Genomic DNA, 57671 nt, shown 5'->3' on the forward strand with positions numbered 1-57671 from the left:
AGCAGAATGCTCCGAGTCGACAGGCAGTATTTTTACGTTATGCTGTTTGGCTAATTGTGTGATCAGTTCTCCTGCTACAACCAATGTTTCCTTGTTGGCCAAAGCAATATCCTTACCTGCCTTTATGGCGGCTATAGTAGGCTCCAGTCCCGAAAAACCAACCATAGCGGTCAGTACGATATTAATATGCTTTTCGGTTACAACCTCGCAAATAGCCTGATGCCCATAAAGCACTTTTACGGCGGTATGGGCCAGCGCCTGTTTTACCAGCGGATATTTTTGCTCGTCGCAGATAATGGCATAAGCCGGTTTAAATTTAAGCGATTGGGCAATCAGCAGATCGGCATTGGTTTGGGCGGTTAACACATAGGCATGGAATAGCTCAGGGTTTTCACCTATCACTTCCAGGGTTTGTGTACCAATGCTCCCGGTTGAGCCTAAAACTGCTATATTTTTAATCAATGTATTTTCTTATTCTTTATAAAGTTTGTCATTTCGACCGTAGGGAGAAATCTTATACCTGGTGATTAGTCGCACGTATAAGATTTCTCTTTCGCGCTCCCGCTCACTCCCTTCCTATGCTCTATCGAAATGACATTGTGTTTTACAAACTCCCCATTCAGGGGGCCGGGGGGCTTAACGCCTCCACTATCTTCCTGTCATTAGCCAACCTTGGCACTTTATTTTGCCCGCCAAGTTTACCCTGCGTGCGCATATAATTGATAAAGGTATCCTTTTTTAAGCTTTTGACAATCAATGGTTGTAATATGTTACCTTCAATCAGGTCAAAATAGTAGATATTTTTTTGTTGAAGGGCCTTATCTACTTTTTGAGCAAATGCCGGCAGATCTTTAGGTTCGGTGCCAAACTCTATAAACCACTCGTGGTAAGGTAGTTGCCCTGCCGGTGGATTAACTTGCGGGGCTACGGTAAATTCTACTACATCAATACCCTCTTCTTTGGCTACCCCCATCAGCGCCTGTTCTACCTCCTCGCCTATCACATGTTCGCCAAAAGCCGAGATATAATGTTTGATGCGACCGGTCACCAATATGCGGTATGGGTTTTTTGATACAAATTTAACAGTATCGCCCAGGCTGTAACCCCAAAGGCCTGCATTGGTATTCAATATCAAGGCGTAGTTTTTATTCAGTTCCACATCCTGCAGGTTAATACGGGTTGGATTCTCATTAAAAAATTCATCAGCCGGGATAAACTCATAAAACATGCCTGCATCGCAAAGCAATAACAGGCTTTTATCCTTTTGCGAATCCTGGAAAGCAATAAAACCTTCGGATGCCGGGTAGGTTTCAATCGTATCTATCGCAAAGCCGATGCTCTCCTCTATCCGGGCACGGTAAGGTTCGTAATTAACACCGCCGTATACAAACAGCTTAAAATTAGGAAAAATGTCTTTGATCTTTTTCCCGCCCGCTTTCGCGGATAACCGGTCGAAGTACATCTGGCACCAAGGGGGGATACCGCTGATGAGGCGCATATCCTCGTTTATCGTCTCGTCAACAATGGCATCAACTTTCTGCTCCCAGTCTTCTATGCAATTGGTTTCATAAGCAGGCAGGCGGTTTTTTTGCAGGTAAGCAGGCACATGGTGGGCCACAATGCCCGATAAGCGCCCGGTTGATACACCTGCCTTTTCGGATAATACGGGGCTGCCTTGCAGAAAAATGAGCTTGCCATCAACAAAGTCGGATTTACCGGTCTCGTGGATGTAATTCAGCAAAGCATTGCGGGCGGCTTTAATATGCTCGGGCATACTTTCCTTGCTCAGGGGGATATATTTTACACCGGATGTGGTACCGGATGTTTTAGCCAGGTATTGGGGTTTGCCGGGCCAAAGCACACCGGGTTCGCCTTGAGTGATACGGTCGATATAGGGGCGCAGGTCTTCGTAATCGCGGATGGGGACTTGCTTTTTAAAGTCATCATACGATTTGATCTTATCGAACCGATGATCACGGCCAAAAGCTGTATTTTTAGCCTTTTGGATCAGCTCCTCAAGTATTTCGCCTTGGTAATGTACTGCATTTTTACGGAGGCTATTGATTTCCAAACTCACTACCGCGGCAAATACCCTACTCAATATCCCTTTTAGCCCCATGCCTATTTAGTTGGTTTCGGCAATATCATCATCCACATCAAGATGGCTGTACACCAGCTTGCGGTAGGTAACCACCAATATAATATTTACCAGCGGATAAGTAATAATAATGCCGATGAACAAAGCTATAAAACCTAACGCAATTAACCCGATGCTGATGAGCAGTATCAGTATAATTTTAGTGAGGTTACCTTTGGTGATAGCGAAACTTTGTTTGAGCGACTCGAACGGGCCCGAATCGTCATCTACAATAAAGCATACGCAAAACATATAACGCAGGGCCAGATACAGCAAAACTAAAACGCCAAGAAACTTTACCGCATTTTGCGTGGCCGGGTACTCCTCTAAATTGTCTATCACAAAAACGTTGAATGTGGTAACAATAAACGCAAATATTAAACTGATGGTGATATAGCTTAATACCATACGCATGCTGGGTATTATCTGCGAGAACTCAAACTCATAGAACTCGCTGTCTATCAGTGTAAATATAAGTTTATATAAACCCAGCGTGGTATACCCCTGCATGATTAGCAACAGGAAGAACAGGATGATCTGTATAGTAAAATCAGAAGTGGATCTGAATATAAAATTCACCATCTGTATCACTATCAAAGCTACTACCGCTATTGCAGAGTAGATAATGATGGTGACAAAATTCTTTTTAATAATGTTCCACGCAGCTTTTATAGTTTCTGCAATGGAAAACGGATGGTACATATATGTTTATTTATTGTTGTTTTAGTATTATCCGCTTCCAAAAATCCTGCATAAAACCAAGGCCATAAGCAGTAAGCTGAATAAACGCGGCAATAATGCTCAAAAATGCAACTTTTACCGATTTATTTTTACTTAAAGAATGAAAAAATATTAACAATATGATAACAGCTAATATAAAATTGGCAAGCAGACTTACAGGCCAGTTAAATATGTTAGCAAAAATTGTAAATAATAAACCCAGCGTAAATATTGCCGGAAAAAAATGCACGGCTTTTAATCCCCCCGGGAAGAATTTATAGACGTTGATACGCGCCCGCCCAAAAAAATGCAGTTGCTTATAAAACTGTAAAAAGCTGGTGCGGCGCTTATGGTAAACCTTGGCTTCGGGTATCAGCCCTATTTTAAAACCCATGCTGTGGATACGGATGCTGAACTCGATATCCTCGCCTAAACGGGTAATAATAAACCCGCCCGATGCTTCCCATACCCTACGCGAGATCCCCATGTTAAAGCTGCGGGGATGAAACTGCCCTATCCCCTTTTTATTGCCACGGATACCGCCGGTAGTAAAAGGCGAAGTCATGGAATAGCTGATGGCCTTTTGTATCGCCGTGAATGAGGGGTGCGCATCGTCCGGGCCGCCGTAGGCATCCAGGTGATTGGCGGCAAGGCTTTCTGCTACTATCTCCAGGTAATCAGGCGGGATCAGGCAATCCGAATCGAAGATGACAAAGTAATCGCCAATAGCCCGCTCAAAGCCAAAATTGCGGCTAAAGCCCTGGCCCGAATTGGGTTTTACAAAGTATTTGATATCCAGTTTATCGGCATAACTCTCTACAATATCCTTTGCATCATTAACCGAACCATCCTCTATCACCAAAACCTCAAACCGGGTATAGGTTTGTTTGGTAAGGGTATACAGCAGTTCTTTGATCTCCTGCGGGCGGTTATATAAGGGGATGATGATGGAGAAAAACATTTATGAGATTTGAGACATGAGATTTGAGATGTGAGATGCTTTGACGGAATATGAGAAGCAGAAACAAAATGCATGGGGTTCTATCTCAAATCTCATATCTAAAATCTCACATCTAAGAATTAAATAACTTCCTCTATCTGGTATTTATTGCGTTCGTGGGCACTGCGAGAAACTAATTCTGCCACAAAACCAGTTAGGAACAATTGCGAACCTAATATAATGGCCACTATAGCCACGTAAAATAAGGGGTTATCTGTAGGTTGCCTTGCCTTTATGTTGTGCGATAAATTGTAAAGCTTTTCTGCCATAAGCCAAATGGCTGTTACAAAACCGGTAAAAAAGCTTAAAGTGCCCATTGCTCCAAAAAAGTGCATGGGGCGTTTGCCAAATTTGCCTACAAAAAATATCGAGAGCAGATCAAGAAAACCGTTTACAAAACGGGCCATGCCAAATTTGGTTTTACCGTATTTGCGCGGGCGATGCTCCACCACCTGTTCGCCTATTTTAACAAAGCCGGCCCATTTAGCTAACACGGGGATATAGCGGTGCATTTCGCCATATACCTCTATGTTTTTCACCACAGCGCTGCGATAGGCCTTCAGTCCGCAGTTAAAATCGTGCAGGTTGGGGATACCGCTCATTTTGCGGGTGGCGGCGTTAAACAGCTTGGTTGGTATGGTTTTGCTCAGCGGATCGTAACGTTTGGCTTTCCAGCCTGATATCAGGTCGTACTTGTCTTCAACAATACGCCGGTAAAGGTTAGGGATCTCGTCGGGGCTGTCCTGCAGGTCGGCGTCCATCGTAATGATGATATTGCCCTTAGCCGCTTCGAAACCTGTATTCAGCGCGGCCGATTTACCATAATTACGGCGAAATTTGATGCCCCTGATAAATGGATTGTTCTCTTTAAGTTTAAGGATCATGTCCCATGATCCATCGGTACTGCCATCGTCTACCAGTATCACTTCGTAAGTGAAACGGTTCTCGTCCATCACACGTGCTATCCACGAGGTTAGCTCGGGCAACGATTCTACTTCATCATATAAAGGTATTACAACTGATATATCCATGGAGACGGGTCAAACAGAGTGGCGCTTTAATAGCCTTCTGCCGCGCAAAAATATAAAAAAGCTGGTATATTATATCAGCCTATCGTTTGCCTGTATAAGTAAATATTTAACAAATCCATCATGTAAAAATAAACCTACAAATTAATGGGCCATGCTTTTAATGTTATTTTTACAGTTTATGAAAGGCATGTTAACTGCATCTCTGCTATGGCAGAATATGAATATGGGATTTTTGGGAGCTAATAAACAGCGCATCACTACATCGGGCGGTAACTTTTATACCACAACCAACTATATATCCGAAACGGACGTGTTTTTAATTAACCTTACTTTTAACCTCAATAGGTTTACCAGCAAGCTAAAACTACCCAATAGCGAGATAGGCGATAAAGAATTTTAATTGTTTTTTTGAAAGGTGATTTTAGTCATTGTAAGATGGGATGTATGCCTTACATTTGAATAATGAAATTTGTATCTGTTTTATTAATGGGCACCATCCTTTTCCTGTCGCTATTTGCAGGGATGGCTAAGCCCGTTGTTAAAACAAGTGAAAAGATGTGCTGCAAACGCATGACCGACCGCTCTGCCTGCAAACGTAATAAACCACCAGGCGGTGATAATGATTGTAATAAAACCGGGTGCAATATGATGCTGACGTGCAGTATCTGCGGTTTTCTTGCGGTTGCCCCATTAACTATTGATCCCGTATCTGCACCTTTTAGTAAGAAACCAGTTTCTCTCTATAAAATTGGCGATTTGTCCACCTACTCTTCATCCTACTGGAAGCCGCCAAAAGTGTGTTAAATAAACCGAAACACCTAAACCACCTGTTTTATTTAACATACGAAAATTTTAAACATACGAAATGAAAAAATTAAGTTTAAGTATGCTTGCAATATTATTTGCAGCTACTACAATAATGGCTAATGATAAGGCACCTGTAAAAAAGACTAAAGTTAAACAGGCAAATTGTACAAGTTGCAGTAAGGATAAATGCACTAAAAAGGCCGACTGTCCTAAACCTACGGATTGTCCTTGTAAATAATTAATTAGTAATAGAAAGCCCCTTACTTTTAGTGAGGGGCTTTTTTATTGAAAAAAAATAGAAAAAATAGAACCTTTTAAAAACACCCTACGTAAAAGGAAATTACTAACATTAAAACAAAACTGGAAACAATGGGGAAAAGAGGATTATTACTGAACGATCACCAGGCATTTACCGGTGGTTGCGCTGTTTTTATCCTTAATGGTAACCCAGGCAGTTCCGGATTTCTTTGCAGTTATCCAGCCATTAGATGATACAGAAACAACACTATTATCAGATGAAGCCCATTCAACAGCAATTGTGCTGAATACGGATGGAGTAAACACTGGGCTTAATTGCATACCAATGGTGTTGGTAGGCGTAGGTGCTGGGGTAGTAAATGCTACAGTTAAGGTTTCAGGCTTAAATTCGATAGCCTGCAAGACTACTTGTGCCCCGCTTTTAACACAGCCGGACGCGAAAATAAAGCTAAAAATGATAAATAGATAAAGTATCTTTTTCACTTTGTAATAACATAGGTATATTAGGGTTCAATATTAAGGTATATATTTTAATATTTAAAGATTTATTTATTAACATTTTCATGTTAATGTGGAGATATTATGATTATTCTTTAAAGTTTTAAAGTTATCATTTATAGATATTTAAATACAAAAAGAGAGTGTTTTTGACACTCTCTTTTAATTTATATTAATTATTAAGCAACGCTTAAAATCATAATTATTATTTTTTGCTGTCTTCGTTCAAAAATACGAACTGGTTATCAAACATATCCAGCTTGATTTTGGCGTCTTTATCAATTTTTCCGGATAAAATTTGTTTGGATAGTTCGTTCAATATCCGTTTTTGGATCACACGCTTTAAAGGCCTTGCGCCAAATTGCGGGTCGTAACCTAACTGGGCCAGCCAGTCAAGCGCCTCGTCAGATGCCTCAATGCTGATACCCATATCTGCCAGGGTATGCTGCACCTGTTTAAATTGCAGTTTAACAATATCGCTGATCTCGTCGCGGCTTAGCGGGGTAAACATGATCACTTCATCAATCCGGTTCAAAAATTCGGGGCGGATGGTGCTGCGCAGCAGTTCAAACAACTGGTTCTTGGTTTTGGCCATCACTTCTTCCTTATCTTTATCTTCAAAACCCTGGAAGTTTTCCTGGATAATGTTCGATCCGATGTTAGATGTCATGATGATGATGGTATTCTTAAAATTCACCAAACGGCCTTTGTTATCAGTCAGTCGGCCATCATCCAGTACCTGCAATAATATATTAAATACATCCGGGTGCGCTTTTTCAATCTCATCCAATAATATCACGCTGTAAGGTTTGCGGCGCACAGCTTCTGTTAGTTGCCCGCCTTCATCATAACCTACATAGCCCGGAGGCGCGCCTATTAAGCGTGATACGGCATGGCGTTCCTGGTATTCCGACATATCTATCCGCACCAGCGCCTGTTCATCGTTAAACAAAAATTCGGCTAAGGCCTTGGCCAGCTCTGTTTTACCCACACCTGTTGTACCCAGGAATATAAACGAGCCAATGGGCTTCTTTTTATCCTGTAAACCTGCACGGCTGCGGCGTATAGCATCGCTAATGGCTTCAATGGCTTCCTCCTGCCCTGCTACACGTTTGTGCAATTCATCTTCCAGGCTCAGCAGTTTTTCGCGTTCGCTTTGGATCATTTTACTCACCGGGATACCTGTCCAGCGCGAAACCACGCCGGCAATATCATCGGCAGTAACTTCTTCTTTCAGCATGCGGCTGTCTTTTTGGTTCTCCAGCAATACGGCCTTCAGTTTTTCTACTTCCTGTTCGGTTTCTTTAATACGGCCATACTCCAGTTCGGCTACCTTCCCGTAATCGCCGGCACGTTTGGCCTGCTCAGCTTCCAGCTTGTAGTTCTCAATCTGCTCTACTTTTTGGTTAATGCTATCTACCAGGTCCTTTTCGCCTTTCCATTTGGCCCGCAGGGAATCACGCTCGGCAGACAGGTTGGCAATTTCCTCGCCTATCCCTTTTACGCGAGTTGTGTCTTTTTCGCGTTTAATGGCTTCACGCTCAATTTCCAGCTGCATAATGCGGCGCTCCAGTTCGTCTACCACTTCCGGTACCGAATCCATTTCCATACGGAGTTTGGATGCGGCTTCGTCCATCAGGTCAATCGCCTTATCGGGCAAAAACCTGTCGGATATATAGCGTTGCGACATTTCTACCGCGGCAATAATGGCCTCATCTTTTATATGTACTTTGTGATGGGTTTCATAACGCTCCTTTAAACCACGTAAAATAGATATGGCATCGGCGGTATCCGGCTCATCTACCAGCACCATCTGGAAACGGCGTTCCAGCGCTTTATCTTTCTCTAAATATTTTTGATACTCATTTAGCGTAGTGGCGCCAATCGCCCTTAATTCGCCACGGGCCAGGGCTGGTTTTAATATATTAGCGGCATCCATAGCGCCTTCGCCGCCACCGGCGCCTACCAGGGTATGGATCTCATCGATAAACAAAATGATCTCGCCATCGGCCTGGGTAACTTCTTTAATAACGGCTTTCAGGCGTTCTTCAAACTCGCCTTTGTATTTAGCGCCTGCTATCAGCGCGCCCATATCCAGCGAGTAAACGGTTTTGCTTTTCAGGTTTTCGGGCACATCGCCTTTAATAATACGGAAGGCGATACCTTCGGCAATAGCGGTTTTACCCACACCCGGTTCGCCCACCAAAATGGGGTTATTTTTGGTACGGCGGGATAAGATCTGGATCACGCGGCGGATCTCGTCATCGCGCCCTATTACCGGGTCAAGCTTGCCCGATTCGGCATACTCATTTAAATCGCGGGCGTATTTATTCAGCGCGTTATAAGTTGCTTCGGCATTTTGGTCGGTCACCTTATTATCGCCCCGTAAAGCTACGATGGCTTTTTTCAAATCTTTTTCATTCACGCCCATATCTTTAAGGGCGCTGCCGGCTTTATCATTCACCGCTAAAATACCCAGCAGGATATGCTCTACCGAAACAAACTCATCTTTAAACTCCTTTAGGTAGCCCTGCGCTTTTTGCAGGGCGCTGTTGGCGTTAGACGACAGGTACACATTACTGCCGCTCACCTTAGGGAACGACGCTATCTGCTCATCTAGTTGCTCGTTCAACCGGTTGATGTTTACGTTCAGTTTTTTTAATAAATAGGTGATCACGTTTTCATCCACCAGCATTAAACCCTTTAACAGGTGTGCATTCTCAATAGCCTGCTGTTGGTTGCCGGTAGTGATCTCGGAAGCTTTTTGTACGGCTTCCTGCGCTTTTATGGTAAAATTATTGAAATTCATAGTGCTAATTGTTATTCAAAACCCCTGCCAATGAGTGTTGTATGAAAAAAAGTCATGCTAAATCAAATAAGCACGACAGTTTGTCAAGTATTCGATACTGCAATAATAAACCAAACAATCAGCAACACTCCTAATTTAAATCACAAATTAATGTGCTTTTAATCATAAGGCATTATTTGTAACCAACACGGTGTTTATTGTGATTTACATATTTAATGGATAGTTTTATTGTAATATTTTTATTTTGATATAGCTACAGATCAAAGTTTTTATATTTTTGAAACCCAATAGCACTTGACCTCCATTGAATATTTATTTTTTTAAAAATCTGCCCGCTGGTAGCAGTTCCGCATTTCGCAAGCATTACACGCTTCAAAATCTGAAGGCGGTTAAAGTTGCCTGCGGGATATTTTTCGGGCTCAATATTTTCCTCCGGCTGTTTTACACACTGGCACCTAATAGCCTTACCAGGGCTTCCAATTTTCCGGAGTTTAATTACAGTAACCTGGCCTACATCCTGCTTACGCCTATATTTTATTTAATCGGCAGTCAGTTGTTAACCTCCTTTCAAAAGACCAATAAGCCTACGGGTGGAATGGCGGCCTTTGTGATCATATTTTCGGTTTACCTGTTAATTGCAGGCATCCTTTCCAGTTTTATCGGAACGTATGACCTTAATGATAACCTGACATTTTACCTGATAGCCTTAATAATCGTAAGTGTGATCAGTGTGTTTGATTATGAAGACACAATTATGTTAACCATTTTAACAGAACTATTGTTTAGCGTTGTTCTGTTTTGGTGCAAGGCCGATCCTACCGAGGTGATCTATAGTCAGCTGACCTCTATTGTTGTGCTTAGCGGGTTTTATTTTATATCCAGGTACATCTATTCGTACAAGGCCAGTCATTTTATGCAGTTGGCTGAAATTAAACGTAAAAACATAGAAATTGAAAAGGCCAGCGATTTTAAGAATGATGTTTTAGGCATTGTAGCGCACGATTTGCGCAACCCTATTGCCGCCATTCAATCCGTAGCGATGATTATGGAGATGGAAGAACTGGATGAGGAGTTAGCAGATAATTTAAACATGATCAAGGCATCATGCGCCAAGGCACAATCCATAGTGGGCGACCTTTTAGAAGTAGCTAAAAACGAAAATGATAAGCCGTTTGAAACCCGGACGATTGACCTGAGCGAACTGCTTAAAGGCATTATCCATACCTGGAAAAGCACTACCGACATTAAGAATAATATCATTTTAACCGAGCACGATAAAGGCCTGCTGGTAAACCTGAATACCGATAAATTTAACCGTGTACTGGATAACCTGATCAGCAATGCGCTTAAATTTTCTAAAGAACGCGATAACCTGGATATTATATTGGGCAAAGAAAAAAATATGGCCTTACTACAGGTACAGGATCATGGTCTGGGTATCCCCAAGGATATGCTGCCGCATATATTTGAACGTTTTACCAAGGCCGGCCGCAGCGGTTTAAAAGGCGAAGCATCAACCGGCTTAGGTTTGAGCATTGTTAAGCAGATCATTGAAAAGCATGGCGGCACCATTACCGTAGATAGCGAGGAAGGTAAAGGGTCGTGCTTTAGTATTAAGCTACCTCTTGCATAAATCTTTAATCATCCCTGTTCATAAAGTAGTTCACCATATATCCCCACTCCTCTTTGATGGTGCCGTTCCACCAGGTGGTGGCTTCAAAATCCGGAACCATATCTAACCATGAGGGACGGCCCACGCTGCCCGATACAAAGCTGCAGGGATAAGGCTGTACAGCTACCCCGGCATGTTTAAATATCATTAAAGCCCGGCGCATATGCATAGCCGATGTAACCAGCAGATACGGCGGTTTTAAGCCACTTTTCTTCAATAATTCTGCAGAAAACTGGGCGTTCTCCAGCGTATTGCGGGATTTCCCTTCTATCAAAATGGTACTATCGGCAAACTTAAATTGCTTTAACTGCCCCCGGGCCCACTCTCCTTCCGAAAATGATTTAGGATCGAGGTTACCGTTACCCCCACTGATGAGTATGTGCGATGCCTTACCGGTCATTTGCAGGCGCATGCCTTGTATAAATCTGTCCGAAGCGCTGTTAAACCGCCCTTCGGTAGCGCTGGTTTGCGATGTGAACCCGCCCAAAACAATAACGCAACTATAATGGGCGCTATCGGGAAGTACAACGGGCTTATACTCCCAAACGTGGGCATACCAGTTGCATAACCAGGTATTGGAAAATATGAGCAAAAGCATCGTAGCAGCAATTGCGGTCCACTTTCGCAGCCGTTTACGTTTGGTAAACGCGGCTATCAAAAACAATACAAAGATCCAGTAAATGGGATAAATGATGAACAGTAGTATTTTTGACAGCAGGAAATACATAAGGCAAACGGTTTAATGTTGAAGGTAAGCGTTAATAACGGTTACGTTTCATAGCCCGCATTAGTTGCCTGTTGCGCCGGTTCTCGTAAAAATCGCCGGTAACCAGTATGGCGTGAATAACGCCCGGGATCCAGCCGCATAGCGTAAGGATGATATTCAGGATCAGTGTAAACAACCTGCCCGTGCTTAGCACTGCCGCCGGTGGAAATATAATACAAAGGAAATAACGCATATAATAAGGGTTAACCGCACTAAGATACAAATATGCTTCCACAAGCACAGCATCGCGATAATTGAATTATATTGCATCATCCAAACCGGAAAAGCTATGTCGAACATTAACCTTATTATTGAAGAGCGCCCGCGCAACATCGGTAACTTTATGGTTGGCCGCCTGCTCCCTTTCCAGGGGAAACGGATGGTTGGCCCTTTTATTTTTATAGATCATATGGGCCCGGCTGTTTTAAGCGCCGGCCAAAACCTGGATATTCCGCCGCATCCACATATTGGTTTATCAACGCTCACTTATTTATTTGAAGGCAACATTTGCCATAAAGACAGTTTAGGCACCAACATCGAAATTAAACCCGGACAAGTCAACTGGATGACCGCCGGCCGGGGTATTGTACACAGCGAACGTACCCCCGACCGTATCCGCGAAAGCGAAAAAACATTGCATGGCCTGCAAATTTGGGTAGCCCTGCCAAAAGAGCTGGAAGAAATGGAACCCACATTTTTTCATGCTAACGAAGAAGATCTGCCCAAATGGGAACAGGATGGTATTGCTTACACCCTTGTAGCAGGCAGCATTGCCGGTAAAACATCGCCGGTGCCGGTTTACAGTCCGCTTTATTTTTTGGAGCTAAAAACCGCAACCCGGCAAACCGTAAAATTGGGCGCCGAACTTTACGGCGAGGTTGGCCTGTACATACTGGAAGGCAGTATTGAAAGCGAAGGTGCCACTTTTGAACCTAAAGAACTATTGGTAGCCAAAAACAGCGGCCTGTGCGAGTTTACCATGAATGCCGGTACCACCATCTACTTTTTTGGTGGGGATGCATTCCCCGAGGAGCGCTTTATTTACTGGAATTTTGTAGCAACCGATCATAGCCGCATTGATGAAGCCAAAGCCAAATGGGCAGCACAACAATTTGGCACCGTACCCGGCGAAACGGATTTTGTTCCTCTGCCTGCCGAGCATGTTAATTTGAAGCCGCATAAATAACAAACAGTTGTTTTTTTCGGATGTCATGGTGAGTTTTATAATCCCGGCGGAACTTCGAAGGTAAAATGACGTTAAAAAGCCTGTCATTGCGAGCGATAGCGTGGCAATCTCGTAGGCAGGTAAGTTTGCGTTATGATTGGCAATCTACCGCAGCGGTCTATTACTTTTTCCTTGATGAAAAAGTAACAAAAAATCAAGACAGCAAAAATGCTTCCTTTGTCGCACATGGCCTTTGCCCTGCAAAACGGGCAGAACCACAGGGCCGCACCTTGATGCCCCGCTATCGCACCCACAAGCCAGCGCTTCAGCACCAAGCTAATGCCCTTTCCAACCGCACAGGCCACCATTGTTCTGCCCGCTTTCACCCGGAAGCTCCTTTGCTGTCGGGAACAAAAAACAAACACATCGTGGGTAGCCTGTCCAGCCATGGCGCGAGGGCCTGCCACCATCCTTCGACGGGCTCAAGATGACACCCTTTCACAAAAAAAGCCCCGCCTGGAGTTTGGCGGGGCATGCTTAATTATAGTTGATTAAGGGGTATTCTGGGTTTATTTAATGGTTGTGCTCTTCACAAAAGTGCCGGTTGCATCAAACTGAACGGCGTAACGTGTTCCGCTGGCATCTATCAGCACAACGTATTTGGTAATTGCACCACTTACTTTTTCAACAAAGGCTTTATCAAACACGTAACCGGCATAAGTAGTGGTTAAATAGGTACTGATAGCAGCCGGCAGATTGGCCTGCAGCACCGGAGTTTTAATAGGCCGCGGATAAAGCTGGATCCGTTTGCTGAACACCAGTTTTGAAGTGAACGCGGTAGCAAACAAACCCTTATTGGCACTGAAAACAATATAGCTGGTATCTTTTGTTACCACTGCGTGCAGCAAAGTATCGGTACTGTAATTGGCTGTGAAATAGCTTTTAATAGCCGCCGGCAACGCGCTTACGGCAATAGTATCCGGATGCTTGCCATTACGGTTATCAAAGCGGCCGCCTAAATGCCAGCCAACCCCGTCGTGGTCTGGGCGTTCGCGTTGTTCCAATACCTGTACAAACGTGCCGCTGGCATCAAATTTTAAACCCACTGGCTTACTATTATAGTTAACGGCCACCACATAGCCGGTAAGTGTACCTGCTTTATCGGTTACCTTAAATGCTTTTTGGAAGGTATATCCCGAATAATTAGTGGTAAGATAAGTGCTTATGGCCGCGGGTAAAGCGCTAAAAGCAACGGTATCCGGGCGAAGGCCGGCCGGGCAGGCATGCATCAGGTATACCGAATCTTTAGTAGCTGAAGTAGTAGTTGAACTACTGCTGGTGGCCGACGCCGCGATGAGGATATCACCGGTAGCGGTAGCTATGGCAGTTGATGAGGCGCTTTTGGTTGTATCGGTTGAAATGGCATCCGATGTTTTGTTACATGCGCTTAAAATAACAGCAAACAGGGCCGCTGTAATGATAGTGTAGAGTGTAATTAACTTTTTCATCTTCTTTAAATTTTAATTGGAGTATTTAAATCTTGGATGAAAGTAATTACTTACTGTTTATAGCAGTATAATGTATCGGTGAACGGCGTGAATGTGTGGATTAATGCGCTGTACCCTGCTATCTTAATTAAATTTATTGCTTCAAAAAGGCCGATAATTCGTCAATAAAATCGGTACCAATAACATCGGCATGGAGGTTCATCAGCACCTTCCAGCCATTGGGATTATCTGGAGCATCCCAAAAACGGATAGGCTTACCCAGGGCATGTACACTATCTATCACATGCTTTAACCGCGCCTCATCTTTAGCCGGGATAGCGCCAACACCTTTCCATTTTACATAACGCGAAAATTGCAAACTCACCTGCCCTACTTTCTTCAATTCATCGGCGGTGTAAATGTGCAGCAGGTCCTCATCAAAGAAAATATAATCGGGATAGGTACTGAACAGATTTGGGGGCGGGCGGTTACCGCTGATGAGGACCAGCAGTTTACCATTTGGATTGTGCCCTTTGCAAAATTTGCGCAAGGGTTTTAAATTCATGATCAATTCGGGCATCAGGTACCAATAATCCTGTTTCAGGTCTATCAACAAGGTTAAGCGGCGACTGGTATCTTTTTTCAACGCGGCTTTTATCGGGTTGAGATAGAGCTTTTTAAACGTATTTACCGGATTTAAATGTTTGGCATCATGGGCAACCAGCAAGGTACCGTTCACCATAAAAATATCGGCTTCAATAGCGCCAAAACCTGCCTTATAGGCATGAAAGAAGGGCATAGTCTGAAGGTAATCGTTATGTGAATGGGCGCTAAGCGGTGTGTATGGTATTTGCGCCGGGGCGGATAGGGTTTTGGTAACGACCACTACGATAATGATCAGGCGTAACAGGTGTTTCATTAAATGCAAAGAAAAGACTTTCAATCAAATATCCCGATCAAAGAAATTAAGAAATGTGGATTTGATTGCTTGTCTATCGAAATACACGCCCATACGGATTATAAAAAAAGCCGTCCCGTAATAAATACGCGACGGCTTCCTTGCTCAAGTATACAAGCCTTGCTTACATAGCCCACAGGTAGATATTAAGCCCGTAGTTATTGGGGTAAAAAGTATCGTCGCTAACCACTACATTGGATGTTAGCGTATAATCAGTCTGAGCATACATGTTTATACCTTCATGGCTTTGGTCGTTAATGTACCAGTCGAAATTATCATACCAAACCGAATAATTATAATAAGAAACCGTGACGGTATAAGTTCCGGGAGTAACATAGCCCAAATGATAAGCGCCATCATCATGTAACTGGTAATAGTTGGTTTGAAAATAGTAATCGTCGTTGGTGGTATTGTTATGAAGAGTAACCCACCAAATAGTACTTGACGCCCAGTTAGGCATACTCCCCGACCAGGTAGTTAAGGCCACCGGAACGGTGGTTTGTGCTTTAGCATTATTAAAGCTAAACGAAAACATGGCAAATACCATTGCCGCTACGAGCAGTAATTTAGTTTTTTTCATGATAAAATGTTTTTTTAGATGGTTTATGTATCAAATATACCGAGGTACATCATATCAGTATTGTGATAGATTTGCATCTGAATGTATTATTTTATCTTCGGGTACAAAAAAACAAAAGCCTGTAATCGGTAATTACAGGCTTTTGATGCTATGTGTATTTAGCTTTTTAATACTTAACCCTGAACACATTAACCGACATAGGGGCTAAACTGCTTACTATTTTGCCCGACGATACATTCCCGCCGTTTTGCTTAGGAGATACTTTAAGCGGATCATTCAGTGTATTATAGGCGTATTTATCTGTGGATGACAATACAGTTTGGCTGTAGACTTTTTGCGGTTTAGCCTTACCCTGCAGTTCAATTTCAACCGGCTGGACTGAGGTCGATGTATTGACCACTTTGATGATCAACTCCCGCGTGGCCGCATCTGTTGACGCGCTGGAATAAATGCTATCCTTACCAGCCACAACCTCGCCATTCATTTTTACGGGGATCACGTTGGTGCCCTTGTTGGTAGAAAATACTTGCTGCACATAATAATTAGGCGTCCCAACCGACCGCAGGTTATCAAACCATATCAGGTCGGGGCGCCATTGCCAGGCATCAACATGGGCTAATAAGGGCGCGTACGATGCCATTTGCACCACATCGGCATTACGTTCAAACCCGGTCATAAATGCGGCTTCGGCCAGCGCGCTTATCCAACTGTTTTTATATTCGGCATCGGTGTTTTTGGTATCCTTAATATGTGCCGCATATTCGCCGGCAAATATTTTAGGGCCGTTGCGGTCGTACCGGTCATAGCGCGATGCGTTATTGAAAAACCACTCGGGCGCCTGGTAATAATGTTCATCCAAAAAATCGGCTTTTTCTTTGGTCAGCTCTGCATGCAGGTAATCAAATCTATCGCCATCGGGTGATGGGCCCGAACTGGTGATGAGTTTGATAGCCGGATATTTTTCCTTCAATACTTTGGCAAATAGCTTATAACGTTCCACATATTGCACATCCCATTGTTCGTTACCCACACCCAGCATTTTCAGGTTAAAGGGCTTAGGATGGCCCATCGCGGCGCGCAGACCGCCCCATTTTGTGCTTACCGCGCCATTGGCAAACTCAATCAGATCAAGCGCGTCCTGTATATAGGTATCTACCTGGTCAAGCGGTACTACCTCGCTGGTATTGTACTGACAGGCCATACCGCAGTTTAATATCGGTAGCGATTCGGCCCCAATATCTTCGGCCAGCTGGAAGTATTCAAAAAATCCTAATCCGTACGACTGGAAATAGTCGGGCGCCGAACGGTTGGCAAATTCGGTATTCCAGCGGTTAATAATTAGTTCACGATCGGCAATATCCCCTACTGTTTTTTTCCATTGATAGCGGTTAGCCAAATCGCGCCCTTCTACAATACAACCGCCGGGGAAGCGCACAAAGCCGGGTTTCAGATCGGCCAGTTTTTCGGCCAGATCGGCGCGTAAACCGTTAGGCCTGCCCTTGTAGGTATCCTGCGGGAAAAGCGAAACCATATCAATGTCTACCGTTCCGGGCTTTTCAAAATAAAGCACCAGCCGCGCTTTGGCATCGGTAGCTTTACAGGTAAAGGATGCTGTATATTTAGTCCATTCGCCTTTAAAGCCCTGCAGTTCGCCTTCGCCTATCTTTTCGTTATTAGCGCCTACGGCTTCTATCCTCATTTTCACATTACCTGATAGGTTACGGACAAGGATAGAGAAATTGTATTTTTTGTCCTTAAATAAACCCATCCCGCGGAAACCCTCGTTGGATAAAGCAAAGCTGCCCTGATCTTTTTTGATGTTGATACGGGCAAAACGCGGGTTATTGGCATTAGCTTCGCCCCGGTTAATAATTAAAGCGCTGCCTGCTCCATCTTTATTATTTATTTTCCAGCCCATCAGGGGTTGGGTAAACTCAAACGACCGGTTCTTGATCAGTTCGGCATACAGGCCCCCGTCTGCAGAGAAGTTAATATCCTCAAAAAAAATACCCCACATAGCAGGTGGAATGGCCGGACCCCGGTTATCGGTTAGTACAGTTAATTTTTTAACCTGCTGTGCAAATACGGTACAGCTAAGCAAACACAATAATCCCGCAAGGGTGTAAGTAAAAAGTTTTTTCATTACAGTATGGTATAACCGGTTTATAATTGCCATCAGGCATTAAATGTCAATAAGACAAATATATAAAAGCTAATGATATTATTGTACAAATAAATGCCAATATGATATATTACAATTTGCGCGTAATTAACATCAAATTAACAAAATTAATTCACGTAATATATTGGTTAATATTATCTTTGGGCACTTTTTTAGATAAATGCCTACTTTTAGCATCCGCTATTTTTTTCACTCCCCCGCTAAGTCAATTGTTAACAGGATGAAAATCCTGATGATGGCTATTTTGTTGACTTATACCAGCACTGCTACTTTTGCCCAGGCACCAAATACAACCGATACTACCAGTATAGAAACCTATAACAAGCTGGTGAGCCGTTATCGTTATGATAAGCCCGATTCGGCCGTGTTTTTTGCGCAGAAAGGGCTGGCGAAGGCTCATCAACAAAAAAATCTAAATGGCCAGGCTATTATGCTTAACCAGTTAGGCATGATTGATGATAATGTAGGCCGTTACGATGATTCGCGGAAAAAATACCTGCATGCGCTGGATCTATACCGGCAAACGGGAAACACCAAGGGGATGTCTACCGAAAACATACGCCTGGGGGTAATAGATATGCGCCAGGGCAATTATGATAAAGCGATAGGTTATTTTTTAACAGCCTTGTCCATCAGTGAAAAAAGTAAAAATGTTTTGGGCCAGATGGAAGCCAACCTTACACTTGGCGAAGCTTATACCAGGCAGGGAAAGTTTGATACGGCCTTAAAATACTATCACATTGCCGAAAATTTAAACCGGCGGCTCCCATTCTCTAACCTTACACTAAACATGTATGTTGATTTTGGCACCATATACCGTGAAATGGGGCGGTTTGCCGAAGCTAAGGCCTATTTAAACAAAGGTTTGGCACCCAGCAATGTACCGCAATACCAGGGCCTAAACATCACCCTGATCAGTACCCTGGCATCTGTATACGCTAAGGAGGGCAACAAAAGTAAATCAATTGAACTGCTGAAAGCCGCGCTGGCAAAATCAAGAAAGATCAATAACTATATCAGGCAGGTACAAACCCTTAACGGGCTGGCTGCTACTTACGGAAAAGATAATGTAGAACAAGCCCTGCTTTATTACCGTCAGGCCACCGATCTGGCCCAAAGTAAAGACGACTATAAACAGGCCATAGAAAGCCTTAACAATATGGCCGGGTTATATACTTATCAAAAAAACTATAAGGCTGCCTTAGATGCCAGAAACCAACAGTATACAATAGCCGATAAGTACTTTTATAAAGCCATGAGCAAGCAGATAGCCAGTTTGCAATCGGCTTATGAGCTTAATCAATCAAAAGCTAAAGTGCAGGAATTGAGCTTTGCCAACAAACAGCAGGCGCTGGAAAGGAAAGGGATATTACTGATCATGTCGGTAAGCATTATTCTTTTGCTGGTTGTAGCCTTTTTTCTTTATCGCACCCGGCATCTTAACCAACTGCTCAATAAAACAAATGCCAGCTTGCAGGAGTCAAATCACGTAAAAGACAAATTATTCTCGGTACTGGGGCACGATCTGCGCTCGCCTTTTGTTTCGGTTATTAATTTGCTGGAGTTTGTGGATGATGACGATATTACGCCCGAACAAAGAAAAGAACTGCTGGGACAGTTAGAAGAGACCAGCAAAGCATCGTTAGAAACGCTTAATAACCTGCTTAAATGGGGCGAAATGCAAATAAAGGGCATCAGGCTTAATCAAACCACGTTTACTGTAAAGAATATTATCGACCGTAATATTGTTATGCTGTCCGACTCGGCCAATAAAAAATCAATATGCATAAACAATACCGTTGCGGGCGATATATCCGTATTTGCCGATGCCGACCACTTTGATTTTGTGATCCGCAACCTGATATCCAACGGCATTAAATTTAGTTATGTAAATGGCACCATCACCATAGGTGCCCAAAAAGATGAAGATACCGGCAAGGTGATCCTTACTGTTACGGACAATGGCGTTGGTATTTCCCCTAACCAGGTTGGCCAAATCTTCAATATCGACAATGTTAGTACCTCCGGTACCAAAAATGAAAAAGGCACCAGTCTGGGCTTGTTATTATGCAAGGAATTTATTGAATTGAACGGGGGGAAAATACAGGTAGAAAGTAAAGTTGGCAGCGGCTCTGTATTTTCTTTCAGTTTAAATAGCAGTACTAATATTTAGCAGCTGTAACTCTCCCAATCAGCATAATGCTTTCTTAACACGTTATTTATAAATAAATAACAAAACAATCTTTATTTCAATTGGTTAAATAAAAAAATAATATATTTTATTTAAATAATATTAAATTTATTCCTGTAAACCACCAAGCCAATTTCCCGAAATATGAAAAAAGTATTACTTGTATTACTTGCTTTTACTGTGTCCTTTATTAGCTGTATGTCCACCAGGCCGGCTATTGATAATTCGATAGCATTAAAGGACCATCAAAAGCCATATAAGATTTTCAGCATCGGCTATTGGAAGCCCGGTTATAGCATCATAACTTTAAGAGACTCCAGGCAAGAGTATTTCACTATTAAAACCCCTAAAAATGATTCTTTAAAAGTAGGCGACATTTATTATCCATCCAATTTAATGACAGACTAATATGGTATAATGTTAATATCCTCTAGTAAAACAGCCGTTACTTTTTTTCTCTTTTATTACTTAGTGTATAATAACACGCTCCTGCAATACAATCTATAAGGTGATTTAACTATCTTTACTTATTGATGGAAAAATGTTTTATAAAGCGCTTCCATTGGTATTAACAACCGTCCCTTATACAACCAAACGCCATGCACGGTACACTTTTGCGCATCAAATGTTTTAAACAGTATGGTTTTCTGCTGCTTTTACTTTTCATTGATCCCTGCTTTGCCCAAACCGCTAAGCTTGATTCGATACAGGCTAAGCTAAAACAAAATATGCCCGATACGGCCCGGATCAAATTACTGAAACAATTATCATCGGCGGCTTTCCCTACCAGTCCTCAACAAAAGTTTTATTATGCTGATATGTTAAAGCAGTTTGCGGAAAAAATACACAATGAACCAGCTGCTGCCGATGCTTATATTAACATGGGGACATCCTATGCTATCCGCAGTAAATACGACAGCGCACTGTATTACCTTTCCATTGGCTATAACAAAGCCGAGAAACTGAAATTTGCCATGGGTATGGGCCGCAGTTTGGTAAATATGGGCCTGGTTTACGACAGGCTGGATGATTCGCGCGAGTCTATCAGGCATTATTCATTGGCGCTGGATGTATTTAAGAAGAATCAGATTCAAAAAGGGATCGATCAGTGCAATACTAATATCGGTTCCCTTTACTACGATCTTTCGCAATATAAAACCGCCGAAAGCTATTTTAGCCAATGCCTGGCCAGCTACACCAAAAGTAAGGACAGCGCGGGTATGGCCGCCGCCATGTACAGCATGGGCAATTGTGCACAGGCGCTGGGCCGTGATAAAGAGGCTTTAGACTACTTTAACAGCAGCCTGGCTATTCGCCAGAAAATGGAAAACGCAAACGGCATAGCGTTGGCAAACCGGGGCCTGGGTATGGTATACATGCACCTTAAACAATATGATCTGGCGGTTAACCATTTAAATACCGGGTTAAAAATTGTACGTGATTTGGGCGATAAGTACGAGGAAGGCGCCATACTAAAAGTGTTGGTGGAAGTACACGTAGCCATGAAGAATTACAAAAAGGCCGAAGACTACGCTAAGCAAAACTTAGCCCTTAGCTATGCGATGAAATCAAAATCGATGGCAGCGCTGGCCTTGCGGAATTTAGTTTTGGTTTACAAAAGCACAAACAACATCCCAAAAGCTTTTGAGTATCAAACACGCTTTGTAGCAACGGAAGACAGCATACTATCCGAAAAAGAATTGAAAGATATTACCCTGGCCGAGTTTAGCCGGGTACGCACCGAAAATGCCAGCCTATCCAAAGACAACCAGAATATCAGTTTAAAAAACAGCGATTACAAAGAACGTATAGGCCATTATAGCAATGTGATCGTTATTACATCGGTGGTACTGGTATCGGTGATTTTGCTGTTGTTAATGCTTTATCGCCGCAACCTGGAGAAACAGGCTACCAACAAACTGCTGCTGGAACAAAAAGAAGAGATAGCGAACATTAACCACGAACTGGAAACCCTGAACGAGGAAGTGACCACCCAAATGGAACTTACCAACGTGCAAAATGCCGAACTGGAAAGACTGAATGATATTAAAAACAAATTCTTTTCCATCGTTTCGCACGATTTGCGGGGGCCTTTGGTTACCCTGCAATCCTTATTCAGCATTTATCGCGAAGGGAATATCCAGGAAGAAGAACTCCGTATGCTGCTATCCCGGCTGGAAGAAACCATCCTGAACACCGGGGCATTTTTAGATAACCTGCTGGAGTGGTCTAAAAGCCAGCTGGAAGGTATTGTGATCAACCCTGTCGATTTCAATATCAGCGAATGCATAACCGAAAACATCCATCTGCTGGAAACCAAAATAGAACAGAAAAGCCTGAAGGTAAGTAACCTGGCTGCCGGTGATATCATGGTACACGCTGATCAAAACATGATTAACCTGGTTATACGTAACCTGTTATCAAACAGTGTAAAATTCTGTAACCCCGGCGATGAAATAACCCTGAGCGCGCAAGCTAAAGAAAATGTGGCCCTTATTTCGGTACATGATACCGGGCCGGGCATCAGCGAAGCCGACCGTGAAAAATTATTTAGCCTGGAGCACATTATCAGTACCGGTACCCAGGGCGAAAAAGGCAATCACCTGGGACTTATCCTTTGCCGCGATATGGTGGTACAAAATAAGGGCAATATCTGGCTGGAATCAAAACCGGGCGAAGGCACTACTTTTTGGATAGAATTGCCCCTATCCATTTAATAATGGTATTATTGTACCTTATCAGGATTTTGGGCTTAAATAAATAAAAAACTATTTCTTGTTTATTGAAGAAATAAAACGTATATTAATACTATGGGTAGATCAGTAGAAACATTTAGTAAAAAAGAACGAGAAAAAAAGAAGTTCAAAAAACAACAGGACAAAAAAGAAAAAGCCGAAGACCGCAAGGCCAATTCGGATAAGGGCAAAAGCCTTGACGATATGATGGCTTATATCGACGATGATGGAAATATCACGTCGACCCCACCCGATCCGTCGAAAAAAAGGAAGATCAATACAGAAGACATTCAAATTGCGGTACCTAAGCAGGAAGCTATGGCACCGCCCGATCCGTTCAGGAAAGGCACCGTAGCCTTTTTTAATGACTCTAAAGGATTTGGATTTATAAAGGACTCGATTACCCAGGAAAGTATTTTTGTACACGTAAACGGCCTGGAAGAAGCCATACAGGAAGGCGACAAAGTAAGCTTTGAAACCGAACAGGGACAAAAAGGCCCTAACGCCATTAAGGTTAAAAAAGTAGCCAAGTAAAACAAACAAGGGCAATTAGCTAAACTAATTGCCCTTATTGCTGCTATTGTTTAATATGATATTGCTTACTAATCTCTGAGTAAGTAGTAATATGGGCATTGGTTTTGCCATCCTTATCAAAAGCTGTCTCGCCCCAACTAATGGGTTCCCATATAAACGTACCTTTTATTTTATTGCCGGGCAGGCTAAAAGCAATATCATTTACGGCTTGTTTTTGCTGGGAATATTCTACCACAATTACATCCTGCTTATAACGGGTGGTTAAATCGTTCAGGTTATGTTTCAGGCTATCCAGTGGGCCGTGCCATTCGGGGTAATAAGATTGGCCGATGATATCAAACTTGACGTCGCGTTTCAGCATATGATCCAAAAACCGTCTCGATTCGGCATTTTGGCCGCCGCAGGCTATATGCAGCATAATTTTAACCGCCTTATCCGCATCCTTTACACCCGATATCCCGGCCCTTACAAAAGCAGCCAGGGTATCCATATTTTTATTGCGGCCATCAGGCCACAGCATGCCGTGATTAATTTCGTTACCCACCTGCACCATATCGGGCAGGGTACCTTGCCGCTTTAAGGCTAACAACGTGTTTTTTGTAAAGGCCCGGATAGAGTCCTGTAATTGCTGAAAATTCAGCTTTTTCCAGGCGGCTGGCTTATACTGCTTCCCGGGGTCGGCCCAGTTATCGCTGTAATGGAAATCGAGCAGGAAACCCATACCGGCGGCTTTAACCCGCATGGCCATCTTTTTTGTGTTTTCCAGGTCGCAATATCCTTTTTTAGAGTAGCCGCTATCGGCTTTAGGGTTATTAAATATCCTGAGCCGGATGTAGTTAAATCCATGATCTTTTAAGATCTGTATGGCATCTTTTTGCACGCCGTTATCATAAAACTTGCGGCCTGCATCCTCCAGCGATGGCAGAAAAGAGATATCGGCCCCTAAAATTTTATCAAAACGCGCCGGCTTACCTTTAAAAGCCGGGGTAATAAACGCGCAAAAAAGACCGAGCATACAAATGCTGATCAGTCCGCCAATGATGTACCTGTTATTTTTCATATATGGATATGTTTTAACTTATAGGCAACAATATGCAGCCATATAATGGATTAAACTATGCTTTTTGTTGATTGGCGGACGGTTGGTTATGCGTCAGCAACCCTATCAGGACCTGGTTTATATGTTTGCAATATATTAAATCTGTTAAATAAAGCCAGCCTGAACTGTGCTGATCACTTAGCTTAGTTTTAAAATCCATCCGCATTAAAAAAGCCTGGCATCTTCATGCCAGGCTGTCCGGTTAAATCAGGGATTTCCAGTTATTACAGATAACAAAAATCAAAAAGCAATTGGTTAATCATTTTTGGTTACCCGCACCCAATCAACCAGCATTTGCACCTGGTTATTTTTAACCAGGTCAACTGTTGATGCCGGCATACCATTGTAAGGCGCCTTTACACCATTCAGTTTGATAGGATAAGCGCCGCCTAAGGCATAATTCAGGATCAGGAATTTGGGGCTATCAAACACCCATTTACCGTAATGTTCTACCATTTTACGGTTCACACGGAACATCAGCTTGCCATCATACTTAAAATCAAGACTGTTCGGTGTCCAGTCTACCGCGTAAACATGCCATTGTGTAGCATCGTTATTGGCCGTAAAGTACTGCCGGTTTACAAAAGGGGTTTCGCCGCTATAGCCGGGGCCGTGTACTGCCGCGCTTACCCAATCCTTTTCGCCCACGTATTCCATAATGTCCACCTCCCCTGTTTCGGGCCAGCCGCCATTGCCGAGCAGCCACCAGGCTGGCCATAAGCCGGGGCCTTGGGTTAGCTTTATCCGGGCTTCAAAAGTGCCGTAGGTAAAATCGAATTTGCCACGGGTGTTTATCCTGCCCGATATAAAATCGAAGGTTTGGCCATCCTTAGTTTTAAAATCCTTTGCGTATTTGGGCTTCAGCACCAGTGCCCCGTTTGCAGCGCCTCCGGCAGTTCCACCTTTCACCATAAATATGGTAGCCGATGAATCTACATAAGCCTGTAACTCGTTATTTACGTGCATACCGGTTACCTCTACGTTCCATTTGCTGCGGTCTAATTTATTACCGGTAAAATCATCAAAAAACACCACCTTACCCGTGGGTTTAACGGTGGTTGTTTTTTGTGCAATAGACAGTGTGGGCAATAAGATGAACAGCAATAACAGCAGTTTATATATTTTTTTTAGATCATTCATATACATAGCTGCTATTACTGGGTAAACCTTACATAGTCTATTTCCATTACGCTGCTGGTAAAGGCCGGATCAACCGCGCCGCCAAACGTACCACCCATAGCCACGTTTAAAATCACAAAGAAGGTATGGTTAAACGGTATACTGGTACTATTAGCCACCGTTTTAAACACATTGCCATCTACCGATATTTTGATAGCCGTGGCGCTCCATTCCAGCGTATACACATGAAACTCGGTACTGGCATTTGAAATAACCGTACTGGCCCCATCACCATTACCGCCGGAGTGACCAGGGTAATGCAGCGTACCATAAATCCGGTTCAAATCGTTACCCTTATGTTCCATAATATCCATTTCGCCGCAGGCGGGCCAGCTGTTGGTAGCAAAGTCCGATCCCAGCGTCCAGATGGCCGGCCAGGTACCGCCGCCCGAAGGTAACTTAGCCCTGATCTCCAGCTTACCGTATTTAAATGAGAATTTGTTATTGGAGGTTAGCCTGGCCGATGTATAATTGCTGCCACTGTAACTTTCCTTTTTTAAGGTGATTTTCAACGTACCGTTTGATACCACCGCATTATCAGTGCGGTTAGTATAGTATTGGAGCTCGCTGTTACCCCAGCCGCCGGCGCCTGTGTCATAACCCCATTTGGTGGGATCAGGCGGGCCATCGGTATTAAATTCTTCGGCCCAGGTATAAGCTGATGTGATCGTTACCGTTACCTGCATCGATTTGGATATAGTTTGCCCGCCCGAACTTTTAGCAATGACGTTAACCGTATAAGTACCCGACGAGGGATACTTATAGGTTACCGCGCCGGAAGCTACTGTTTGATAGGTACCATTGCCAAAATCGTAATCGTAACTAACCGCGTTGGTAGCCGTAGCTGTAAAAGTCACGTTACCGCTGTTATCGGCATTTACTACAGCGCTTACGCTTAAATTTGATGGCGGCGTATTGTTAGTGCCCCCTCCTCCATCATCACCGCCTTTTTTGCAGTTGATAAACACCGTCACTAAAAATATCAGGGCAGATATGCGCATATATTTCATATTACTATGGTTTAACTTTTAATTTTTGATACCATGACAGGCCATCAATACCTATGTTACGTAAAAACATGGTGGTTGGTGTAATGGATAAGATCTCGTAAGTAGTGCCGCCGGTACCAAAGTTAATTAACCCGTTGCCCGGAACAATAAACTGCACCCTTGTTGAATTAGCCGTAGTAGATGCCGATGTAGCATCCATAAAGGCCAGTTTACGCGATGCTGCAACATCTATCACATAACAACCATCGCCGCCTGATGCACCGTAAAACGCGGTTGCAGCACCGATGGAGAACGATTGACCGTTATTGTTGATGGCCATAAAGATGTTATTGCTGGCATCCTTGCTGAAGGTGATCTGATCATCATACAAACATGGTGAGCGTTCATTAGGCGCGGCTGCATAGTATGAAGGTGTAAAGCCATCAGCCGGGCCGACACCTACGTGACCGGGGGTCAGGTTATCGGTGATCCACACTTTTGATGAACCGCCTGTCATGTTCTGCACAATATCAGCAGGGATGGTATAGGCCACAAACACCGTAACCTTTTTACTGATGGTTGAGGTTACCCCACCTGTACCTACCGCGGTAACCGTAATGGTATAGGTAAATGTACCCGGGTTATTATATTTATAATTAATAACGCCCGATGGTACGGTTTGGGTATTACCATCGCCAAAGTCTATTTTGTAGGTAATTACATCCGTAGCGGTTGTGGTAATAGCCACATTGCCGGTGCCCGCCCCGTTAGGGGTAGTTGTGGTAACACCCGCTACCGTTGCCGTTAAGGCCAGGCTTGATGGTGTTTTTAATTCGCCGAAGGAATATTCGGTTTTTTTACAGCTGTTAAAGCTAATGGCTGCAATAACTAAAACAGCTATGATGGCTTTGATATTAATTTTCATGATCAATATTTTTAGGAATTAGTTAAGTGTGATATCATCAAACAACCAGGTATAATTGGCCGAGCCATCTCCCTTGGTACCGTTATCAAATATGAGTACTACTTTTTGGTATGATTTTGCCGTATTGATAGCGCTATAATCAAAGGTCAGCGTTTCCCAGGTATTGGCTACGGTAGTCAGCATTTCCTTTTCATAGCTTGTGCTGCCATCGGTCAGGTTCTCTACCTTCAGCAATACCTTGGCCCCTACGCGCGGCGAGTATACCTTCATGGTAAATGTCTTCTTAGTCGAAAAATCAATTGGCGCGGCCAGGGTGATAAAGCTGCCGCCGTAAGTTTCGCCGTTACTTTTTACCATTTTGGCCACCTTAGCGCTGGTATTAATGCCGCCCGAAGCCGGGTTATTCACTACCGTTACCCCACCGCCGTTAAAGTCGGTAAAGGCGTAAGTGATCGCGCTTGATTCAAACGTCAGCGGTAGTCCCAATACGGTTGAAGCACCCAGAAACTTCACATCATCCCAATAGAACTTCTTACCCGAACCAACAACGCCAAAATCAAAGAATACCGAAGCCTTATCATACACTGTAGCTAAGTTTAGCGCCGGTGTACCCGATGCCACAGTGGCAAAATCGAACGTCAGGGTTTCCCAGGCGTTAGCCACAGTGCTGATGGCTTCCGTTTCAACCGATTTAGTGCCATCGGTATGGTTTTCAATTTTTAACCTTACATGGATCCCAACAGCCGGTGAATAAACCCGCATGCTCATTTGTGTAGCCGACGCGGTAAACGGCACTTTATTGGCAAAGCCTAAGCCTGTACCCATAGTTGTACCCGCCCAGGTTTCGGCTCCGTTTGGCTTAGTAGTGATCTTCACTTTATTGGCGGCATTGGTTGGGTCTGTGCCATCAATAGTTGAATTATTTCCAAAATCGATAGTGGAATAGTTAACTGTAGTCAAATCAAACGTAACAGGTAAGTCCAGTTGCGCTAAGGCCGGGATAAATTTCAGATCATCAGCATAGAAGGTCTTTCCTGATCCGGCAACGCCGAAATCAAAGAACAGCGACGCCTTATCATAAGTATAAGCAGCGTTTAATGCCGGAGTACCTGTTGCCGGTGTGTTAAAATCAAACGTCAGGGTTTCCCAGGCATTGGCAACAGTAGTCTTCATATCTGCTTCAACCGCGTGGGTGCCATCGTTATGGTCTTCTATTTTTAGTTTGATGACCAAATTTGCAGCCGGCGAGTATACCCGCACACTCATTTTGCTGGAGGCTGCTGTAACCGGAATTTTAGTGGCAAAGCCTAAGGCTGTACCAATTGTTGTACCGGCCCAAACTTCGGCGCCAGCGTTTTTAACCACTTTTAAAACCTTGTTGGTACTGCTGGTGGGGTCGTTAGCTATAGATGATGAGTTATTGCCAAAATCACTCATGGTCAAATCGAAATTGGGATCATCAAAGGTAACCGGCAGGTCTATTTGCTTACCTACTTTAACTGTTTGGGTTATTTCGGTTGTAGCTACGCCACCGCTCAGGGCCACTATTTTCATGGTATAGGTGCCCGCGTTTGGATAGGTGTGCGTAATAGTTTGCCCTTCTAAAAAAGTACCGAAATGCAATGGCACCAGTGTGGTGGAATCACCATAATAAACCCTGAACATAGTCTCGTACAAAGCCGAAGCGGATATGCTCACCGTTAAGCCGTTTGAGGTTACGGTTGATTTTACATTCTCAGGCGCTTTAAATGATACCGTCAGCGACTGCGTTATCTCGGTAGTTTTACCGGTGGCGCCCCTGGCGGTGATCTTTACATTATATACACCCTCAGCATATTTATGCTGCACGTTTTTACCAGCGGCAACATTTACAGGTGTGGTGGTGGCATCACCGAAAGTAACGTCGTAGGATATCGCGCCTTCGCCGTTTGGCGATATGGTGACCAGGCCGGTGTTATCCTGGGTGATATCAAACAGCACCGCTACTTTGGCCGGAGCGGTGGCTCCGTTAATAAACGAGGTATCGTTAAAATCCTGCTTTTTACAGCCTGCTAATACAGCCAGTAAAAATGCGATACCGAAATAATATTTTATTGTATTCATCATCGTTAATTTTAAATGGTTGATTATTAGTAGCCCGGGTTTTGTGTAATACCTGAAATGTTGATCTCCGTTTGCGGGATGGGGAACACCTCGTGCTTGCCGGTAACAAAACCGGTGATTTTTGTAGCAGCCTGACCGGTACGTACCAGATCAAAAAAGCGGTCGCCTTCCATACCCAACTCTAATCTTCTTTCATCCCAAATGGCTTGTTTTAGAGCAGCGCCGGTGGCAGTGATGTTGTGCAGGTTATCGCCAAAAGCACGCTGGCGTACCTGGTTTAAATAGCCTTGTGCTTTGGCATCGTTAGCAGCGGTAGCACGGTTATTAGCTTCGGCTGCCATCAGCAATACTTCGGCGTAACGAATGATGCGGAAGTTATTGGCATAGTTCAATTCCACTTGGCCTGATGTTTCGCCTTTGCGTGGCAGATACTTACCGTTGTACAAGCCTGTATTGCGGTAAGGTGCAACCTGGTAAGTAATACCAAAGGCGGGGTTAGCAGCTTTGTAAGCTTCAATATCAAAAGTGGTAATAGCTTTACGGGTATCTCCTGTACTGAAAGCAGCCGCCAGGTTTTGGGTTGGCAGGTTAGTGCTCCAACCTGCCGCGTAAGGCATAGCCGATGAACCGTTTAAACCCCGGATGCCATTTTGTTGAACAGCGTAATTACCCTGTCCCCTGGTGGCACCGCCCCAGTTATAATAAGGTGATCCATTGGTGTATTGAATTTCAAAAACAGATTCAGGGCCATTTTCGCCGGTCAGTAAAAACATCGAACTGTAGTTGGCTACCAGACTAAACGCGTTTGAAGTAATAATACCTTCCAATACCGGAACAGCGGCGTCAAACTTATTCTCGTACAGGTAAACTTTACTTAACAGCGCTTGCGCGGCGTATTTGGTGACCTTTCCTTTTTGTGCCTGCACAGCCGGTAATACGGCAATAGCAGCGGTTAGGTCGGCTTCAATTTGTTTGTACACATCGGCCTTAGGCGAGCGTTGCAAGCTTTTTGAGTCGCTTACGCCCAAACGTTTATCAGCAAACAAGGGCACATCGCCAAACATGCGTACTAATTGGAAATAATAGTAAGCACGTAAAAAGTAAACCTCGCCATAAAGGGCATCCTTACCGGCAAAATTCACCTGCTGGCCGGCCAGGTTAGTGGTTTTATACTGTGTTAAATAGTTAGCACGGTTAATCCCTTCGTAAGCTACCTGCCAAAGGTCGGTCAGGGTTGAGTTTACGGGGGTTAGCGTATAATCATCTATCTGCTGTAAAGGCAAAACGTCTGATGCGCTTTCGCCGCCGGCAACCGAGTTGTCTGATGCGATATCGGCCACTACATATTCCTGATTGAGCCATTGCAAAGGCGAGTAAGCGCTGATTACCATCGTACGGTAATCCGTTTCCGATTTCAGATAATCCTGCTCGGTAGTCACAAAATCCTCGTGCGGGTTATAGTCCACAAACTTTTTGCACGATGTAAGCACGGTAATCAATAATACCAGGCCCACTGTCTTTATATATATCTTATTCATTTTAATACTATTTAAATGATTATAATTTAATGTCAAGCCCGAAAGAGTAGATCCTTGGCTGCGGGTAAGCGCCACGATCCACACCTGTATTTAAGATACCGCCCGATATTTCAGGATCGAAACCGGTATATTTAGTGATCACAAAGGCGTTTTTAACCTGCCCGTATACCCTTACACTTTTAAATACTTTGGTAAACGATGTCGGTAAAGTATAACCCAATTGCAGGTTCTTAACCTTTACAAAGCTGCCATCCTCTACATAGCGGTCAGACACGCGGATGTTGCTGTTAGGGTCAGTAAACGAATACCTTGGGTTTTTGGCGTCGTTTGTAGTACCCGGACCAGTCCAGCGGGCCAGGATCATGCGGTCTTTATTGGTGTAGTTAGCGTTCCTTTCGTAAGCGCGGTAAACATCGTTACCGATAGAGGCATAGGTAAAGGCATTAAAATCAAAGTTTTTGTACGATACGCTCAGGTTCCAGCCTAAGGTCATGGTTGGGAACGGATCGCCAATTTGTACCTGGTCATCGGCGTTGATCTTGCCATCGCCATTGGTATCGGCATAACGAATGTCGCCCGGTTGCGCGCCTGCCTGTGTTGGCGCGGCGGCCACCTCGGCAGCGGTTTGGAATAGTCCCTGTGTTTTATAACCATAGAAATAACCCGGTGTAAATCCTTTTTGGAACACGGTTACATTTTGCGATTGGCCGTTGAAGTAACTCCCACCGAAAATTTTGGCAGTGCCATCGGTATTGGTGGCGGTTACCTGGTTTTTAGCTGTAGTTACGGTAAATGAGTTACCTAATTTCAGCGATTTGCCGATGTTCTCGTTATAGCTGATGGTTACATCTATACCGCTGGTTTTGGTTGAACCAATATTAGCCGTAGGGATGGGCACCGTGCCCAGGTATAATGAAGCGTTTGGTGTAAACAGCAAGCCGTTTACTTTTTTCTGATAGTAATCAGCAGATATAGATACTCTGTTATGGAATAGGGTGATATCAAAACCGATGTTTGATTGCTTTTGGTTTTCCCAGGCCAGGCTGTTGTTTGCTGCCGAACCTACGGTTGAACCGGGATAGAAAACGTTATCGTAATTGTAGCCATTGCTGTTAGCAGTTGAACCATAATCTGGCCCGCCGGTTACAATCTTAACATATTGCGGACTCACATTCTCGTTACCGGTTGAGCCGTAGCTGCCACGGAATTTCAAATAATCAATTACTGACGATTTAAAGAAAGCTTCGTTACTGGCCACCCATCCTACCGAACCCGAGAAGAAGTTGGCAAATTTGTTATTGATACCGAAAGCATACGAACCATCCCTGCGGGCGGTGAACGATGCCAGGTAACGTGTTTTATAATCGTAGTTTAAGCGACCGAAATAAGATAAGTTACGACGGAAGTACTGGTAATAATAACCTGATGAAGCAGTAGTGTTTGTAGCCGAGTTAGCCCCGGTAGCCGCCGTAAAATCGGCAAACTCCCACGAGTTAAACGGCACATCCTGCCTGCTGGCGCCATCGGTATTGCCCGATGTTTTGGCCATTGAGAAACCAACAACGGTCTCGAAGTTATGATCCTGCAGCACCTTGAAGTTGTAGTTGGCAAAAGTTTCCCAGGTGTAGTTAAAGTTGCTGGCTTTCTCGTGCGATACGCTGTTGTGCATCCCGGTAACGGTTGTACCATCGGCGTTCATGGTGTTCTCTACGTTCAGCGGACCATAAAACACCAGCGGATTGAATGTTTTGGCATTGCTATCGTACTTGGTATAGCCTAAGCGACTGGTTACTTTCAGGTCTTTCAATACATCGTACTGCATTTCAAACTTACCGTAAAGCTTGCTGCCGGTATTGGTATTATAGGTATTATCCAGTTTGGTCAGCGGGTTAAATACTTCTGACAAGATCAGGTTACTGAAACCGTATTTGCCTACCGTGTTAGGCACCGTATTATTTACCGGCACCGTTGGGTCGAAGTTGATGGCGCTGCCGATAATACTGTTGAACGAGTTTTCCTGCACGCCTTTACCTTTTAATACCACACCGGTTGTGTTTAAAATAAATTTCAAACGCGGGGCCAAATCAAAGCTCATATTGGCGGTAAAAGTCCCCCTGTCATATCTCGATTTATCGATACCGCCTACAACACCGCCCTGGCTGGTGTACCCGCCTGACAAGAAATAGGTCATTTTATCACTGCCGCCACGGGCCGATATATTGTGGGCCTGCAATGGCGCGGTACGGAATACCTCTTTTTGCCAGTTGGTGCCCACACCTAAAGTAGAAAGATTAGGGAATATCACCGCGCCGCCTGATGTTACGCTGCCCTCGTTGATCATGGCCGCGTATTCGGTAGCGTTTAACACGCCAATGGTATTGGCCACTTCCTGCACGCCGTAATTACCGCTGATAGAAAAATCGGTCTTGCTGTTTTTGCGGCCGCTTTTGGTAGTTACCACAATTACACCGTTACCACCTTTAACACCATATATAGCGGTGGTGGCGGCATCTTTCAGTACGTTGATAGATTCGATATCCTGCGGGTTGATGGAGTTGAAATCGACCAGCGATTGCGGTACACCATCAACAATTACAACAGGATTTGTACCCGAAAATGAAGGGATACCCCTGATGAGTACCGTTGGTGTAGAACCCGGCGAACCGCTTTGGATCACGCTTACGCCCGATGCACGGCCTTGCAGGGCTTCTTCTACCCTTACCGGCCTTAGCTTTTCAATATCGGCCCCTTTGACAGTTGAGATAGCGCCCGAAACATTGGTTATTTTTTGCGTACCGTAGCCCATTACTACTACTTCGCTAATGGCGCTGGCGCTTTCTTCCAGCGCGAAGTTGACTACACCGCCATTAACAGGTTTTTCCTGTGGTGTCATCCCCACAAACGACACGACCAGCGTAGCGCCGTTTTGGGCATTGATGGTATAGTTACCATTTACATCGGTAACGGCGCCAATAGTAGTGCCTTTAACGGATACCGATGCGCCGGGTAAGGATTCGCCGGTTGTTTTTTGGGTTACCTTACCGCTTACGCGGATATTTTGCGAATAGGCCCCGCTAAAAACGCATAAAAGCAACGCGATGCCAAGACAAAACTTGAGTTTTAATTGCATAGAAGATTAGTTTTTTGGTTTATAATACTTTGGTTTCTGCTGCGGTTGGTTGGCCGCTTTACAGCTGCGCCTGGTTAAAGCGCGAAATAAATTGGTTGTTGTAAAAGATCAGGGTGGATATTCCCGGACCATTTCGGATGTTGTTTTAGCGAAAGATATACCTGTGTATTTATGAAATAAATAAGGTATAGTAAAGTAAATTTCCCCCATATACATTTGGTTATTTATTGGTTAATAAATGGTGCTGAAGCAGCGGGTTTATAATGATCCAAATGTATGGGCGGATACCAGATAAGCGAAATTTTGGACTACATCACAACTACACACTTTTAAAAAAACAGCATTATGGTTGATTTTAGCCCTAATCTTTGATACATTTAAACAAATGTTGTGATCAACATAAACCTATATGTTTTTACGTATTGTTTTCTTAATAACTATGCTTGCAGGCATGCAGGCAGTATCCGCGCAGTCGTATATCGGGCAGCGCGAAACTATTAACTATGCCAAAAAACAATACAACGCCGGTACCCAAAACTGGAAAATAAAACAAGACGCCCAGGGCCGCCTCTATTTTGCCAATAACGAAGGTGTACTGGTATTTGACGGCGCCAACTGGCAGATCTACCCCCTGCCTAACAAAACCATTGTATGGTCGATAGAATTTGGAAAAGATAAAAGGCTGTATGTGGGCGGGCAGGACGAGATCGGTTACTTTTCGCCCGGTAAAAACGGACAGCTTACCTTCAACTCGTTAAAGCACCTGCTACCCAAAAGCGAGCAGAAGTTCTCGGATATATGGGACATTGTTTGTTATGGCAAGGACATCTTTTTCAGGGCACGGAATAAGATCTTTTGCTACCGCGATAATAAGATGGTCATCTACCCGGCCTGGTCGTCCTGGTTGTTTTTAGGTTTATGCAAAAACGAATTAATAGCCCACGACGAGCAAAAGGGTGTGATGGTATTTAAAAACAACGCCTGGCAAACCTATCTTGATAAAAAATTGCTGCCGGCCGATTTCTATATCACCAGCGCCTTAACATTCGCTAAGGATAGCACACTGATCACCACGGCAAAAAATGGCAATTATATTTTAACAGCCGGCCGCCTGCAATACTGGGGCTTAACAGGTTTTGGTATTGATAATCGTCAGCATTTTTTAAACGCTATTGCATTAAATGATAACACCTTTTTAATCAGCACCTATACCAATGGTGTATACCAGGTTGATAAAGGCGGGCACGTAATGGAAAATATCTCTAAAAAAGAGGGCCTGCAAAACAGCAATATACGCTGCATGTTTAGGGATAGCAATCAAAACGTGTGGCTGGGGCTGGATAACGGCATAGACCTGGTTACCTATAATAACGCCGTTAAACATATTAACCCGCCTGCATTTAAGGATGGCGGCGGTTTCTCTATGACCAAATATAAAAACAGCCTGTATTTTGCGCTGTCGAACGGCATTTATAAGCTGCCTATTCAACAAATGCCCGATTTGAGTTACAACAGCAATAACTTTAAAATGATTGCCGAAGGTTTATCCTGGCATATATCAGTTGTTAATGATCATTTGCTGGCCGGGCGCGACGACGGCCTTTTTAAAATAGCCGACGACAAACTCATGCCCATTGCCACCAACACCGGCTTTTGGCTTTTTGAACCTTTGTTGAGCAACCCTGGCGAGCCCTTAATAGCCGCGGGGAATTATGACGGAATACGCCTGTTTGAAGAACAAGCCAATACTTTAACCAATAAGGGCAATATTGGCAGTTTTAACGAGTCGGCCAGGTTTTTGGCTATTGATGACATCAACAACATCTGGACATCGCACCCTTATCGCGGCATTTATAAACTAAACCTTCATCACCCCGGGGCCCAGCTGTATACCCAGGCGCAAGGGCTGCCGTCTACTTTAAACAATTTTATATTTAAGATCAAAAACCGCGTAGTGGTAGCTACCGAAAAGGGCATATATGAGTACAATAGCAGGCGCGACCGGTTTGATAAGTCGGAAGAGTTTAAGGATATATTCGGCGATAAAAGCTTACGGTATTTAAAGGAAGATCCGGACGGTAATATTTGGTTTATAGAAGGTAAAACCATTGGCGTAATGGATTATTCAACAACAAAACCAAGAGCTGTTTATTTCCCCGAGTTAACCGGCCGGGTATTAAGCGGTTTTGAAAACATTTACCCTATTAATGAGCAAAACATATTTGTAGGCAGCGAAAATGGCTTTTATCATATCAACTATGTCAAATACAAAAGCAATATCCAACCCATAAATGTTTATGTCCGCAAGGTAAAAGCCATGGCCAATAACACCGACAGCTTACTTTTCGGCGGTTATTTTGGCAGTGTTAACGATAGTACCAGGCAAACGGCGGCAAGCGCGCCCATGCTCACTTATTTATGGAACTCCTTACATTTTGAGTATTCCTCGCCCATATTCGAGGCACAATCAAACGTTACCTACAGTTATTTTTTAGAAGGATTTGATACAGAATGGTCGGAGTGGACAAAGAAGACCGAAAAGGATTATACCAACCTGGCCGCAGGTAAATACACCTTCAATGTAAAGGCCCGTAACCACCAGGATAACGAGTCGCCGGTTTACAGCTATACTTTTACCATATTCCCGCCCTGGTACCAAACCCTATGGGCTTATTGCCTGTACCTGGTATTAATTGTTTACCTGCTTTACTTCTTCTATAAACAACAGGAACGCAAGCACATTAAAAACCAGGAAAAGCAACTATTGCTGCAAAGGCAAAAAAATGAAGAAGAGCAAAGGCAAATGGCTTATCAACACCAACTGGAACTGGAAATATCCGAAAAGGAAGTGGTTAAATTGCGGAACGAAAAGCTGGAATCGGAGATTGAATATAAAAACTCTGAACTGGCAACCACAGCCATGACCCTGGTACAGAAAAAGGAATTTATTTTAAAGGTTAAGGAAGAGTTACAACGACTGCAAAAATCGGGCAAGGAGATGATTGAGACGGTAGAGATTAAAAAGATCCTGCGCCTGTTATCCGAAGAGAAAAAGATAAATGAGGAATGGGAGCAATTCTCGGTACACTTTAATAAGGTACATGCCGATTTTTTAACCATTATAAAAGAAAGATACCCCAGTATAAACCAGCAGGAGTTAAAACTAAGCGCCTACCTGATCATGAACCTATCCAGTAAAGAGATTGCGCAGCTGATGGCCATCTCTGTGCGCGGTGTAGAGATCAGCCGGTACCGGCTGCGTAAAAAGTTGCAGATCCCCACCGAAGTTAACCTGTTCGAATTTTTGTTTGAGATACAGCGGGAGTGTATGAAGCAGTAATCAGTAAATCTTCCGTGTTCGGCTAATCTTATCTTCACCAATACGCTAATTTAAACTCCCGGATAGAAGTAACGGCATCTATAAACTGCATTTCGATTTGTATCTAAATATTTTTATATTGCAGCAACATAAACAATTAACCTTAAAACTTTATTTAATGGAAACTTATCAATCCCCACCTTCTTTTTCTGACATCTTTACCGGACCGGTAATCGCATTTTGGCTTATCGTGATGATCATATCTATTGCCGGTGCCTGGAAAGTGTATACAAAGGCCGGCAAACCGGGCTGGGCATGCCTTATTCCTATTTACAATTTAATTGTATTGCTTGAAATTGTGGGCAAACCCATCTGGTGGTTTTTGTTAATGCTTATTCCTTGCGTAAACATTGTTTTTGTAATATGGGTGTATAACCGTTTAAGTAAGAGTTTTGGCCAAAGTGAAGGCTTTACTGTTGGGCTGGTATTATTAAACCCTATATTTATGTGCATATTGGGTTTTGGCAATTATACTTATTTAGGCCCCGGCGGTACGCCTCCTAACTATGGTGCCGGCGATTACCAAAAACCTTTCGATATTAACCCGTAAAAAATACATGCTTTTAAATACCTTGTTTTGCAGCCAGTTAAATTTTATTAATTGGCTGCAAAACTTTTTAATACCATGCCCATTTAAAAAACTGACGGGTATAGATTGCCCCGGTTGCGGTTTCCAACGTTCGTTTTTAGCCTTGTTACGGGGTGATATCAGCAAAAGCTTTCACCTGTATCCGGCTACCATCCCCCTGTTACTCATTACTATTTACACCATAGCAGATGCCCGCTGGCCTATGGACAGGAATAACTACGTAAAAAAAACTTTATACATCGGCACGGCCGCCCTGATAACGATAGCGTACGTAATTAAAATGAGCCATTACATTTAACCGGGATGCCTGAAGCACTTAGTGAAGTTATTATGTATGGCGCAACAGGTACCGGCAGGTAAAATAACAGGCATAAAACCGCATTTTCGGGGTTAACACCGCAAAAACAAAATACATTGTATATCAAATACTTACGCGCAAATAACCCCTAATTGTGTTAAGTTGTGTTAACCCGGTTTGGCTTATAAACACACTTACCTGGCGGTAAGTGTTGTATAATCCTGCACTATTATTTCCAAAAACTGGTATTCATTTATTTCCTTTGGATAGCTAACACTCAGGTGCGCTTTTATGCGTAAAGCCAGCTTATAAATCAACATATTGTTACCAGTGGCGTTGAAATACCTGATCACTTCATATATCAGGTTAATATCCGTATCTGTAAGTTGCGAAACCTGGGGATAAGTGGGCACATATTCTGTACCGGCTTCTGTAAAAAACAGGTCTTTAAACTTATTTAAAGGCGTAGTTTTTACCAATGTAGTGCCGGCTATCAAATCACCAATGCGTTGCTTGTTGTCGCTCAGCGCTATCGATACAACTGCTAACGACCCCAGGGTGACCCCAAAATCTACAGCCCGAAACAACCACCGTAATATATACTGCCCCACACTTGGCCTGGCACCGTTTAAGCTGACCACCTTTATTTTCATGACGTGCTTACCGATACTTTGTCCATTAAAAAACACTTCGGCTATCAGATCATAAAAAACAAAAAGGCAAAGCCATACAATTACGGTAACAATCCAACCAACACTTTTGAATATCTCATTGTTATTTGTAGCGCCAGCGGAAACAGCAAACACCATAGCGGCTATATATGATATGCCGCCAAATATCGCTATATCTATTATACGTGCCACTATCCTATCGCCCAGGCTGGCCACAGCATAATCAATTTCAATATTTTGTGATGTGGTTATTTTTATATTTTCCATGTGTAAACAAATATAAATTTAGTGCTGATATGATTTACGTGCACATGAATTTATTTTACTATTTTAACAAAAAAAATCTATTCCTTAAAAAATGCGTGAAGCATTATTTGTAAAACAAAACTCAGCAAGGTGGAAACAGTATGAAACTGTGCCCAGTAGCGATCCGGACGAGCTTGCCGAACGCTTTATAGCCATTACAGATGATCTGGCTTACGCTAAAACTTTTTATCCCGAATCAAAAACTACGGCCTTTTTAAATAACATGGCGGCTGGTTTTCACCAATCTATTTATCGTAATAAAAAAGAAAAAACAAATCGTTTTGTATACTATTGGCAATTTGAACTGCCCCTGCTTTTTAAAAAATATCAGCGGCAGTTTTTATATGCGTTTATATTCTTCGTCGTTTTTTTCCTGATCGGCGCATTATCTGCCCGGTACGATCATATGTTCATCAACTTTATTATGGGCGACCAGTATGTGAATATGACCAAGGCTAACATTGCCAAAGGCGATCCGTTTGGGGTATATAAAAGCGAAAACTCGTGGTTCATGTTTTACAGCATAGTCAGCAATAACCTTTATGCTTCCGTACAAACTTATATTTTCGGCCTTCTTTTTTCTATTGGTACCGTATACGCCTTATTTAAAAACGGCCTGATGCTGGGCGCGTTCGAGTATTTTTTTTATAGCCAGGGCCTGGGGTTAAAATCCATATTAGTGATATGGATACACGGCACATTGGAAATATCATCTATAATTATTGCCGGTGGGGCCGGGTTGGTTTTTGGTAACAGTATTATCTTCCCTAAAACTTATACACGTATGGCTTCTTTTAAAAGAGGCGCCAGCGATGGTATGAAGATAGTAGTAGGTATATTGCCTGTTATTGTTATAGCTGCCATTTTTGAAAGCTTTGTTACACGCCATACCGAAATGCCTGCCTGGTTAAGCATATCTATTTTATCGGGCTCGCTGCTTTTTATCATCTGGTATGTTATTTTATACCCTAACTATTTATCACGAAAAAAGATTTAATTAATGCCTCAAAAAAAAGTTATACTCAACAGGATACGAAGCCTTGGAGAAGTGATAGACGACAGTATCCAATTTCTTAAACAAAACTGGAAACCTTTGCTAAAAGCCTATTTTACTATATGCGGCCTTTTTTGGCTGGCCGGCTTAGCGGTATCAACTATTGATCAGTTTAATAGTTTCCAAATGTTAGCCGAAGGTTCTTCTCAAATAGAGGCAACATATACCTGGACTTACCTCGCTTCGGTGATTATCGAATTGGTTACCCACGCGCTGATCATGTTAACATGTTTATCATTTATGGTGCTTTATCGCGATAAGGGTAATATCGCCCCCGGCGTTAACGAAGTGTGGAGCTATGTTAAATTCTATTTTTTCAGGGTTACAGGCAGCTATATTTTGCTATCAATAGTACTTTTTTTGGGGTTAATATTTTGCGTTGTCCCCGGCATTTATTTTATGCCGGTTATGTCCCTGATACTTGCCGTTATGATTATTGAAAATGGCACCCTCAGATATTCGTTCAACCGGTCATTCCGGTTAATACAGGATAAGTGGTGGCATACTTTTGGGGCCTTTGTTTTATCATTGTTACTCATAGCGGTTGCCATCTTGTTGATTGTTATACCGGCAATGCTGATAGCTACTGCCATTGTATTTGTAACAGGAAAATACGGTTCCAATGTTTACCTGGTTGCCTTTAATATAGCCATACATTTAGGCCAGTTTTTATACTTGTTGCCTTATATAACAATTGCACTGGTATATTTTAGTTTAACCGAACAGAAAGAAGACCATACCCTGCTGGAGCGTATAGAAATACTGGGCAAAAATGAACCGGAACCCAACCAGCCAACTGCCGAAGAAGAGTATTAAGATATGTATAAACGTCTGATCTTTTTCTTGTTAATACTGGCTTCTTTTACTGTGGCTGCAAATGCACCTTTGCCAAAACAAAAGGTAATAACAGCAACACCAAAAACTTTACGGGTAGATAGTTCGAATACAAATTTCCGGGGTTTTAATCAACGCGCGCTGACCAACTATAGTAATGATCCTGAATTTAATTATCATAATATAAACAACGCCAAATACCAGCCCTCGTTATGGGACAGGTTTTGGAAATGGTTCTGGGATTTGATCAGCCGCTTATTTAAAACAAAACAGGCAAGCGGCGGCGGTTCCATTATTCAGTTTTTTTTAATAGCGGGCGCTGTTATTGGGTTGATATTCCTGATCGTTAAACTAATAGGCGCCAACCTGTCAAATATGTTCAGCCGCCAATCCAAGCAAATCGCTATGCCTTACAGCGAATCGTTAGAGAATATCCACGACATAAGTTTTGATGCCGAAATTGAAAGCGCGCTGGCACAACGCAATTATAAATTAGCTGTACGTTTATTATACCTGGCCAGTTTAAAACACCTGAATGATGCTAACCTTATCCACTGGCAAATAGATAAAACCAACAATGCTTATCTGGAAGAATTGAGCAATACCGATCAACGGCAATCGTTTTCGGTATTAACCCGCCAGTTTGAATATGTTTGGTATGGCAATTTCCCGGTAGACGGACGCTCGTTTCAAAATATCCGGACGTTGTTTCTTGATTTTAAAAAGCTGCTGCCATGAGGAGCCTTAAAGTATACCTCTTTCTGGCATCGGTAATATTACTGGTGTATGTTGTGGCCGAGTATAACCGACCAAAAGAAACTAACTGGACCGAAACCTTTAGCAATACCGATAAAATACCCTTTGGTACTTATATATTGTATAACCGCCTGCACGATATTTTTCCGGGCAGCGCTATACAATCGTACCGCCAACCTGTTTATAATGCAATAGCCGATGATAGCATTAAAAACAGCAACTACTTAATTATTTGCAACGAGTTAAAACTAAATGAATACGACTATAACAAGCTAAGCCAGTATATCAGCAAAGGCAATGATGTGTTTATTGCCGCCGCCGGGTTTGGTGATCTGTTAGAAAAAAAACTGCATATAGAAACCAATTCGGAGTTAAATAAAAACGGGCAAACCTTCGTCAATTTTGTAAGTAGCCGGCTAAAGGATTCAACCTATCTGGTAAATCATAATAGTACAAATAACTACTTTAGTGAATTTGATACACTTAAAACAACGGTATTGGGTAAAAACGGGTACGATCATACCAGTTTTATCCGCATAAATATGGGCAGGGGTGCGCTCTACTTAAACGCCAACCCTAAAGCATTTACAAACTATAGCCTGTTACAAAGTTCCGGCGCAAGTTACGCGGCCAACGCCCTGTCCTATTTAAAAACGGGGAAAGGCCTGGTCTGGGACGAGTATTATAGCCAGGGCCCGGATGGCCAGGATTCCAGCATGCGGGTATTTTTAAGCCACCCTCCTTTACGCCGGGCATTTTATATCGTTATATTCAGTTTATTGATATATGTGCTTTATCAAATGAAACGCCGTCAGCGGATTATCCCTATTATTGAACCCGTAACAAATACAACCGTTGATTTTGTAACCGTTGTTGGCCAGGTTTATTACGAGCAGCACAATAACAGCAATATCGCGCAAAAAAAAGCGGCTTATTTTTTAGAGCATGTCAGGATAAAATACCATCTTAAAACCAACGTGCACGATAGTGAATTTATACAAACCCTTGCTCACAAAAGCGGTGTACAGCAAAAACTGATACAAGATATTTTTTACCAGTTAGCACTGATACAAAACGGACAGCAGGTAAGTAACGATGAACTGATTTCTTTTAACAAAAACATAGAACAATTTTATTTTCAATCCAGCTAAATATGGAAAACGATTTTTTTGAACAGCGTACAGACCTAAGCCAGCTTAGCCATGCGGTAGAGCAGATAAAGGAGATCATTCACAAAATAGTGGTAGGCCAGCAGGATATGCTCGACCTGCTCATCGCCGGTATTTTAGCCGACGGGCATATACTCATAGAGGGTGTACCCGGCGTAGCCAAAACGCTCACCGCAAAATTGATAGCGCAAAGTATTAACGCTAAATTTTCACGCATACAGTTCACACCCGATCTGATGCCGTCGGATGTACTGGGCACATCCGTATTTAACCCGAAAACGGTTGAGTTTGATTTTAAACGCGGGCCTGTATTTGGCAATATTATACTCATCGACGAGATTAACCGTGCTCCTGCCAAAACACAATCGGCATTGTTTGAAGTGATGGAAGAACGGCAGGTAACCATCGACGGGCAAAGCTACCGGATGGAAGAGCCGTTTATTGTTATTGCTACCCAAAACCCGGTTGAACACGAGGGTACCTACAGGCTTCCGGAAGCCCAGCTGGACCGTTTCCTGTTTAAAGTTGATGTAAAATATCCATCGCTGGAAGAAGAGGTGGCCATTATTACCAACCAGCACCAGCACAAACCGGCCGAGCAACTGGCCGAAATTAAACCGGTACTTACAGGCGCTGATATTGTAAGCCTGCGTAAACAGGTACGCAATTTTTATGTAGAGCCCAAACTGATTGAATTTGTAGCCAGGATCATTCATGAAACACGGAATAATAAATCCCTGTACCTTGGTGGCTCGCCACGGGCATCCCTGGCAATCATAAACAGCGCTAAGGCACTGTCTGCTATGAAAGGCCGCGATTTTGTTACACCGGAAGATATTATATGGGTAGCCCCTGCCGTATTAAGGCACCGCATTATGCTTACACCCGATAAAGAGATGGAAGGTGTAACACCGGATGAAGTAGTGGCACAGATCATACAAAAAATTGAGATACCCAGATAATAAGTGAAAAAGCTGTTCAGTAATTTTTATAAGAACCTGTTTCTGTCCTCCCGTTTATTTATGGGGCTGGGGATAGTGGCCCTGCTTTTTTTACTTTCATTTTTTCTTCCCTGGCTGGGCGATATCCCTTTGGTTGCATTTTGGACGCTGGTATTACTTGTTGTTATTGATATTTGGATAATTTATCGCCTCCCGAACGGGATTTTTGCCAAACGTATGGCCCCCGAACGCTTAAGCAATGGCGACGATAATGATATTAGTTTATACATAGAGAATTTTTATCCCTTCGCCGTTAGCCTGGATATTATTGATGAAATACCCCATCAGTTTCAAAAACGGGATGTAAACTTCCACACCCGGTTAATACCCCGCCAGCATAAACTCATCCATTACCAGATAAGGCCTACCAAGCGCGGCGAGTACAGCTTTGGCTATATACGGGTTTATGTTTTTTCGGCATTGGGCTTAATTAACCGCCGTTATAATTTCGAGCAAACAGAAACCCTGCCCGTATACCCATCCTTCCTGCAATTGCGGCGGTATGAGTTAATGGCCATATCAAACCGGCTGAACGAGATGGGGATCAAAAAGATACGCCGCCTGGGTAACAGCATGGAGTTTGAGCAGATAAAGAATTACGTAGCCGGCGATGATTACCGTACCGTGAACTGGAAAGCTACCGCACGGCAAAGCGCGTTGATGGTAAACAACTATACCGAAGAAAAATCGCAGCAGGTGTATTGCATCATCGATAAATCGCGGGCGATGAAAATGCCTTTTGATGGGTTGAGTTTATTGGATTATGCTATAAATGCCAGTCTGGTATTATCCAGCGTGGCCCTGATTAAGGAAGATAAAGCCGGACTGATCACCATATCAGACAAAAAGGGCGCTGTTGTGCCTGCCGACCGCCGGCCTACACAACTGAATAAGATAATGGAAGTATTGTATAAGGAGAAAACCCGTTTCATGGAAACAAACATGGAATTGGTATATACTACCGTCCGCAATACAATGAAGCAACGCAGCCTGGTGGTCTTCTTTACCAACTTCGAAAGTCTTACTGCTTTAGAGCGCCAGTTACCTTATTTAAAACGCATTGCCAAATTTCACCTACTGGTAATAGTGCTTTTTGAAAACACAGGGCTGAAGGATTTGAGCGAGCAAAGCGCCACCGATGTAGAAGGCATCTATATTAAAACTATTGCCGAAAAATTCATCTACGAGAAAAGACTGATTGTTAAGGAACTGGCACGGCACGGTATCCAATCCATCTTAACCGCGCCACAAAACCTGACGGTTAACACCATTAACCGCTATTTGGAGCTAAAGGCAAAGCAGAAGATCTAATTCTATTATCTTGCCAAATTCGGGGTTAACACGGGTTAACACAATTTCAATAATAATATTATTAAGTTATTGATAATTAGTAAATTAAACAAATTCAATATCAAATTGTGTTAAGCCAAAATATTAGAACGCCTCAGCAGTTAAAGCTTTTAAGGTGCCGGCGATTGGTTTTTTTTATCGACCACTACAAATCCTACGGTCACCTCGTTACTATTCCCATCAACCAGGGTTAAAATGTGGCTGCCTGCGGTGGTATTAATTTCCATTTGATGAAACTCGGTGGTTTGGCCGAGATACTGATCGTCCAGGTGCCAGAAGATCTTAGTGCCCGGCCGCCGGTGTGCCGCATTGCAGATCATTCGCCCGCGTTTGCCGTCAGCCTCAATCGGTATATAAACTTTGGCACCATCGCGCGGGTAGATCACCTCCATGGTATTGGTATTGCCGGCAACCGCGCAATTGGCCTTATATGGCGGCAATGTTTTGTATTGATAGTTCTTAGTACGATAATAATACTCCATGGATGGGGGCAGCACAAACCAATTTTTAGTCAACATATTATCGGGTTGCTCACAGTCGGCATTTACTTGCCAGCGCTCCGTTTTATCCAGGTGCACTAACTGGTGATATGGGCAAACCGGCGATTTTAATCCCCCAGCGGGCACCCACATCTCATCGGCATGGTCGCAGTTTTCGCCTGCGCGAAAGCCGCTTTCGCGGCATACTTTAATCTTCACCATATCCCGTAAGGGCATTGCAAACCAATCAGAGCTTACCGGCAGCAACCTAAATATCTCGAACATGGCCGGGGCGGCCGTGTTGATCCCCGTTAAGTTTGGCCTGCCCTCGCCCGTAGTATTACCCACCCACACCCCTACTACATATTTGGGCGTGATACCAATGGCCCAGCCATCCCTAAAACCAAAACTGGTACCCGTTTTCCAGGCTACGCGCTGCGCCGAGCTAAATTGCTGCCAAAGCATCTCTTCCCCGGGGCGCATTACTTCTTCCATGGCCTGCAGGGTATAGTAAATGGAGCCTGCATCCAACAGTCCGCTTTTGGCGGGCTGTGCTTCGGTTTTTTCCTGGATCTGATAAACCGGGTTATGGAAATCGCCCGCGTCATATTTCCCTGTTTGGTTATAATGATTAAGCACCCGCGCCATATCCGCGTAAGCGCCGCTGAGTTCCCAAAGCGTATTTTCTCCGCCGCCTAATATCAGCGAGAGTCCGTAATAATCCGCAGGTTGTTTCAGGGTGGTGATGCCTGCTTTTTTCAAAAAATCGTAAAAACGCTCGTACTTAAACTTTTGCAGCATTTTTACCGCCGGTACATTCAACGACCGGGATAAAGCCCGGGATGCGAGGATGGCGCCATCATATCCCAAATCAAAATTTTCGGGATGATAACCTGCTATTTGCGTAGGGATATCCGGCACCAGGCTATTGGGCAGCAGGTATCCGTCATGCAGCATATTGGCGTATAGCAAAGGTTTTAGGGTACTCCCCGGACTACGTGGCGCCCTGATCACATCTACATCACTTTCCAGCGCCGTATTTTCGGGGTGCGCTATATTGCCTGCATAAGCCAGTGCCTGCCCGGTTTCTACATCAAGCACTATGGCAGCAATGTTATTAATGCCATTGGCTTTTAACACCTGGTGATGCCGCTCTAAAATATCATTCACCTGTTGCTGCAGTTCGGCTTTTACGCTGGTGCGGATGCGGGTTAGCATTTCCTCGCCGGCCGGGTGTTCGGCTTTAAACCGTTGCAGCAGGTGGGGCGCCAGTTGTGGTAACGGCAGCGGTTTATCGGGCATGGGCTCCAGCTTGGCAAGCCTGGCCGTGGTGGCATCAATAGTACCCATGGCTACCAGCTTATCTAACAACAGGTTCCGTTTTTTGAGGAGGGTGTTACGATTTTTGCCCGGATGCACCAGCGCGGGCGAATTGGGCAATACCGCCATAGCCGCCATTTCGCCCCAGGACAGTTTATCCGGTGTGCGGCCAAAATAGCGCCACGATGCCGCGTCTAAACCCACCACGTTACTGCCAAAAGGCGCGTTACTGGCATATAGCGCCAGTATCTCATTTTTGCTGTAGCCCGCTTCCAAACGCAGGGCCATTACCATTTCCAGCAACTTATTCCAAAATGTACGTTTATGGCGGGTTGCCAGCCTGATTACCTGCATCGTCAGCGTACTGCCACCGCTTGTTACCCGTTTCAACCGCAGATTGTGTTTTATCGCCCGCGCAAAAGCCAGTAGATCCACACCCGGATGGTGCATAAAGCGTTTATCCTCAAAAGCGATGATACATTGCTTGAATTTTTCGGGTACGTTGTTATTGTTGGGGAAGCGCCACTGGCCATCAGCGGCTATGGTAGCGCCCAATAACTGACCGCTGTCATCGTCTATTACGTAAGATGTGGGTGTTTTAAACAGCGTACGCGGCAGGCAGAAATAGAATAGCAAGACCAATAAAAGCAACACGGAAGTAATGATGATACCCCGCCTGCTTTTAAAGGGATGATGCTTTAAAATGTATTGTTTTATCCGATCCAACACTTTGCTTGCTCTGAATTTCAAAATCAATAGCCCCTAATTTAATAATTTGTCATTCTGAGCGATAGCGAAGAATCTACAGCAATGCATGACCGCTCTGCTAACGTGAGATTCTTCGCTATCGCTCAGAATGACGTGTTTGTTTTAAACACCATGTCATTTCGAACGAACCTGCGGAGGCTATGGGTTGAGGTGAGGAGAAATCTTATACGATTTACCTATCGCGCGTATAAGATTTCTCTTTCGCTCGCTAAAGCCTAACACCACCCGCTCAAGAAAGTGTTCTCTTTCGCCCTTTCCCGCAATCCCTGCCCTTGCTCCATCGAAATGACATCGTGGTTTTGACATGATCCACACCTACCCATGACGTGTTTATTTTTAAACACCATGTCATTTCGAACGAACCTGCGGAGGCTATGGGTTGGGGTGAGGAGAAATCTTATACGATTTACCTATCGCGCGTATAAGATTTCTCTTTCGCTCTCCCCGCAATCCCTGCCCTTGCTCTATCGAAATGACATCGTGGTTTTGACATGATCCACACTTTACTTCACCACCTCAACTATACCACCCTTTTGCAAAGCGTTAATAGACGCGTTATACATAGCCTCGCAATAGGTTGACGGCAGGTAGTACTTGCCTGTATAAGCCGCGTTCAGCATGACAAAATAGGTTACCTCCTTGCCTTCTGGCAGACTGAAATAGGTATTTACCCTATCGTCCCTGATGTCCCTGTAATCTGAAGGGGAAGATCCGAAGGCATCCTGACTATTCATCATCCGCGTATTCAGTATCTCCCAACCCGATGGGAAGATCTGCGTAAGGGCCATATTATCGTACCTGCCGCGTTTGCCGGGGTTTTTAATATTTACCTGCGCTAAAAAGTCTGTCCCCTGTTTAATACTGTTAATAGCTATCGGTTTACCGGTTAATGTAAAGTAGCCCACCCGCATCTGCAATACATCCGGATCGATATGCGTAGCCACCATTTGCGTACCCGATGGCTGCCCCCGCTGAATGAGGCGGACATACATTACACTGCCGCTGTTATTTTTCAGCCTGGCTGTGCCCGAACTTGCCGTAATATTGCCCTGCCACAGGTACGATGCTGAGGTAACGTTACCATTTTGCACACCCGCCGAATAATTAAACGCCAGCTTATTGCCCGATTTGATCACACCGCAGTATTTGGCAATAGCCAGCAGCGAGTAAGCCGTAGTTTGGGTACTATACCAATCATCGCGCGAAAGCCTGGCGGCAACAATACGTAACAGTCCCACAGCTTTTTGGCGCTCGCCTAACAGGGTGAGCGTTTCCAATATCATGGCCTCGTCGCGCAGATCTGAGCCGTAGGTGCCATACATTTGGTTATAAGGTTTAATAGTAGTTGGCAAACCTGCTACCATACTCACCCCAACCTCGGGCTGACCGGCTAATTTGTAGGCCGCGGCCAATCGCCATCTGGCTTCAACGCTCAAATATTTAAACTCTTTCAGCCGGTTCATAGCACCCATTTCGGGCGCGTGTGCTAAGGCCAGTAAATACAAACGGTAGGCTTGCACCAAATCGGCGCCGTAAAAACTGCGGGAATCTGGCGCCCAGGTTAAGGCTTTAAGCTTTTGGTATTTTTTCCATTGTTCTATAAAATTCCCGGGGATATTGTATCCTTTTGCCTGCGCTTCTAAAATGAAATGCCCGCCATAATTAGTTCCCCATTCATCCGCCTCGCCACCATCGGGCCAATAGCTCAGGCCGCCGCCGCGTACCTGGAAACCGTTTAGCTTACTGATGGCTGCTTTAATGTTCCGGTCCATCTCCGCTTTTTGGCGTGCATCCAAATCCGTTAATTGATTAAGATACAATTGCGGGAATACGGCCGATGTGGTTTGCTCCACGCAACCATGCGGATATTCAACCAGGTAACCCAAACGCTTAGCCAGGTTAAGGGCCGGTATGGTTGATACCTCCAGCGCGGTTTTATTGGTACCGTTCATGCCCACGGCTGTATAATTTGCCGACCATGTTTCGCCGGGGCGCAGTTCTTTTTCGGCCACGCGGGTTATGGCCGGGTTAGGGTTACGCACGTTCAGCGCTACATCGTACACGGCGGTTTCGCCGCCGCCTTTGGCTATAATTTTTACTTTACCTACACCTACAAAATCTTTTACATCCAGGTCGAAGAAGACGATCTGGTCGCCCGTCTTTTCAAACTTCACGGTTTTATGGTTATTGCCTGCCAGATTACTAAACGCGTTTGATTGTATTTCCAGATCGACCGATTTAATGTTACTTTCCATGGCAAACACATCAACCGGCAGCTGCACTTTTTCCAGCAGACCAAGCACACGGGGTAAGGTAGCCAGTATCATTAAAGGCTTTTTAACAGCCACGGCTTTTTCGGCAAAGCCATAACCTCCATCGTGCCCGGCAACCACCATCGCCCTTACCGAACCAACATATTGCGGTAGTGTAAAGCTTTTAGTTTGCTTTTCGCCCGCATTTAAATGATATGGCCCCATAAATTTCACCACCGGCTTAAAGCGGTTTACCGACGCGTTTTTGTTGTTCAGGGCAGCCATATCGCCGCCAATGCTGAGTATCCTTTCTAAACCAGTGCCATAGGCCCCAATTACATAATCAAACAAGTCCCAGGTTTTAACACCTAATGCCTCGCGGGCATAAAAGGCCGGGTGCGGATTTGGCGTTTTAAAATTAGTCAGATCAAGCAGCCCCTCATCAACAATAGCAATCGTATAGGTCATTTCCTTTCCGGATGCTTCTGAAACGATTACAGATGCCGCGCTTTCCGGCCTGATCTTATCGGGCATGGTAATCAACGGTTTCAAAATGGTTTCGGGGTTTTCTACCTCAATTGGTATAGCGCCATACATACGGATGGGCAGGTCGTTCAGCGTTTGGGCATGGTGTTGCAGCAGCGTTACATTTACAAACACATTAGGCGCCATAGCGGCATCCACTTTAAAGCTGTAGCGGGTTTGGCCCTTGCGTGTATCAACCCATACGGTTTTCAATACCTTGCTGCCATTTTCAAAACTCACCAGCGCACGTCCGTCGGCCCCGGTTGGGATGGTTAACGTAGCTGTTTCTCCTACTTTGTAAGTTTGCTTATCTGCAGTAAACGAAAGCATAGTAGCTTCGGTAGCGTTGCCTTGCTGTAACCGCTCCGACCAGTTTGGCCAGTCGGCATAAATAATTTTAGCAGCCGAATGCCCGGTTTGCGGGTCTTTTACCTTGATCAGGTAACGGCCCCATTCATCGTTACTGAGGTTTAAGGTCCATTTGCCTTTGCCATCCGTCAGCCTCACACTTTCTGTGCGGATTAGTTTATTGTACTGATCCTGGGTAAAATTGCTTAACTCGTTACCGGTTTCATCCCACCACCAGCGCCATTGGATCTTGTACAGCTCTACTTCCACATCACGGCTGCCTGCCTGCAGGTTACCCTTAGTATCAATAGCCGCAATATCGATATCATGCGCCAGGCCGGTGGTTAACATGCCGCTTTGGGCGCTGCCCTTAGGTATCTTCATCCCCACATAACCCGAATAAACGTTATAAGGCATACTTAACTGATGCACGCTGAACGCGCCGCCCGGTTCAAACACCTTCACCAGGAAATTGGCTTTCAATTGCCCCGGCGCTTGCTTGTCAATATTAATATCGGCGTTAATGGCAGCTGTGCCGTCCTGGTTCAGGCGGCCCTCAAAAACGGTTTGCGTTTGGGTGGTAAAAGCCTTGGTCGGGTCGTCGAATACATAATCGGGCAGGTTTTTAAATTCTGTTTTTTGCGGCGATACAAAAGCGTCGATCTTGGCTTTCAGATTTTGGGCTATGCCACCAAAAAGCCATTGCGCACTCAATGTGCCGGCCGTGCTGCTCCCCTTTGTCAGTTCGGTTTGATTGCCGAAACTTAAGTTGATCTTTAACCGGTTTGGCATAATGGTTTCCACCCGAATGCTTTTCTCAAATTTAGCCCCGCCAACTTTTACCTTTGCCAGCCAGTTGCCGGTTGGCGATGCCGTAGTGGTAACAGTGTGAAAGCTGTAAAAGCCATCTACCGAATGGCTGCTGCTCATCCTGGTATACAATTGCCCCTGCGGATTATAAAACTCAAATTCTACCGGATGGTCGGGCGGCAGCGTTTTTAGCTTATCTTCCAGTATAAACGACAGGAATATGGAATCGCCGGGGCGCCAAACGCCGCGCTCGCCATAAATAAAGCCTTTCAGTCCGCTTTGCACCTGTTCCCCGCCTACATTAAACTTAGATAGCGGTAAAGAATTACCATCATCCAGCTTTAAATAGCCCCGCTCCTTGCCATTTTTGGCTACCAGCAGGTAAGGCTTGCGTTTCAGGATAAAGCTGGCCAGCCCGTCGCCGTCAGACCGTGTTTTCAAGATCACCTGCTTCTGATAATCCAGCAGTTCCAGGTCTACATTGGCCATGGGCTGGGCATCCAATATATTGGTTACGGCCACCATCATGCTATTATCGTTACCGCGTTTAGTGATCAGGCCTATGTTAGAGGCAATGATATTGCGCATAGCCCAGCGTTCTTTAGTATAATAGGATTCGGCGCATGGATCCTCGCGCTCTTTCCAGTTGTACCCTGATGGGAAATAGCTATCGTAGCGCTGCCAAAATTCGTCATCGTCATCGCCTACTCTGCCGTAGCCTTCGCCTTCTTCATCATCCTCATAACCTTCGTCGGTCTTATCTTTAGCATTAGTGTGCGGTACCTTGCAATTAAACAGCGAATAACTTTTGCGGAAACCGATCACAATACGATAAATAGCGCCGGGTTCGGCACGTACCAGTTTATCAATATCCAGCATAAAGCGGTTCTTTTTTGATAAATTCAGGCTTTTATCATCATCCAGCCTGATTGTTTTTTCGGCTACCGGGCGGCCTACTTGCCGCAGTTGACTATTGCCATCAAAATCATTATTCTGGAAATATTGCGGTACATTATTCTCATATATTTTAATGATGCTTACATCTACCGCTTTCAGGTTCACGGCTTCAAAAGGCATGGTTAACCGGCCCGAACTCGGTAAGATAACGCCTTTTCCCGGTATGGTTACCGATGGCATCCGGTTTTCGAAAAACACATTGGCGGTATAAGCCCGCAGCACTTTTTTGTTATTGATGTCCGCTACGCCGTCGTTCACGGTAACTACTTTATTTCCTTCCAGTTGCTCGGTGGCGTATAGCTTAACCGTGCTGCCATCAATGGTATAAGCCACCTCATTTTGCCCGGCAATGGTCATTAAGCCATTCAGCTCCTGCCCAATTTTAACCGGGTTAGAAAAATACACCAGCACATATTGCTCATGGTCGTTCACGGCTTTAATACCCATCACTCTAAAATCGCCGACCTCAGGTACCTCAAACTCCTCCCCATCCTTTTTATCCACATCCAAAGGGCTGCCGTCCCAGGTTACATGCAGCTTGTTGCTGATTGTTCCGCGCAGCAAATTATTAATGGTAAACTGGTGGGTCCTGCCCGATGTATGCACCCAGCTTACTTTTACAGGGTTGCTGTATTCGGCCTGGATGATCTTTTCTACCTGCTCATTGGCTTCAGCATCGGATGTAAGGATGGTACCGCTTAGCTTCATTCTATCCAGCGATGTGCTGGTAGCGGTACGCAGTCCGTCAAATTCGATGGTATAATCGGGTTTAATGGTTTCAAAATCGAAAGTAAAATGCGCGAATTTTTCGGGCACTTTCATTAAAGCGCCCAGGTTAAAATCTACTTCATATTTTTTGCCGGGGTCGAGCTTTTCCGCCGGTTTAAACTCAATAGTTTGCGCATCAACCCAATAAGCGGCACCCTTTACCGATGGCGAAAAATCAAACACGTCGCTGCTTATCGTTTCGCTTTTTGCATGCCCTGTTTGTACCTGGCTGGCCAGCTTAATCAGGATGGTACTTTCCTTGGAAATTACCCCAGCGGTATACGACTCGATATAGGTACTGAAAGCCGGATCGGCCTGTGCTTTTTTACGATGGGTCAGGAAATATCCGACAGCGATAACGATCAGCAAAAGCACGGTAACGCTGGCTGCAAGCAACTTTTTGTTGCGGAATAGGTTGTTCATTGGTAGGGTTTGATTTCTGATGGAAATTAATCATCAGCAATGAACAAAACAAATAAATAATAGGGTAAATAATGACTTAAAAGTGTGATTTTACGGATATAGCTTTATGCCGGTCAGCCGGTAAATTACAACCTAGATAACGGCGGTTAAACACGCTATAAATCAGTCATATATCACAAATAATGAAAGATATAAATTAAATAATCTTACTGTTAACGGCATAAGAAAGCGCCTCTATGATATTACTTACATCCAGGCGCTCAAAAATCCGCCTTCTGTAGTACTTAACGGTATCAGGAGCAACAAATATCTTTTCTGCAATTTGGTTAATTGTTAAGCCTTGTGCATACAGCTGCAGTATTTCTATTTCCCTTTTTGTGAGTTTCGGTTTCTCTGATTTACGCCAAACATTGCTTTTTAAATCCAGCTTCCATATTTCATCCGAGCCCTGTTTGTAGATACAAATATTGCCGGCATTTTTGTGATGCGACATAGAAACGATACACATGGCCTTCCACATCTTCTTCTCACTGGTCAAAAACAATGGCGTAAGCTTATGATTAATCAGAATATGCTTGCCATCTTTATTCACCAAATGGAAATCATAACTTATGCTATACATCTTTTTCTCATCGCCAGGCAATTTGTTAAAGAAATCAAATCCTGCTTCATTTATCTGGTTCAACATTTCCAAATCACTTTCAGGGACATTTTTAAAATAAAACCCGTAGCCTAAATTCAGCACTTCTCCGGGTGAATATCCACACAGGAATAAGGGGTTTTCTGATACGTACTCAAAAGACATATCTTCATAGTTAATGATATACACACTTTCGTACGTTAATCGTGCAAAGGATTTTACAGCTTCCAGGTAATCTTTCTCTTCAAAACGGTCCTCTTCCGGTATTTTCCCTAAGTTGTTCTTGGTTAACAGGCCCGAATTTGTATAATCTTTCATTTGCACGATAAAGGGGTAAATTTACACTATAGTGTAGGCTTTGAAAATATTTTTGTGTTGACTTTTGGGGGAAACAATTTTTGTTTGACTTCATAACATTTATGCTTACTCATACCATCAATTGCAAAAGCTGCAACCATACGGTCGACAATAATTTTTGTGGCAATTGTGGCCAACCTGTACAAATTAAAAGAGTCGACAGGCATTATTTCCTGCACGAAATCTGGCATGTTTTACATTTTGAAAAGGGCATATTTTACACCATAAAAGAATTATTGATCAGGCCCGGGCAAAGTGTAAGGAAATTTATTACAGAAGACAGGAGCCGGCTGGTAAAACCAATATTGTTTATCATAATAACTTCATTAATATATACCGTGCTAAATAATTTATTTCATATTGAAGAAGGGTACGTTAATGTTAAAGGTGCAAAACAGTCTGCAACAGGTCTGATTTTTAATTGGATCCAAAATCATTATGGCTACGCAAATATCATGATGGGGGTGCATATTGCCTTTTGGGTGAAGCTTTTTTACAGAAAGTATGATTATAATTTTTTTGAAATACTAATTCTACTGTGTTTTGTGATGGGAATAGGGATGCTAATATTTTCTGTTTTCGCGCTTTTTGAAGGATTAACCAAACTAAACCTAATGAAGATTTCAGGAATGGTAGGTTTAGCATATTGCACCTGGGCAATCGGGCAATTTTTTAATCAAAAGAAAGTGATCAATTATCTTAAAGCGCTTATTTCGTATCTATTAGGAGCGTTTACCTTTTATATTTCGGCAACACTTTTAGGTTTATTTATCGACGCTTTTATGAAACACTAAATACAAAACCATTTGGCTTTAGTAAACCCTTAAAATGCTATAAAAAACGAAAACGGAAGCCTCTTCTTGCGATTCGACTTCCGTTTCCTGACCCTGCACACAACCGTGGCTGTGCGCCTGGCACCAAGTTCTTGTGTAAAATGACCGGCCTTAAATTATTCTAATTTTTGCAAACTTTGAATATGCTTAATGTCCGTTACCTGTGCTGCGTTGCGCCTTAGCGCCGGCAGTCAGTGTATGCCCCTTTAAATTATCCCGGTGAGTTAAAAAAGCCTTTCGGTTTTATTAGCATTTTGGGTAACTCAGCTAACTCCGGCAATCCGCGGCTGGCCCGAAGGTTCGCCCGATTTACTTTCTGTATCACTGTAAGGCTGTCAAAGTACGTCGTTCTTGATGATTCTAAGATAGTAGTGCGGCACATATCTGTCAAGAAAAATATACTGCTTTTTATAAACAGGTTATTAACCGCTTATGGGGGTTTATTAACATTTTGACATGATCATAAATATCTGGAAATAAATATCGTAATAGCAATTTATGCAAGCGGTTATTCACATAGTACTTGTTCACAATTAAAGGATTTTTCCAGCTTTTTAAAACAGGCTAAAAAGCGTAAAAAGGAGAAATTGAAGAAAAATAATGATTCTTGCAGTCGCCCGGATCCAGCTTATAAGTGTTCAGAAGATTGGAAAAAGGGGTGGGATTGCGCGATTTCCTCCCGATGGGAGGTGTAGGAGGGGTTTCATCAAGCGTAGAAACCCCTCCCTGCCACAACACAATCAGCCGCACCCCTCCCCGTGGGAGGGAACTAAAAATCTTCCGGACACCTGTGGGCTCCAGCCGGGTGCCCCCTATTATCCGGCCTCTGTCCGGTGTAAACCAATAGCTATATTGAATAGCGGCCGGAGGCCGGGAAATAATCATCACTCGGCTGGAGCCGAGCGATTGCAGAACTTCCTAACTCGTAATGGCCAATGACTAAAATAACATTTGCACAATACTAATATTATTAGCAATATTGTATATGAATCAAAATTCGGTTGAGGTAAAAAAGGAAGCACGTGTGCTGTTTGTAGATATGAACAGCTTTTTTGCGCGTTGCGAGCAGCAGGTAAACTACTGGCTGCGCAACCGGCCTGTAGGTGTTTGTGTGTATACGGGCAAGTACGGCTGCGTAATCTCCCTTTCAACCGAGGCCAAAGAGCGTGGCCTGAAAGCAGGTATGCGCCTGAATGATGCCATGCTGCTTTGCCCCGACCTGGTGCCGGTGGAAAGCAACCCGGCCCGTTACCGCGGCTATCATACCAAAATAATTAATGTGCTAAAGGAG

Annotated in this window: 43 protein-coding genes and 1 pseudogene (2 of these 44 cut by a window edge); 20 read left to right on the forward strand and 24 right to left on the reverse strand. The window is 43.8% G+C overall.

Features of this window, described 5'->3' with window-relative positions; all coding sequences use genetic code 11:
• From AC07M6_RS09660 to AC07M6_RS09680, 5 genes are all read right to left on the reverse strand, one after another.
• Positions 1-459, reverse strand: the beginning of a protein-coding gene (locus AC07M6_RS09660; RefSeq protein ID WP_494889369.1) for a 1-deoxy-D-xylulose-5-phosphate reductoisomerase. 729 nt of this gene lie to the left of the window's left edge; 459 of the gene's 1188 nt are visible here — the first part of the coding sequence; its start codon is at positions 457-459; its stop codon lies beyond the left edge, outside the window.
• A 160-nt stretch (positions 460-619) separates the two neighbouring features.
• The gene (locus AC07M6_RS09665; protein ID WP_494888839.1) at positions 620-2119 is read right to left on the reverse strand and encodes a GH3 auxin-responsive promoter family protein; all 1500 of its coding nucleotides are present in this window, start codon (positions 2117-2119) and stop codon (positions 620-622) included.
• Between the two features lie 6 nt (positions 2120-2125).
• Positions 2126-2839, reverse strand: a complete 714-nt coding sequence (locus AC07M6_RS09670) for a glycerophosphoryl diester phosphodiesterase membrane domain-containing protein (RefSeq protein ID WP_494888841.1) — start codon at positions 2837-2839, stop codon at positions 2126-2128.
• A gap of 10 nt (positions 2840-2849) precedes the next feature.
• Positions 2850-3818 (reverse strand): glycosyltransferase family 2 protein, encoded by a 969-nt coding sequence (locus AC07M6_RS09675; RefSeq protein WP_494888843.1) that lies wholly within the window; start codon positions 3816-3818, stop codon positions 2850-2852.
• A gap of 119 nt (positions 3819-3937) precedes the next feature.
• Entirely contained in the window at positions 3938-4888 is a 951-nt protein-coding gene (locus AC07M6_RS09680) for a glycosyltransferase family 2 protein (RefSeq protein WP_494888845.1), read from the reverse strand.
• A 187-nt stretch (positions 4889-5075) separates the two neighbouring features.
• Between AC07M6_RS09680 and AC07M6_RS09685 the strand changes: the two genes are divergently transcribed.
• Positions 5076-5288 carry a hypothetical protein gene (locus tag AC07M6_RS09685; protein WP_494888847.1) on the forward strand — a complete coding sequence of 71 codons (213 nt, stop codon included), beginning with the start codon at positions 5076-5078 and terminating at the stop codon, positions 5286-5288.
• Between the two features lie 62 nt (positions 5289-5350).
• Positions 5351-5692 carry a hypothetical protein gene (locus AC07M6_RS09690; protein ID WP_494888849.1) on the forward strand — a complete coding sequence of 114 codons (342 nt, stop codon included), beginning with the start codon at positions 5351-5353 and terminating at the stop codon, positions 5690-5692.
• A gap of 390 nt (positions 5693-6082) precedes the next feature.
• Here AC07M6_RS09690 and AC07M6_RS09695 read toward each other — a convergent pair whose 3' ends face one another.
• Both AC07M6_RS09695 and clpB read right to left on the reverse strand, forming a co-directional pair.
• Positions 6083-6436: an Ig-like domain-containing protein gene (locus AC07M6_RS09695; RefSeq protein WP_494888851.1), complete on the reverse strand. Its 354-nt coding sequence runs from the start codon at positions 6434-6436 to the stop codon at positions 6083-6085.
• Positions 6437-6656: 220 nt separating this feature from the next.
• Entirely contained in the window at positions 6657-9260 is a 2604-nt protein-coding gene (gene clpB / locus AC07M6_RS09700; RefSeq protein WP_494888853.1) for an ATP-dependent chaperone ClpB, read from the reverse strand.
• A gap of 304 nt (positions 9261-9564) precedes the next feature.
• On the opposite strand from clpB, the gene AC07M6_RS09705 reads away from it, so the two are divergent.
• Positions 9565-10893: a sensor histidine kinase gene (locus AC07M6_RS09705; RefSeq protein ID WP_494888854.1), complete on the forward strand. Its 1329-nt coding sequence runs from the start codon at positions 9565-9567 to the stop codon at positions 10891-10893.
• A gap of 4 nt (positions 10894-10897) precedes the next feature.
• On the opposite strand, the gene AC07M6_RS09710 is transcribed toward AC07M6_RS09705, so the two are convergent.
• Positions 10898-11659: a YdcF family protein gene (locus AC07M6_RS09710; protein WP_494888855.1), complete on the reverse strand. Its 762-nt coding sequence runs from the start codon at positions 11657-11659 to the stop codon at positions 10898-10900.
• 31 nt (positions 11660-11690) lie between these two features.
• The gene (locus AC07M6_RS09715; protein ID WP_494888856.1) at positions 11691-11891 is read right to left on the reverse strand and encodes a YqaE/Pmp3 family membrane protein; all 201 of its coding nucleotides are present in this window, start codon (positions 11889-11891) and stop codon (positions 11691-11693) included.
• A 96-nt stretch (positions 11892-11987) separates the two neighbouring features.
• Here AC07M6_RS09715 and AC07M6_RS09720 point away from each other — a divergent pair, with 96 nt between their 5' ends.
• On the forward strand, positions 11988-12884 hold the full coding sequence (locus AC07M6_RS09720) for a pirin family protein (RefSeq protein ID WP_494888858.1): 897 nt from the start codon (positions 11988-11990) through the stop codon (positions 12882-12884).
• Positions 12885-13432: 548 nt separating this feature from the next.
• Here AC07M6_RS09720 and AC07M6_RS09725 read toward each other — a convergent pair.
• The 4 genes from AC07M6_RS09725 to AC07M6_RS09740 all read right to left on the reverse strand — a co-directional run bounded on the left by AC07M6_RS09725 (position 13433) and on the right by AC07M6_RS09740 (position 18031).
• On the reverse strand, positions 13433-14371 hold the full coding sequence (locus AC07M6_RS09725) for a PepSY-like domain-containing protein (RefSeq protein ID WP_494888859.1): 939 nt from the start codon (positions 14369-14371) through the stop codon (positions 13433-13435).
• A gap of 133 nt (positions 14372-14504) precedes the next feature.
• Complete coding sequence (locus AC07M6_RS09730; protein ID WP_494888860.1) at positions 14505-15269, reverse strand: PI-PLC domain-containing protein; 765 nt, start codon at positions 15267-15269, stop codon at positions 14505-14507.
• Positions 15270-15432: 163 nt separating this feature from the next.
• Positions 15433-15888, reverse strand: a complete 456-nt coding sequence (locus tag AC07M6_RS09735; protein WP_494888861.1) for a carboxypeptidase-like regulatory domain-containing protein — start codon at positions 15886-15888, stop codon at positions 15433-15435.
• A gap of 166 nt (positions 15889-16054) precedes the next feature.
• Positions 16055-18031: an alpha-L-arabinofuranosidase family protein gene (locus AC07M6_RS09740; RefSeq protein WP_494888863.1), complete on the reverse strand. Its 1977-nt coding sequence runs from the start codon at positions 18029-18031 to the stop codon at positions 16055-16057.
• Positions 18032-18290: 259 nt separating this feature from the next.
• Between AC07M6_RS09740 and AC07M6_RS09745 the strand changes: the two genes are divergently transcribed.
• The 4 genes from AC07M6_RS09745 (at position 18291) to AC07M6_RS09760 (ending at position 23530) form a co-directional block, all read left to right on the forward strand.
• Positions 18291-20243 (forward strand): tetratricopeptide repeat-containing sensor histidine kinase, encoded by a 1953-nt coding sequence (locus tag AC07M6_RS09745; RefSeq protein WP_494888865.1) that lies wholly within the window; start codon positions 18291-18293, stop codon positions 20241-20243.
• 162 nt (positions 20244-20405) lie between these two features.
• Complete coding sequence (locus tag AC07M6_RS09750; RefSeq protein ID WP_494888867.1) at positions 20406-20669, forward strand: hypothetical protein; 264 nt, start codon at positions 20406-20408, stop codon at positions 20667-20669.
• Between the two features lie 191 nt (positions 20670-20860).
• Positions 20861-22978: a tetratricopeptide repeat-containing sensor histidine kinase gene (locus tag AC07M6_RS09755; RefSeq protein WP_494888869.1), complete on the forward strand. Its 2118-nt coding sequence runs from the start codon at positions 20861-20863 to the stop codon at positions 22976-22978.
• A gap of 93 nt (positions 22979-23071) precedes the next feature.
• On the forward strand, positions 23072-23530 hold the full coding sequence (locus tag AC07M6_RS09760; protein WP_494888871.1) for a cold-shock protein: 459 nt from the start codon (positions 23072-23074) through the stop codon (positions 23528-23530).
• 43 nt (positions 23531-23573) lie between these two features.
• Here AC07M6_RS09760 and AC07M6_RS09765 read toward each other — a convergent pair whose 3' ends face one another.
• The 7 genes from AC07M6_RS09765 to AC07M6_RS09795 form a co-directional block, all read right to left on the reverse strand.
• Positions 23574-24590: a glycoside hydrolase family 53 protein gene (locus AC07M6_RS09765; RefSeq protein WP_494888873.1), complete on the reverse strand. Its 1017-nt coding sequence runs from the start codon at positions 24588-24590 to the stop codon at positions 23574-23576.
• A 294-nt stretch (positions 24591-24884) separates the two neighbouring features.
• A complete protein-coding gene (locus AC07M6_RS09770; protein ID WP_494888875.1) occupies positions 24885-25769 on the reverse strand; it encodes a glycoside hydrolase family 16 protein in 885 nt (294 codons plus the stop codon).
• A 14-nt stretch (positions 25770-25783) separates the two neighbouring features.
• Positions 25784-26818, reverse strand: a complete 1035-nt coding sequence (locus AC07M6_RS09775) for a family 16 glycosylhydrolase (protein WP_494888877.1) — start codon at positions 26816-26818, stop codon at positions 25784-25786.
• A 4-nt stretch (positions 26819-26822) separates the two neighbouring features.
• Positions 26823-27722, reverse strand: coding sequence for a PKD domain-containing protein (locus AC07M6_RS09780; RefSeq protein ID WP_494888879.1), 900 nt, complete (start codon positions 27720-27722; stop codon positions 26823-26825).
• A gap of 18 nt (positions 27723-27740) precedes the next feature.
• The gene (locus tag AC07M6_RS09785) at positions 27741-29828 is read right to left on the reverse strand and encodes a hypothetical protein (protein ID WP_494888880.1); all 2088 of its coding nucleotides are present in this window, start codon (positions 29826-29828) and stop codon (positions 27741-27743) included.
• A gap of 23 nt (positions 29829-29851) precedes the next feature.
• Positions 29852-31363 carry a RagB/SusD family nutrient uptake outer membrane protein gene (locus AC07M6_RS09790; RefSeq protein WP_494888882.1) on the reverse strand — a complete coding sequence of 504 codons (1512 nt, stop codon included), beginning with the start codon at positions 31361-31363 and terminating at the stop codon, positions 29852-29854.
• A gap of 19 nt (positions 31364-31382) precedes the next feature.
• On the reverse strand, positions 31383-34493 hold the full coding sequence (locus AC07M6_RS09795; RefSeq protein ID WP_494888884.1) for a SusC/RagA family TonB-linked outer membrane protein: 3111 nt from the start codon (positions 34491-34493) through the stop codon (positions 31383-31385).
• A 409-nt stretch (positions 34494-34902) separates the two neighbouring features.
• On the opposite strand from AC07M6_RS09795, the gene AC07M6_RS09800 reads away from it, so the two are divergent.
• From AC07M6_RS09800 to AC07M6_RS09810, 3 genes are all read left to right on the forward strand, one after another.
• Positions 34903-37833 (forward strand): ligand-binding sensor domain-containing protein, encoded by a 2931-nt coding sequence (locus AC07M6_RS09800; protein ID WP_494888886.1) that lies wholly within the window; start codon positions 34903-34905, stop codon positions 37831-37833.
• 157 nt (positions 37834-37990) lie between these two features.
• Entirely contained in the window at positions 37991-38422 is a 432-nt protein-coding gene (locus AC07M6_RS09805; protein ID WP_494888888.1) for a DUF5684 domain-containing protein, read from the forward strand.
• A 7-nt stretch (positions 38423-38429) separates the two neighbouring features.
• Positions 38430-38759, forward strand: coding sequence for a DUF2752 domain-containing protein (locus AC07M6_RS09810; RefSeq protein ID WP_494888890.1), 330 nt, complete (start codon positions 38430-38432; stop codon positions 38757-38759).
• 194 nt (positions 38760-38953) lie between these two features.
• Here the strand turns inward: AC07M6_RS09810 and AC07M6_RS09815 are convergent, their stop codons facing one another.
• The gene (locus AC07M6_RS09815; protein ID WP_494888892.1) at positions 38954-39697 is read right to left on the reverse strand and encodes an RDD family protein; all 744 of its coding nucleotides are present in this window, start codon (positions 39695-39697) and stop codon (positions 38954-38956) included.
• Positions 39698-39788: 91 nt separating this feature from the next.
• Here AC07M6_RS09815 and AC07M6_RS09820 point away from each other — a divergent pair, with 91 nt between their 5' ends.
• Genes AC07M6_RS09820 through AC07M6_RS09845 form a run of 6 tightly spaced genes read left to right on the forward strand, consistent with a single transcriptional unit; the run spans position 39789 to position 45861 of the window.
• Complete coding sequence (locus tag AC07M6_RS09820) at positions 39789-40733, forward strand: stage II sporulation protein M (RefSeq protein ID WP_494888894.1); 945 nt, start codon at positions 39789-39791, stop codon at positions 40731-40733.
• 3 nt (positions 40734-40736) lie between these two features.
• Positions 40737-41606 (forward strand): hypothetical protein, encoded by an 870-nt coding sequence (locus AC07M6_RS09825; protein WP_494888896.1) that lies wholly within the window; start codon positions 40737-40739, stop codon positions 41604-41606.
• Positions 41607-41609: 3 nt separating this feature from the next.
• Positions 41610-42362: a DUF4129 domain-containing protein gene (locus AC07M6_RS09830; RefSeq protein WP_494888898.1), complete on the forward strand. Its 753-nt coding sequence runs from the start codon at positions 41610-41612 to the stop codon at positions 42360-42362.
• Positions 42359-43531: a DUF4350 domain-containing protein gene (locus AC07M6_RS09835; RefSeq protein ID WP_494888900.1), complete on the forward strand. Its 1173-nt coding sequence runs from the start codon at positions 42359-42361 to the stop codon at positions 43529-43531. The genes AC07M6_RS09830 and AC07M6_RS09835 overlap by 4 nt, the downstream gene beginning before the upstream one ends.
• A 2-nt stretch (positions 43532-43533) precedes the next feature.
• Complete coding sequence (locus tag AC07M6_RS09840; protein WP_494888902.1) at positions 43534-44511, forward strand: AAA family ATPase; 978 nt, start codon at positions 43534-43536, stop codon at positions 44509-44511.
• 3 nt (positions 44512-44514) lie between these two features.
• Positions 44515-45861, forward strand: a complete 1347-nt coding sequence (locus AC07M6_RS09845) for a DUF58 domain-containing protein (protein ID WP_494888904.1) — start codon at positions 44515-44517, stop codon at positions 45859-45861.
• Between the two features lie 149 nt (positions 45862-46010).
• Here the strand turns inward: AC07M6_RS09845 and pbpC are convergent, their stop codons facing one another.
• The 3 genes from pbpC to AC07M6_RS09860 all read right to left on the reverse strand — a co-directional run bounded on the left by pbpC (position 46011) and on the right by AC07M6_RS09860 (position 55508).
• Positions 46011-48449: a penicillin-binding protein 1C gene (gene pbpC / locus AC07M6_RS09850; RefSeq protein WP_494888906.1), complete on the reverse strand. Its 2439-nt coding sequence runs from the start codon at positions 48447-48449 to the stop codon at positions 46011-46013.
• A 521-nt stretch (positions 48450-48970) separates the two neighbouring features.
• Positions 48971-54550: an alpha-2-macroglobulin family protein gene (locus AC07M6_RS09855; RefSeq protein WP_494888908.1), complete on the reverse strand. Its 5580-nt coding sequence runs from the start codon at positions 54548-54550 to the stop codon at positions 48971-48973.
• A gap of 196 nt (positions 54551-54746) precedes the next feature.
• On the reverse strand, positions 54747-55508 hold the full coding sequence (locus tag AC07M6_RS09860; protein ID WP_494888910.1) for a response regulator transcription factor: 762 nt from the start codon (positions 55506-55508) through the stop codon (positions 54747-54749).
• A gap of 101 nt (positions 55509-55609) precedes the next feature.
• Here AC07M6_RS09860 and AC07M6_RS09865 point away from each other — a divergent pair.
• From AC07M6_RS09865 to AC07M6_RS09875, 3 genes and pseudogenes are all read left to right on the forward strand, one after another.
• Positions 55610-55870, forward strand: a pseudogene (locus AC07M6_RS09865) (DUF3667 domain-containing protein); the annotation flags it as partial.
• 15 nt (positions 55871-55885) lie between these two features.
• Positions 55886-56341: a hypothetical protein gene (locus AC07M6_RS09870; RefSeq protein ID WP_494889378.1), complete on the forward strand. Its 456-nt coding sequence runs from the start codon at positions 55886-55888 to the stop codon at positions 56339-56341.
• Positions 56342-57365: 1024 nt separating this feature from the next.
• A protein-coding gene (locus AC07M6_RS09875) for a DNA polymerase Y family protein (protein WP_494888912.1) crosses the window boundary here: on the forward strand, positions 57366-57671 show its start. Its footprint extends 972 nt past the window's final position; only the first 306 of its 1278 coding nucleotides appear in the window; its start codon is at positions 57366-57368; its stop codon lies off the right edge, out of view.

This window comes from Mucilaginibacter sp. GW821-FHT07H05 (genome assembly GCF_059418485.1).

Bases quoted from the DNA above. Each gene is read 5' to 3' on its own strand.
- AC07M6_RS09665 (WP_494888839.1), bottom strand. From the start codon at position 2,119: ATGGGGCTAAAAGGGATATTGAGTAGGGTATTTGCCGCGGTAGTGAGT.
- AC07M6_RS09670 (WP_494888841.1), bottom strand. From the start codon at position 2,839: ATGTACCATCCGTTTTCCATTGCAGAAACTATAAAAGCTGCGTGGAAC.
- AC07M6_RS09675 (WP_494888843.1), bottom strand. From the start codon at position 3,818: ATGTTTTTCTCCATCATCATCCCCTTATATAACCGCCCGCAGGAGATC.
- AC07M6_RS09680 (WP_494888845.1), bottom strand. From the start codon at position 4,888: ATGGATATATCAGTTGTAATACCTTTATATGATGAAGTAGAATCGTTG.
- AC07M6_RS09685 (WP_494888847.1), top strand. From the start codon at position 5,076: ATGTTAACTGCATCTCTGCTATGGCAGAATATGAATATGGGATTTTTG.
- AC07M6_RS09690 (WP_494888849.1), top strand. From the start codon at position 5,351: ATGAAATTTGTATCTGTTTTATTAATGGGCACCATCCTTTTCCTGTCG.
- clpB (WP_494888853.1), bottom strand. From the start codon at position 9,260: ATGAATTTCAATAATTTTACCATAAAAGCGCAGGAAGCCGTACAAAAA.
- AC07M6_RS09710 (WP_494888855.1), bottom strand. From the start codon at position 11,659: ATGTATTTCCTGCTGTCAAAAATACTACTGTTCATCATTTATCCCATT.
- AC07M6_RS09715 (WP_494888856.1), bottom strand. From the start codon at position 11,891: ATGCGTTATTTCCTTTGTATTATATTTCCACCGGCGGCAGTGCTAAGC.
- AC07M6_RS09720 (WP_494888858.1), top strand. From the start codon at position 11,988: ATGTCGAACATTAACCTTATTATTGAAGAGCGCCCGCGCAACATCGGT.
- AC07M6_RS09725 (WP_494888859.1), bottom strand. From the start codon at position 14,371: ATGAAAAAGTTAATTACACTCTACACTATCATTACAGCGGCCCTGTTT.
- AC07M6_RS09730 (WP_494888860.1), bottom strand. From the start codon at position 15,269: ATGAAACACCTGTTACGCCTGATCATTATCGTAGTGGTCGTTACCAAA.
- AC07M6_RS09735 (WP_494888861.1), bottom strand. From the start codon at position 15,888: ATGAAAAAAACTAAATTACTGCTCGTAGCGGCAATGGTATTTGCCATG.
- AC07M6_RS09740 (WP_494888863.1), bottom strand. From the start codon at position 18,031: ATGAAAAAACTTTTTACTTACACCCTTGCGGGATTATTGTGTTTGCTT.
- AC07M6_RS09745 (WP_494888865.1), top strand. From the start codon at position 18,291: ATGAAAATCCTGATGATGGCTATTTTGTTGACTTATACCAGCACTGCT.
- AC07M6_RS09750 (WP_494888867.1), top strand. From the start codon at position 20,406: ATGAAAAAAGTATTACTTGTATTACTTGCTTTTACTGTGTCCTTTATT.
- AC07M6_RS09755 (WP_494888869.1), top strand. From the start codon at position 20,861: ATGCACGGTACACTTTTGCGCATCAAATGTTTTAAACAGTATGGTTTT.
- AC07M6_RS09760 (WP_494888871.1), top strand. From the start codon at position 23,072: ATGGGTAGATCAGTAGAAACATTTAGTAAAAAAGAACGAGAAAAAAAG.
- AC07M6_RS09765 (WP_494888873.1), bottom strand. From the start codon at position 24,590: ATGAAAAATAACAGGTACATCATTGGCGGACTGATCAGCATTTGTATG.
- AC07M6_RS09770 (WP_494888875.1), bottom strand. From the start codon at position 25,769: ATGAATGATCTAAAAAAAATATATAAACTGCTGTTATTGCTGTTCATC.
- AC07M6_RS09775 (WP_494888877.1), bottom strand. From the start codon at position 26,818: ATGAAATATATGCGCATATCTGCCCTGATATTTTTAGTGACGGTGTTT.
- AC07M6_RS09780 (WP_494888879.1), bottom strand. From the start codon at position 27,722: ATGAAAATTAATATCAAAGCCATCATAGCTGTTTTAGTTATTGCAGCC.
- AC07M6_RS09785 (WP_494888880.1), bottom strand. From the start codon at position 29,828: ATGATGAATACAATAAAATATTATTTCGGTATCGCATTTTTACTGGCT.
- AC07M6_RS09790 (WP_494888882.1), bottom strand. From the start codon at position 31,363: ATGAATAAGATATATATAAAGACAGTGGGCCTGGTATTATTGATTACC.
- AC07M6_RS09795 (WP_494888884.1), bottom strand. From the start codon at position 34,493: ATGCAATTAAAACTCAAGTTTTGTCTTGGCATCGCGTTGCTTTTATGC.
- AC07M6_RS09800 (WP_494888886.1), top strand. From the start codon at position 34,903: ATGTTTTTACGTATTGTTTTCTTAATAACTATGCTTGCAGGCATGCAG.
- AC07M6_RS09805 (WP_494888888.1), top strand. From the start codon at position 37,991: ATGGAAACTTATCAATCCCCACCTTCTTTTTCTGACATCTTTACCGGA.
- AC07M6_RS09810 (WP_494888890.1), top strand. From the start codon at position 38,430: ATGCTTTTAAATACCTTGTTTTGCAGCCAGTTAAATTTTATTAATTGG.
- AC07M6_RS09815 (WP_494888892.1), bottom strand. From the start codon at position 39,697: ATGGAAAATATAAAAATAACCACATCACAAAATATTGAAATTGATTAT.
- AC07M6_RS09820 (WP_494888894.1), top strand. From the start codon at position 39,789: ATGCGTGAAGCATTATTTGTAAAACAAAACTCAGCAAGGTGGAAACAG.
- AC07M6_RS09825 (WP_494888896.1), top strand. From the start codon at position 40,737: ATGCCTCAAAAAAAAGTTATACTCAACAGGATACGAAGCCTTGGAGAA.
- AC07M6_RS09830 (WP_494888898.1), top strand. From the start codon at position 41,610: ATGTATAAACGTCTGATCTTTTTCTTGTTAATACTGGCTTCTTTTACT.
- AC07M6_RS09835 (WP_494888900.1), top strand. From the start codon at position 42,359: ATGAGGAGCCTTAAAGTATACCTCTTTCTGGCATCGGTAATATTACTG.
- AC07M6_RS09840 (WP_494888902.1), top strand. From the start codon at position 43,534: ATGGAAAACGATTTTTTTGAACAGCGTACAGACCTAAGCCAGCTTAGC.
- AC07M6_RS09855 (WP_494888908.1), bottom strand. From the start codon at position 54,550: ATGAACAACCTATTCCGCAACAAAAAGTTGCTTGCAGCCAGCGTTACC.
- AC07M6_RS09860 (WP_494888910.1), bottom strand. From the start codon at position 55,508: ATGAAAGATTATACAAATTCGGGCCTGTTAACCAAGAACAACTTAGGG.